This window comes from Subtercola boreus (assembly GCF_003399625.1).
In the GTDB taxonomy this organism is placed as follows: Bacteria; Actinomycetota; Actinomycetes; order Actinomycetales; family Microbacteriaceae; genus Subtercola; species Subtercola boreus_C.
Genome location: NZ_NBXA01000032.1, coordinates 1 through 56,323, shown reverse-complemented (window position 1 = coordinate 56,323; position 56,323 = coordinate 1). Strand labels below are relative to the sequence as shown.

The window sequence follows — 56,323 nt, the reverse complement described above, 5'->3', positions numbered from 1 at the left end:
CCTACACCGGCTCGGGCTACAGCCTCACCGGTCTCGGCATGGAGCTCGACGCCATCGCCGCCGTGGTGATCGGCGGCACCATCCTCACCGGTGGCAGTGGCTACGTCATCGGGTCGCTGTTCGGGGTGATGGTCTACGGGCTCATCGAGATCAGCATCACCTACATCGGGGTGGACTCGTGGTGGACGAAGATCGTCGTCGGTGGGCTGCTGCTCGTGTTCGTCGTGCTGCAACGGCTGCTGGTCGCCCGGCGCAAGCGATAATGGGTCGATGTTCGCTGATGAGCCGGTCGTGCAGATGCAGGGCGTCTCTGTCGACTTCGGCGGCGTGCGGGCGCTCGATTCGGTGTCGTTCCGCATGTTCCCGGGCGAGATCCACTCGCTGATCGGGGAGAACGGGGCCGGCAAGTCCACGCTGATCAAAGCGCTCACGGGAGTGCAGTCGATCAGTGCGGGAACGATCAGGGTGCGCGGCGAGCAGACCGCGTTCACCTCCCCGGCCGATGCGCAGCGGCTGGGCATCCAGACCGTCTACCAGGAGATGGACCTGCTGCCGAACCTCAGCGTGGCCGAGAACATCATGCTCGGGCGCGAGCGGCACGGTCGTTTCGGCATCAACTGGAAGCTGATGGAGGCGGATGCCGAGCGGGCGCTCGACGAGCTCGGGCTCGACCTCGACCCGCGTTCGGCGCTGGGGACACACTCGCTCGCCGAGCAGCAGCTCGTGGCGATCGCCCGGGCCCTCGCGGCACGGGCGAAGATCCTCATTCTCGACGAACCCACCTCGAGCCTCGACCAGAACGAGGTCTCCGAGCTCTTCCGCGTTCTGCACTCGCTGCGTGAGAGCGGGGTCGCCGTGCTGTTCATCTCCCACTTCCTCGACCAGGTCTACGAAGTGAGCGACCGGCTCACGATCCTGCGCGACGGTCGGTCGGTGGGCGAGTTCCTCACCAGCGATATCCTGCGCATCGATGTGGTGAGCCGGATGACCGGCACGCGCACGCGCGGTCTGCCCTCGCCGCTCGTGGCGGACGGGGGCGCAGAGCTGTCTGCGGGCGCCGCACGGCCCTTCTTCCGCGCGCACCACGTGGGGGTGAATGGAGCGATCGCACCTTTCGACCTGCAGGTCGGGGAGGGGGAGGTGATCGGTATCGCGGGCCTGCTCGGTTCGGGGCGGTCGGAGCTTGTGCGGCTGCTGTCGGGGGTCGAGCGCTCCGACAGCGGCGAGATCGAGATCGACGAGAAGCGGGTGCGGCTGCGCTCGCCGGCCAGCGCTCTCTCGCAGGGCGTCGCGTACTCCTCCGACAACCGGGCGGTCGAGGGCATCATCGGCGACTTCTCCATCGCCGAGAACATCCTGCTCGCCCTTCAGGCCGAGCGGGGATGGCTGCGGCGGCTGCCCAAGCAGCATCGCGACGAGCTCGTGCAGAGCTACATGACAGCCCTCGACATCCGGCCGGCCGACCCGGAGGCGCTGGTGAAGACCCTCTCCGGCGGCAACCAGCAGAAGGTGCTTCTGGCCCGGTGGCTGGCGCTCGCGCCGCGGCTGCTGGTGCTCGACGAGCCCACCCGCGGCATCGACATGGCGACGAAGGCCGAGATCCAGCGGCTGATCGCCGAGCTCGCTGCGAACGGCATGTCGGTGATCTTCATCTCGGCTGAGTTCCGCGAGCTGGTGGGGCTCAGCGACCGCATCGGGGTGATGCGCGACGGCCGGCTCGAAGTGGTTCTCGAGAACGACGACCTGTCGGAGGATCGGCTGCTGGCGATCATCGCCTACGGCAGCCAGGCGGGTGCGGGCGACGATGCCGAGAGTGATGAGCGGTGAGAGCCGGGGCCCATCGCAGGCCGTTGCCCGGTTGCCTCGGCATAATGTGATGAGGAACATCGGCGCGTCACAGGCTGCGAGAGGAAACAGGAGCGGTGGCGGAGCAGAGCGGTAGGGCGAGAGCGGCGAACATCTTCGATGTCGCGCGCCTCGCCGGAGTCTCTCACCAGACCGTCTCGCGGGTCATGAACGATCTGCCGAACGTTCGGCCCGCCACCCGGCTCAAGGTCGAAGAGGCGGTGAAGCAGCTCGGCTACGCCCCCTCGCCGGCCGCCCGGGCGATGGTCACGCGGCGCTCGCGCATCATTGGAGTGATCACGACGGGGGCCGCCGACTACGGCCCCTCCTCGACGGCTCTCTACGTGAACGAGGCGGCGCAGGAGGCGCGGTATTCGGTGCTCATGGTGAGCATCCTCGTCGCCACCGGCACCCGGGTGCGCGAGGCGATCGAGTCATTGCTGCGGCAGAACGTCGAGGCCATCGTGATGATCTCGACGCACCGCAGCATCCTCGACGCCGCCTACCAGCTCGAGATCGGGATGCCCCTCATCACGGTCGACCCGAGCGCGCCAGAAGGGCGGGACTCGGTCTCGATCGACCAGTACGACGGGGCGCGGGATGCTGTACGGCACCTCATCGGGCTCGGTCACCGCGAGATCGCGCACATCGCCGGGCCCAGCGACTCGCCCGATGCCCTGGAGCGCGTGCGGGGCTGGCGCTCGGAACTCGGCAGCCACTCGCTCGTGGCGCGCGACCCGAGCGTGGGCGACTGGACCGCCCTCAGCGGGTACCGCATCGGGTCGGAGCTTCCCACGACCAGTGCCGCGACCGCCTACTTCGTCGGCAACGACCAGATGGCCCTCGGGCTGATCCACGCCCTGTCCGAGCGGGGCATCCGGGTGCCCGAAGACGTGAGCGTCGTCGGTTTCGACGACATTCCCGAGTCGGAGCACTACCGCCCACCGCTGACCACCGTGCGGCAGGACTTCGAGGCGCTCGGCAACCTCATCATGAAGCGCGTGCTCCGGGCGCTGACCGACACGGAGTTCTCGCGCGAAGACCACCTGCCGGCCCCCCTCGTGGTGCGCGGCAGCACGGCGAGCCTGCTGCGGAACATCGACGCGCGCACCGCCTGACGCGCGCACCGCCTGACGCGCGCACCCGTCGCTCATCCCGTGCCAGCTGGACGGCCGGCGAGCAGGTTCGCTGTGAATCTCGAGACGTCCTGGTGCAGAGAGTCATGTGCGCCGGCCAGCGGAACCTCCGTCTGCACCACCGTCTGCAGCTCCTCGAGTGTCTCGCGCACCAGTCGCGCCGCCTGCCGTACTCCCCAACTGCCGATCTCTGCGCTCAGATCGTCCGCTGTGACTGCGCGGAATGAGTACATTCTGTTCACGGACAGCGCGAATCTGCCGTCTGGGTGCCCAAGATGGGCCATCGGCACGAAGTCATAGGCGGGTGCGAGCCGCACGTCGCCCGACTCCGCGTGGAGCAGCCCGAGATTCTTGGTGTGCATGTCGAGGTTGCCAATCGCCACACCGGCCACAGTCAGGCGGGCGAGCATCCGGAGATCGCCTGTTCGTCCGTTCCTGTTGAGCGACTCCGCAACGCGCGCGAGACTCGTCACTCCGCCGAGCTCCTGGTATTTCTGGTTCCCGCTCGCGCCCAGCGCCTGGTTGAAATCCTCCTGGTGCAGACGCTCCCCGCCATGTCTGTCGAAGCGTTCTGTCACCAGTGCGGGCAGTCCGGCGAACGCGTCGATCCTGGTCTGGTGCGTGAGCAGTCCGAGGTGCCGGGCCAGCCGGGAGCCGAACTCCTCGTCGTAGATGACCGTCGGATTCGACTCGAGCCGGGGTTTCAGGATGTGAGATGACGGAAACCCTCCGAGTACTCGACCCCATCCGTCTTCCAGACGGGCGAGCACGATCTTGGGTTGCACCCCTGCGAGCGAGGTACGCCCCCGGGTGGCATCGTTTCCGAGCGGCGAGCCGAGCGGATCTTCGAGGAGCTGACGGATCTGGCTGTCCGACACCGCCTCCACTTCGGGTCGGCGTGGTTCAGTGGGGTCGTCGACATCCCACAACTCGACAGCGCCCGCGATGTCGCGCCCGTAGTGGGCAAGGAAGCCGAGGGTGTCACCGCGATGCAACCCGCTCTGAGTGAGCATGAAGTCGAGCTGGTTGCCCTCGGGCAGCAACTCTCCGAACCACGAGCGTCTCCGAGCGACGTGTTGGCGGGTCGGAACGGGCACCAGCGGTATAGCCACCGAGAGCACACGGCTGTTGGTACCGAATCGAGCGATCCCCTCTGCTGAGGCTGTGAAGTCGAAGGTCCGGTTGTCGACGCCTTGGATGTGGCCGACGATCGTGCCGTAGACCGCGACAGCGAGCCTCATCGGGTTTGGTCTGCTGTAGGCCAGGAGGCGGACAGTTCGACACCGGTGGCGCTCATCAGGTCGAACAGTCGGCGGAGATAGATCGTCGTCTTGCCGGACTCGATCTCGCTGATCGAGCGCTGCGAGATGCCCAGTTCGGCCGCCAGCGCGACCTGAGAGAGACCGCGGCCCAGTCGAGCCTGCTGCAGCGCCAGTCCGAGGTCGGCAGGGGCGCGCAGTCGTGTCGATGTCATGAACGCTCCAATATTACGTTTTTGTTATAGCAGCAGACTATTACGAAAACAGGATACCGGGAAGCTATCCGGAAAAACGTCATGACGATGACACCCTCCCCGTGTCCGGGAGGGGAGGGGAGGCGTCAGTCGAAGAGGGCGGGGTGGCGGGCCAGCTCGAGGCGCGTGCGGCGGATGTGCCCGAGGAGGATCCGCTCGCCGTCGTCGGCGTCACGGAGGCGGAGCGCCTGCACGAGCATGTGGTGCTCGTCGTGCACGATCCGGTTGCCGTCGGGGTCGAGCAGCCGCGTGTAGGCGCGCCGGTAGTGCTGCGTCGTGTTCCACAGCCGCCGAACGGTGTCGCCGAGAATGGCGGTGTGGGCGCCCGCATACGACAGCAGGTGGAACTCCCGGTCGAGCCGCAGGAACTCCTCCGGGTCGCGGAGCGTCTGCATGGTCGCGGCCAGCTCGTCGAGGCGGTCGAGCTGCGAGGCCGTCAGGTTCTGGATGCTGTACCCGAGCAGGAGCGGCTCGATCCGTTCGCGCAGTTGGTAGATCTCCTCGCACTCGGCGAGGCTGAGGCGCGACACCCACGCTCCCGTGTTGGCGACGAGCGTGATCAGGCCGTCGGCCTCCAGGATGCGGAACGCCTCCCGCACCGGCAGGCGGCTCGCGCCGAAGTCTGCCGCCACGTCCTCCTGCAGGATGCGCGTGCCGGGCGGGTGCTCGCCGCGCAGGATCGAGTCGCGGAGGGCCGAGGCGATCCGTTCGCTGGCGACGCCGTTGCGGGAGGTGGTCACTGTCACAGCGTAGGGCGGGCAGGGTGCCAGAGCAGCACGTCGGCATCCTTCTCGTACGCCTTGCCGTTCGGGTAGCTCACCAGTTCGAGCTGCATGCCCCACGGTGTGAGGAAGTAGATCCAGCGCTGCCCGGTGCTGTGGCTGCTGCTCGCGGTCGGCTCACCGAGCACCCGAACGCCCTTCGTCCGGAGGTACGCGACGGCCTCGTCGAGGTCGTCGACGTAGAACGCGAGATGGTGCCCGCCGACGTCGCTGTTCAGGGGCGGTGCATCCGCGGCATCCGAACCCGGCGCGGGCTCGTACTGGAAGATCTCGAAGTTCGGGCCCGTGCGACAGCGGAAGAAGCGCAGCTCGCGCATCACCGTCCGCGGCGCCACGTTCATGTGGTCGAGCATCCACTCGCCCTCCTTGACGAACGGGCCGAGCGAGTAGACGTACTCACAGCCGATCACGTCGACGAAGAACGCCTCGGCCTGGTCGAGGTCGGGAACGGTGAACCCGATGTGCTCGGTGCCGACGAGGCCGGGGATGCCGCGGGTGCCGCCTGCCATGAGAACTCCCTTGTTTCGCTCAATGGATCCAATCTACCAAGATTATTGCTGTCCACCCTCGTTTAACGCGCTCCGTTCAGCTACATTGGAGCCAATCGCGATCAACGGAGACCACCGCATGCCGAAACAACGACGTTTGGAGCCCCTCGCCCCCTGGGTCGAGCTGAGCACCACCGCTGCCGACTACAAGAAGGCCGATCCGGCGCTGCTGGCGACCATGCTCGGCCAGCTGCACCTCATCCGGGCATTCGAGGAGACCGTGCTCGAACTCGCCGGCGAAGGCCTCGTGCACGGCCCGGCGCACTCCAGCATCGGCCAGGAGGGCGGCGCCGTCGGATCCATCGTGGGCCTCCGCTCGACCGACGCGATCAACGGATCGCACCGCGGGCACCACCAGTTCCTCGCGAAGGCCATCAACCATGTCTCGGGCGGCTCGCTCGATCTCGGCGCGCTCGTCACCGGCGACATCCAGACCGTGCTGCAGCGCACGCTCGCCGAGATCCTCGGGCTCGCGCAGGGCTACTGCCGGGGTCGCGGCGGCTCGATGCACCTGCAGTGGTTCGAGGCCGGGGCGCTCGGCACGAACGCGATCGTCGGCGGCGGTGTTCCGCTCGGGGCCGGCAACGCGTGGTCGCAGAAGCACGCGGGCACGACGGATGTCACGGTGAGCTACTTCGGCGACGGCGCGACGAACATCGGCTCGGTGCTCGAGACGATGAACCTCGCCGCGGCCTGGAAGCTGCCGCTCACCTTCTTCATCGAGAACAACCTCTACGCCGTGTCGACCCGCGTCGACGAGGTCACCGGCGAACCCCGCCTCTCCAGCCGCGGCCAAGGTTTCGGCATCCCATCCTGGCGGGTGGACGGTATGGATCCGCTCGCTGTGCACCTGGCGATGGATGCCGCCGCCCAGCGTATGCGCAGCGGCGACGGCCCGGCCGTGGTCGAGGTCGAGGTGTATCGCTTCTTCCACCAGAACGGTCCGTACCCCGGCAGCGCCTTCGGCTACCGCAGCAAGGAGGAGGAGGCCGAGTGGAAGAAGCGCGACCCGCTCGACCGGGTCGCGCGGGAGATGATCGCGCTCGGCCAGCTCGACGAGGCCGGGGTGGGGAGCATCCGGAGCCAGGCGCAGGCCGCGATGACGGATGCCGTGCAGCAGCTCATCGAGGCGGATCCCGACCGCCCGGGCAAGCGCCGCATCATGCCCGACCTCTGGCCCGACACCGACTTCGTGAACGTCGGCGTGCGCGGTGACACGAGCGAACTGAATGACGCGCGCACGCTGGAACCACTCGAGTACACGGGCGAGCTGGAGAAGCGCAAGTTCGTCGACGCGGTCGCCGCGGTGATGGATCGCCGCATGGAACAGGATGACCGCATCATCGTTCTCGGCGAAGACGTGCACCGGCTGAACGGTGGCACCAACGGTGCGACGAAGGGTCTCGCGAAGAAGTTCGAGGGCCGCGTTCTCGGCACTCCGATCAGCGAGAACGCGTTCGCCGGGCTCGGCGGCGGCATGGCGCTCGATGGGCGCTACCGGCCCGTCATCGAATTCATGTACCCCGACTTCATGTGGGTGGCCGCCGACCAGGTGTTCAACCAGATCGGCAAGGCCCGGCACATGTTCGGCGGCGCGAACCCGGTTCCGCTGGTGCTCCGCACGAAGATCGCGATGGGCTCGGGTTACGGTTCGCAGCACCTGATGGACCCGGCGGGCATCTTCGCGACCAGCCCCGGCTGGCGGATCGTCGCCCCCTCTACGGCGGCCGACTACGTGGGCCTGATGAACGCGGCACTGCTGCTGGAGGATCCGGTGCTCGTGATCGAGCACGTCGACCTCTACGCCGACCAGGGTGAACTGCCCGCCGGCGACCTCGACTACATCCTGCCGTTCGGCAAGGCCGCGCTCCGGCGTGAGGGCGAGGATGTGACGATCATCAGCTACCTCTCGATGGTCAAGCACGTGCTCGAAGCCGTGGAGCAGACCGGGTTCGACGCCGACGTGATCGATCTGCGCTGGCTCGACAGGGCATCCATCGACTGGGAGACCATCGGCGAGAGCATCATGAAGACGAACAGCGTGCTGATCGTCGAGCAGGGCGCCCGCGGAACGTCGTACGGCGCGTGGTTGGCCGACGAGATCCAGCGGCGCTACTTCGACTGGCTCGACCAGCCCGTCGAACGCGTCACCGGCGAGGAGGCGTCGCCGAGCATCTCGAAGGTGCTGGAGCGAGCCGCGATCGCCCGAACGGAAGAGGTCGTCGCCGGTCTGGAGCAGATCGCACGCGGAATGGGCGCGGACTCGCGCGGAACGGAAGCCGACTGATGCCCACGATCGTACGGATGCCCGAGGTGCTCGCGAACGCGACCGAGGCCGCACTGCAGGGCTGGCTCGCCGAGGTGGGCGACGAGATCGCGCTCGGCCAGCCGCTCGCCGAGCTCGAGACCGAGAAGGCGATGGTGGAGTACAACGCCGAGACTGCGGGAACGCTGGTGCGGATGCTCATCGAGCCGGGCGACTCGGTCGATGTGGGTGCGCCCATCGCCGTGATCGCGGCGCCGGGTGAGACCGACTCCGACATCGACGCGCTGCTGGCGTCGATCGGGATCGGGAGCGCGCCGGGTGCGGTGGCTCCGGATGCTGCCGCTCCGGTGTCGGCTCCGGATGTCGCGCCTGCGGTGTCGGCTGCGGTGCCCGCCCCGGATGCCCCGGCTCCCGCTTCGGTTCCGGATGTCGCTGCGGAGGCCGGCCAGGGCGGAGACCATCGCCCGAGCTCGGGTGCGGCGAACGCCGATCCGCACGGCGGGCGGCTCTTCGCGAGCCCCATCGTGCGGCGGATGGCCAAGGAGCAGGGCATCGACCTCGCGGGTGTCTCGGGCAGCGGCCCCGATGGGCGGATCGTGCGCCGCGACCTCGAGAAGCTCCCGGCCGGGTCTGGCAGTACAGCGACCGCCCCGTCGAACGGTGCCGCCGGTGCTGGCTCCGCTCGGGTCGCCGACTTCTCGGGGGTGGCGGATTCCGCGCCCGTCGAGGGGGCGCCCGACCGTGGTCCGGTGGCCGTCGGCTCGGAGTCGGCGACGCCGGCGGCCGACGACTCGACTCCCGCTGTACCGGCGACGTCGGTGGCGACATCCGGAGCAGCACCAGCCACTCCGGCGAAGGCCGCACCCGCGAAGCCGGCACCCGCGGCGCCCGCGAAGCCAGCGTCCGCCGCCCCCGTGGCCGCGCCGGGCGACACCGAACTCGTGCCGCACACCGGCATGCGCCGCGCCATCGCCCGCCGGCTCACCGAGAGCAAGCAGACGGTGCCGCACTTCTACCTCGTCGCCGACTGCCGGGTGGATGCGCTGATGGAGCTGCGGGCATCCGTCAACGCCAGCGCCCCGCGCAAGGTCTCGCTGAACGACTTCATCGTGAAGGCGGCGGCGGGAGCGTTCGGCGAGGTTCCGGAGGCGAACGGGACCTGGGGCGAGGACGGCACCACGCGCTACGCGCACGTCGACATCGCCGTGGCCGTCGCGACCCCGGGCGGGCTGCTGACGCCGGTGGTGCGCGGTGTCGACCAGCTCTCGGTCACCGGTGTGAGCGAACGGATCGCCGAGCTCGCCGGCCGCGCCCGGGAGGGCAAGCTCCGGCAGAACGAGCTCGAGGGCGGCAGCTTCTCGGTGTCGAACCTCGGGATGTACGGCGTGCAGGAGTTCTCGGCGATCATCAACCCGCCGCAGTCGGCGATCCTCGCCGTGGGCGTGGCGCGCCAGCAGCCGGTCGTGGTCGACGGGCAGCTCGCGGTCGGCACCGTGATGACCGTCACGCTCTCGGCCGACCACCGGGTGATCGACGGGGCGCTCGCCGGGCAGTGGCTCGGGGCGTTCGTGAAGCGCATCGAGAACCCCCTGACCATCCTCATCTAAGACTGGAGCAGAGAATGAGTGCACGACTGGAATCGAAGACGATCATCGTCACCGGGGGTGCCTCGGGAATCGGCGCGGGTATCGCCCGCGGCATGGCGGTGGAGGGCGCGAACATCGTGGTCGCCGACCTGAACATCGAGGCGGCCGAGGGGGTGGTTGCGGGCATCCGTGCCGCCGGCGGCAGTGCAATCGCCGTGCGCGTCGACGTGACCGACGAAGACCAGGTCGCCGCCGGTGTGGCAGCCGCCGTCGCCGAGTTCGGGCGTCTGGACGTCTACTTCAACAACGCCGGGCTGAACGCGCCCGAGAGCTTCCTCGACATCACGAAAGCGAAGTGGGACCTGATCTTCAGCGTCAACACCTTCGGCGTGGTGCTCGGCACCCAGGCCGCGGCGCGGCAGTTCCTCGCCCAGGGCGGCGGCGGCAAAGTGGTGAACACCGCCTCGATCGCAGGCCGCCAGGGGTTCCCGAATTTCGCCCCCTACAGCGCATCCAAAGCCGCCGTCATCTCGCTGACGCAGGCCGCGGCGCGGTCGTTCGCAGCAGACGGCATCACGGTCAATGCCTTCGCCCCCGGCGTCGTCGAGACACCCCTCTGGAAGCAGCTCGATGAGGATCTCGCCGCGATGGGCCAGCCCGAGGCGGGATTCGAGGGGATGTCGGGCGACATCCTGCTCGGTCGGCCGGCCACCCCCTCCGACATCGTGCCGACCGCGATCTTCCTCGCGTCGAGCGACTCCGACTACATCACCGGACAGGTGATCCCGATCGAGGGCGGAATGGTGCTCATCTGATGGCTGGCACGAAGAACAACCAGAAGATCGCCTTCGTGGGTACCGGGGCGAACGGTGCCGGCATCGCCGCCGACCTCACCCGCGCCGGGCTCGATGTGACGCTCATCGAGCAGTGGCCCGCGCACGTCGAAGCCATGCGCGAGAACGGCATCACCGTCGTGATGCCCGACCGCACAGAGAACACCTCCGTGAACGTGCGGCACCTCTACGAGGTCGCCGAGCTGCGGGAGCCGTTCGACATCGTCTTCGTCGTGGTGAAGGCGTATGACACGCGGTGGGCGTGCGAGCTGATCAAGCCCCTCGTGAAGCCCGACGGCCTCGTCGTGGGACTCCAGAACGGCATGAGCCTCGACGACATCGCGAGCATCATGGGCGCCGAGCGCACCGTCGGCGCGGTCATCGAGGTGGCGTCGAACATGTGGGAGCCGGGCGTCGTCAACCGCGAGACCCCGCCCGAGCACGCCTGGTTCGCGATCGGTGGCATCCATCCGTCTGTCGACGCCGAACGGCTCCAGGATGTCGCGGAAGCACTCGGCCACGCGGGAACCGTCGAGGTCTCCGACGACATCCGCTCGTCGAAGTGGGGCAAGCTCATCGTCAATGCGGCCGAGCTGGTGCCGTCGGCCATCCTGGATCTGAGGCTCGCCGACGCCATCCGGGTGCCGGGCATGTACGAGTTCATGCTGCAGTGCGGGAGCGAGGCGGCGCGAACAGCCGTCGCCTCGGGGAGCCGTCTCCGGCCGATCTTCGGGATGACGGATGCCGCACTGCACGACCCGGACGTGTTCGCCGAACAGCTGCTCGGCCAGGTGCTGAAGCGCTTCTCGTCGCCGACCACCCAGACGACGTCGCTCCAGGACTGGATCAAGGGTCGTCGAAACGAGGTCGCCGAGATCAACGGGCTCGTGGTCGACGAACAGGAGAAGCTCGGCGGGGCGGCCCCGGCCAACGCGCTCGTCGTGGAGATCGCGCGGCGCATCGAGGCCGGCGAGCTCGAGCGGGGTGAAGCGAACATCCGCCTACTCGTTCCCGGCGGCGCCGGTGCCGGAGCGGCCGGGCCGGACCGGGCGGCGGCTGCTGCGGCGACGGTCGGTCGCACCTAGGAGGGGCGCCGATCCTCCCGGGGGAGGATGCCATCAGCCGCGGCGACAGCGCGTGCTGGCTAGGGCATCCGGTCCATGGCCTGGAGCACGTCGACGGCCGAGTTCAGGTCTGACCCACGGGCGTCGGAACCGCTCGTGTCGGCGGAGCCGGCCTCGGGTGTCGACTCGGCGAACGCCTTCCGGCCGGTGACGAAGAAGAGCCCCTTCGCCGGCACCGCTCCGTTGTTCACGTACATGTGCGGCCGCACCGAGTCGAAGTTCAGCGAGTCGCCGGCCCGGATCACGTAGGTGTCGAACTCGAGGTGCACCGTCAGCTCGCCCGACAGCAGGTAGGCGTACTCGTAGCCGCTGTGCCGCATCAATCGGCCCTCGACCGAGCTCGAACCGCCCGGGGCGTAGGTGACGAGCAGCGGATCGACCGGGCCGCCCGATCCGGTGGCCAGACGCTCCCAGCGAACCCCGTTCTCCATCTCGAGCACCGGGTTGTCGCTGCCGTGCTGCACGGCCGAGCGCATGCCCTCGGCAGGCCGCTCGGATCGCGCGCGGGGCTGGGCCTGTTCGTCGGAGAGGGGCGTTGTCTGGCCGAGCAGCTCGTCGAACGAGATGCCGAGCTGGTTCACCAGGGCGTAGAGCGTGCTCACGGACGGCTGCGTCTTGCCGTTCTCGACCTGGGAGATCAGGCTCGCCGAGACGCCGACCTCGGACGCGATGCTCCGGAGGCTCAGGCCTTTCTTCAGGCGTGCTGCGCGGAGCTTCGGACCCACTTCTTCGTTGATGTTCCACTCCTCTGTCTGTGCAGTCGGGGTTCACGTGTGGTGAACGCCGTTCCCGAATTCTAGAACCTGTGACGGAGAATGTGCGCGCATGATGATCAGATGCTTCACAATCGGCTCGTCTGACAATTAAGCTAGAGTGAACACCACGTACATGCTTACTGAACTTCGACAGCGGTGTCGGGGGAGAGGGTCTTCACAATGAGTACAGCAACTCGCGGAACAAACGCCGTCGACTGGGAGGAACGGGTCGACTTCGATCGTCTGCGGAGCGAACGGCTCGCCCGCCTGAAGGCGCAGCTCTCCACCTCGGAGCTCGGCGCCGTTCTGGCCTTCGACTTCTCGAACATCCGCTACATGACGTCGACCCACATCGGCACCTGGGCGATGGACAAGCTGATCCGCTTCAGCCTGCTGACCCGCGTGACCGACCCGATCATGTGGGACTTCGGTTCCGCCGCGAAGCACCACTCCCTCTTCAACCCGTGGCTCGACCAGACCACCGCCGAGGCCGACGCCGACCCGCACGCCCCCCATCACGGTGCGGTGCGGCCGCGTGCCGAGAGCGGCTCGCGGGCCGGGATCTCGACCCTCCGCGGTGCGTTCAGCCCCGACTCCGAGATCGCGGATCGCGTCGCTGTGAAGATCAAGCGCGAACTCGAGAAGTTCGGGGTGCAGAACGAACCCCTCGGCGTCGACGTCATCGAGCTGCCGATCCTGTTCGCCCTGCAGAAGCTCGGCATCGAGGTCGTCGACGGCCAGCAGGTGTTCCTCGAGGCGCGCCGCGTGAAGACCGGCGACGAGATCTCGCTGCTCACGCAGGCGGCGTCGATGGTGGATGCGGCCTACGAAGACCTGTACGAATTCCTGAAGCCCGGCGTACGCGAGAACGAGTGCGTCGGCCTTGTCTCGAAGAAGCTCTACGACCTCGGCAGTGAGTACGTCGAAGGGGTCAACGCGATCTCGGGCGAGCGCTGCTCGCCGCATCCGCACGTCTTCTCCGACCGCCTGATCCGCCCCGGCGACCCGGCCTTCTTCGACATCCTGCACAGCTTCAACGGCTACCGCACGTGCTACTACCGCACCTTCGCGGTCGGCTCGGCGAGCTCGGCGCAGCACGACGCCTACAAGCGCGCCCGGGAATACATGGACCGCGCGATTGCCTTGGTGAAGCCCGGCGCCACGACCGCCGACATCGTGAAGGTCTGGCCCAAGGCGGAGGAGTTCGGTTTCCCCGACGAAGAGGCCGCCTTCGCGCTGCAGTACGGCCACGGGGTGGGCCTGTCGATCTGGGAGAAGCCGATCTTCTCGCGGCTCGTCTCGCTCGATCATCCGGAGACCCTCGTCGAGGGCATGGTCTTCGCCCTCGAGACCTACTGGCCGAGCGCCGACGGCTGGGGCGCTGCCCGCATCGAGGAGGAGATCGTGGTCACGGCCACCGGCTGCCAGGTGATCACGAAGTTCCCGGCCGAAGACCTGCTCGTGGCAGGCAAGCGGTACTTCACCGTCGGCGGCGCCCTGCCGAACCTCCGTGACTCGCAGTCGCACCTGAACACGGCCGCGGGTCGGGGCGACGAGGGCGCCTGATGCCCGGCGCCAGCGGAGCAGGCAGCACCGCCGCGGCAGCCGACACCATCGGCTTCATCGGCCTCGGCACCATGGGCGCCGCGATGGTCGGCCGCCTGCTCGCCACCGGCCATTCCGTCGTCGTCTGGAACCGTTCCCGGTCGGCGATGGATGCCCTGGCCGCCCTCGGTGCGACCCCAGCCGACAGCGTGCACGATGTGCTGCAGACCGGTCTCGTCTTCTCGATCCTCTCCAACGACGAAGCGGTGCAGGAGGTGTTCTCGGCCGCCGAGCTCGCGGCAGCCCCCGAGGGTGCGCTGCACGTCAACATGGCCACGGTCAGCGCCGGGGCCGCGACCGCGCTCGACCGGCTGCACCGTGAGCACGGGGTCGCCTACGCCGCAGCTCCGGTGCTCGGCCGCTCGACGGTCGCCGAGCAGGGCGCGCTCACCGTGCTCGCTGCCGGTGCGGATGCCGACCTCGCCCGCGCTATGCCCTACCTCGAGGCGATGGGGCGGCGCGTCTGGCCGTTCGGCGTCGACCCCGCCGCGGCGAACATCGCGAAGATCTCGATGAACTACCTGATCATCCACGCGTTGCAGGCGATGAGCGAGTCGCTCACCCTCCTCGACGCGAACGGCGTCAACGCCTCGACGTTCGTCGACGTCATGGCGGACAGCCTCTTCCCGGGCCCCGTGTACTCGGGCTACGGAGCACTGATCGCCGACCGCCGCTACCAGCCGGCCGGCTTCACGACGCGGCTCGGCCTGAAGGATCTCGGGCTCGCAGAGCAGGCCGCAGCCGGAGCCGGAGTCGCTCTCACGACCGCGGCCGACCTCCGGGACATGTTCGAGGCGGCCATCGCCGACGGGCACGGAGACGACGACTGGTCGTCGATCGCCGAGGTCACCCGGGCCCGGTCGGCCGGCCATCCACCCACTACCGTCAACTAGGGCGCGGAGCGTCAACCCCACCCATGCAGCCAACCCCCATGCAGCCAACCCCCATGCAAAGGAGCATCACGACATGAAGGCAGCAGTCTTCCACGGCGCGAAGGACATCCGGGTCGAGAACGTCGCCGACCCCACCGATGTCGGCGAGTTCGACGTTCTGCTGAAGCCGTACTGGTGCGGCGTCTGCGGCACAGACCTCCACGAGTACGCGATGGGGCCGATCGTCATCCCGGCGTCGCCGCATCCGCTGAACGGGTCGACCGCCCCGCAGATCCTCGGCCACGAGTTCTCGGCCGAGATCGTCGAGGTCGGCCGCGGCGTCACGCACCTGCGACCCGGCCAGCGCGTCTCGGTCATGCCGCTCCTCTTCTGCGGTGTCTGCTACTACTGCCGCCGCGGGCTCAACCACCTCTGCCAGAAGATGGCGTGCGTCGGCCTGAGCTTCGCGTGGGGAGGCATCGCCGAGCTCGCCCTCGTTCCGGCCAGCCACGTGAGCGTGCTGCCAGATGGCGTCAGCGATCTGCAGGGCGCACTCGTCGAGCCCGGCGCCGTCGCCGCGTACGGAGTGGATACCGCCCAGGTGCGCCCCGGCGACTCGGTGCTCATCACCGGGGCCGGCCCGATCGGCGCGCTCGCGTCGCTCTACGCCGCATCCCTCGGCGCCACCGTCTTCATCTCGGAGGTCAACCCCGTGCGCGCTGCCCTCGCCCGGTCGTTGGATGTCGGGGAGGTGCTCGACCCGACCCAGCTCGACGTCGCCGCCTACCTGAAAGACCGGAACGAGGGCGTCGGTGTGGATGCCGTCATCGAGTGTTCGGGCAACGAACGCGCCCTCAACACGGCCCTCGCCGCCGTGCGGAGTGCCGGGCGCATCTCGCAGACAGGCCTTCACACGAAGGCCGCCGCGATCGACCCGATGGTGCTCTCGGAGCACGACATCACCCTCTCGGGCACGTGGTGCTACCCCGTCACCGACTGGCCGCGCATCGTCGACCTGATCGCCCGCGGGCGCTACCCCGTCGAGAAGGTCGTCAGCGCCCAGATCGCGATGGAAGACGTGGTCGCCAAGGGTTTCGAGACGCTGCTGTCGCCCTCGGGCGACCAGGTGAAGGTGCTGGTGAACGCGCGATGAGAGCTCTGCAGTACACGGTTCAGGATGTCGCGGAGGTCGTCTCCCTCGACGTCCCGGCCATCGCCGACGACGAAGTGCTGGTCGCGGCCCGCCGGGTGGGAGTGTGCCACTCGGACATCGACCTGCTCGAAGGCCGGTACATCATCCCGTTCAGCTACCCGTTGATCCCCGGGCACGAATGGTCGGGCGAGGTCGCCGCCGTCGGCTCCCGCGTGACGTCGTTCGCGGTCGGAGACCGGGTCGTGGGGGAGTGCGTCATCGGTGCCGACCACTTCGGCTTCTCGATCTCGGGCGCGGCCGCCGAGTACTTCGTGGCGAAGCCGTCGTGGCTGCACAGGCTGCCCGACGAGCTCTCGTTCGCCGACGGCGCGCTCGTCGAGCCGTTCAGCGTGGCGTACTACGCGCTCCGCCGGGTCGGCAACGTCGACGCCAGCGACACCCTCGTGGTGCTCGGTGCCGGGCCGATCGGCCTCGCCGTCACGGCCGCCGCGGCGGCGCTCGGCGCGCAGGTCATCGTCGTGGAGCCCGCCGAGGGGCGCCGGATGATCGCCCTGCAGTTGGGCGCGGCGTCGGCCGTGCATCCGGATGCCGCATCCGATGCCGTTCTCGCGCTGTCGGCCGGCCGCGGGGCCGACGTCGTGGTCGAGTGCAGCGGACGCCCCGAGGTGATGGCCCAGGCCCTCGAACTCGCCGGCTTCCGTGGCCGTGTCGCGTACATCGGCATCGACGTGGGGCGGATGGCGACCGCCCGCCTCGGCCTGATCCAGTCGAAGGAGCTGACGATCACCGGCTCGATCGGCTCGCCCGGCGTCTGGCCGGAGACCCTGCGCTTCCTGGCCGGGGCGAAGATCGACCTCAGCCCGCTGATCACGCAGGTCTTCCCCGCCGACGACGCGCTCTCCGCCCTCGAAGCCGCCCACAACCCGGCCACCACCATCAAGGCGCAGATCGAGTTCGCGGCCCCCGCCCTGTCCTGACCCCTCGCGCCTGCGCCCCGCCTCCGAATCGGGTGGGCAGTTCGGGCCCTGAAACCTGCGGTTTCGGGCCCGAACTGCCCACCCGATGGGGTAAAGCGGGGCCGTGAGCCGGCAGGCACGCCCCCCCCGTCCCGGCGGCCTGTTCCGGCCATGTCCGCTTCCGGCCGCACGGCGCGGCGGTTCGCGTCGGATGGTTCGGCGCCCGGTCGCTAAGCTCGCGAAATGGCAGCTGAACGACCTCGCGCGCGGCGCCTCCACGGGCAGGTCGCGGCCGCCGTTCTCCTGGCGGCGATCGTGTACGCCGTCGTCGTGCTTCTCTACACCGGCGGGCTCCGGGAGTCGGGCAACAGCTGCGTGCAGGTCGTGCAGGGCGCCGAAAGCGACCGCGTCAGCGTGAAACTGCAGCCCGCTGCCGTGAACGCCGTCAACCAGCGGCTGGAGTTCCAGCTCACCCTGCATGCGCCGGAGAGCATGCTCTCCCGCGACGGTTTCACAGCCGGGCAGGACATCAGCCTGCTGACTTTCCCCGTCGACGGGTCAAAGGTGCTGACCTTCGCCAAGGGGGACGCGCTCGGGAGCTCGACCCAGTCCGACTACGCCGCGGGAATCGTCGAGGAGTGGCCGTTCGACACCTACCGTGCCGAGCTGACCACGTTCGCCTTCACCGGCGGGGGCGACGGGCGGATCGCGATCCCCACCGAGGTGTGCCTCGACGACTCTGTGCCGGGCTGGCAGCTGCACACCAACCGGGTCGACGACACGGGCTACAGCGTCACCACAGCGACCGGCGACAGGCCGCTGCCCACGGTGGAGATCGTCGCCACCCGCTCCGCGAGCACCGTCGCCTTCGGAATCGTGCTGCTCGGCCTGATGGCGGTCATCCCGGTGCTGGTGCTCTTCGTGGCCATCAGCGCCTACACTGGCCGGCGCCAGGTCGAGGCCACCCTCACCAGCTGGATCGGCGCCATGCTCTTCGCCGTCATCCCCCTTCGCACGTTCCTGCCCGGCTCGCCGCCGGTCGGCTCCTGGATCGACTACCTCGTCGTGCTCTGGGTGATCGTGGGGCTCGTCACCGGGCTCACCATCTACATCCTCGCCTGGAACCGCTGGGGCACCCGGGCCTCCTCCCGCCGCCTCCCACGCGCAGCAGCCGAGCCCCGCTCGCCCGGCAGCTGAGCGCTGCGGGAGTTCCGACGACGCGGGTGCAATACCCCCGTGCGGCCCCGCGGGCCCGCCGGCGTCGTCAGCTACCCGCGTCGCCGTCGTCGGAGTGCAGCCACGAGCCCGTCGACTCGCGGGGGACGACCCGCACGGCTCCGCGGCGCACACCGCGGGCGGTGGTGCCGCCGATCGCCGCCACGAGTTCGAGGGCGGCCGACCGGCCCAGCTGCTCGAGGTTCATCTCGACGCTGGTGAGCGGCGGGCGCGCCTCTTCGGTGAGCACGTCCCAGTTGTCGAAACCCATCACCGCGACGTCGTCCGGCACGCTCCGCCGGCTCTCGCGCAGCTGGTCGAGGGCGCCCCGTGCCAGCTGGTCGCTGCCGCAGAGCAGGGCGTCGAACTGCACGCCGGATTCCACCAGGGACTCGGTGCAGCGCCGCCCCCAGCGCTCGCCCCACGGGCCGAAGAGGTCGGCGCCGCCGACGAGCGAGAGCCCGTGCTCGGCGAGCCGGGCTGCCGCGCCTGCGACGCGATCCTGCGCGGCCGAGTACGACGGATCGCCGTTGATGAACGCGATCCGCCGCCGCCCGCGCGAGAGCAGGTGGTCGACGGCCTGCCGCCCCGCGTCGAAGTTGTCGGGCGTGAACGACAGGTCTGCGGGGTCGTCAGAGGGGGCGTAGACGTACACCACCGGCACCTTCAGGCCGGCGGTGAGGGATGCCCGGGGGTTGGTGGTGCGCCCCACGACCAGCAGGCCATCCACCCTCTTGGCCAGCAGCATGCCGAGCTGGTGCCGCTCGCGGATCGAGTCGCTTCGGGCATCCGCCAGCAGCACCGAGGTGGAGCCGGCGCCGAAAGCGTCTTCGGCGCCGAGCAGAACGGGCAGCACGAAGCGGTTGTCGAGATCCTGGGTGAGCATGCCGATGGTGCCGGTGGTGGCCGAGTTGAGGGCCTTTGCGAAGGGGTTCGGCGTGAACGAGAGGGTGGCCGCCGCATCGAGCACGCGTTGGCGGGTCTCGGCGCGCACCTGGCTGACGCCGTTCATCGCCTTCGAGGCGGTGGCGAGGGAGACCCCGGCGAGTTGGGCGACGTCGGTCAGGGTGGTGGCCCCCGTGCCGCGCTTTCTGCCGTCCATCACCACCTCCGTCGGATCCGTGCGTTCGGGCTTTACCGAAACCCTACCGAAACGACCGTCGTGTCCTCACCACATTCTTGCCGCAGTCGGATCGAAGATTGTTCTTGACGCGGGTATCCGAGCACCATATAGTCATTCCCGAAACTACTTTCGGTCTTTTCGGTAACGAAGGTCCGACACTGCTTGAACACGTCACATTCAGAGAGGAATATCGTGAACATCTCCGCACAGAGGGGCCGGCTCGCAGCAGCAGCCGTTCTCTCGATCACCGCCCTGGTGGCGCTCTCCGCCTGTTCGTCGGGATCGGGATCGACGTCGTCGTCGACCGACGCCGCCGCAGCCGGTGGCACGTACACCTTCTGGGATCCGTACCCCCAGTTCGACGAGACCGCCGACTGGTCGAAGCTGGTGGCGAAGTGCGGCACGGATGCCGGCGTCACCATCCAGCGCACCGGGTACGACACGTCCGACCTCACGAGCAAGGCGCTCCTGGCCGGCCAGCAGGGCAGCTCGCCCGACATCCTGGTCGTGGACAACCCCGTCGTGTCGACGCTGGCGGATGCGGGCATCCTGACCACCACCAAGGACCTGGGCCTCGACACGTCGAACTTCGAGAAGAACATCCTCGCCGCCGGCCAGAGCAACGGCGACACGTTCGGCGTTCCGATCGGCGCGAACACGCTCGCGCTGTACTACAACAAGGATGTTCTCTCAGCGGCGGGTGTCGACATCGCGAGCGTCACCGACTGGGCGTCGCTGAACGCGGCCCTCGCCAAGGTCACCGCTTCCGGCAAGCAGGGCATCACCTTCTCCGGTATCGGAACCGAGGAGGGCAGCTTCCAGTTTTTGCCCTGGTTCTGGGGGGCCGGAGCCGAACTGACCGACCTCAGCTCGAGCCAGGCCGTCGATGCGGCCACACTCTGGACCGACTGGGTGAAACAGGGCTACGCCCCGAACTCGGTGATCAACAACACCCAGACCACCAGCTGGCAGGAGTTCCTCACCGGCAACTTCGCCTTTTCTGAGAACGGCACCTGGCAGCTCGCCGGGGCCGACAAATCGGGCCTGAAGTACGGTGTCATCCCCATCCCGGCGAAGGCGGGCGGATCCGCTGCCGCACCGACGGGCGGCGAGTTCGTCTCCGCTCCCGTGCAGAGCGACACGGGCCGCTACGCCACGACGGAGAAGATCATCTCCTGCCTCACCAGCGACTCGAACCTGCTGACCACCGACACCACGCTGTCGTACGTGGCACCGGTCGCCACCGTGCAGACGCAGCAGGTCGCAGCCAACGCCGAACTCACCCCGTGGGTCGCCGCCGTCGCCGCCGCCCGCGGCCGCACGAGTGACAACCTCGGCACGAAGTACCCGGTCATCTCGCAGGCCATGTGGGGCGGATTCCAGAATGCTCTCTCGGGCAGCCAGCAGCCCGCCGACGCGATGAAGGCGGCCCAGACCGCCGCTGCGGCAGCGCAGTAGGACGCACGCCGTGACGCTCACGCACAAAGCCGCCGCCTCACCCGCATCGCCGGGTGGGGCGGCGGTGCCCGCCACGACCAATCGCGGCTCGGGCGCATCCGCCCGCGACACGGCCACCGGGCGCACCCGCCCCAGGCCTCGTCGCCCCCGTTCCACGCAGTGGGCGGCGTGGGCGTTCCTCGCCCCGGTCGTCGTCTACCTGGTGCTGTTCTACGCGCTCCCGCTCTACAAGAACATCGACCTGAGCATCCGCGACTACACGGTGCGCTCGTTCGTGCAGGGCAACGCACCCTTCGTCGGGCTGGAGAACTACCTGAAGGTCTTCGCCGACCCGACGTTCGGGCCCGCGATCTTCCACACCGGGTTCTTCGTGCTGGTGTCGATCCTGTTGCAGTTCAGTCTCGGCATGGCTCTCGCGGTGTTCTTCTTCAACCGGTTCCGGTTGTCGTCGACGCTCCGGGCGCTGTTCCTGGTGCCGTGGCTGCTGCCGCTCATCGTGTCGGCGTCGACCTGGTCGTGGATGCTCAACAGCGACTCGGGCATTGTGAACTCCTTCCTCGAATCGTTCGGCATCGGCAGCATCAACTGGCTCACCTCTCCGCAGTGGGCCCTCATCTCAGTGACGATCGCCAACATCTGGATCGGCATCCCTTTCAACCTCGTCATCCTCTACAGCGGCCTGCAGAACATCTCCGCCGACCTCTACGAGGCCGCCTCGCTCGACGGGGCGAACGCCTGGCAGAAGTTCTGGCGCATCACGTTCCCGCTGCTGCGCCCGGTGTCAGCCATCACGATCCTGCTCGGCCTCGTCTACACCCTGAAGGTGTTCGACATCATCTGGATCATGACGAAGGGCGGCCCGGCGAGCTCGTCGACCACGCTCTCGACCTGGTCGTACCAGCTCGGCTTCGGCTCGACGCTGCCCCGCTTCGGCCCCGCCGCCGCGGTCGGCAACATCCTCATCATCGTCGCCCTCGTGTTCGGGCTCGTCTACATCTACCTGCAGCGAAGGGAGGCCAGGCGATGACCGCTCTGGCCACACCGCGGAGCACCGTCGCACCGCGCACCGCCGCCGGCGCCGCCGGCCAGCCCGGGCAGGCGCGCCGCCAGCGCCCCACCTGGTACTTCACTCTCATCGGCGTCGTGCTCACCGCGCTGATGCTCTTCCCCATCTACTGGATGATCAACGTCTCGCTGACGAAGACCGCCGACATGCGGAAGAGCCCGCCCAACTGGTTCCCGTTCGATCCGACGTTCTCGGGGTACCAGGCCGTGCTCTCGCAGCAGCTGCCCTACCTCGGCACCAGCCTCGTCGTCGGCCTCGGAACGGTCGTGCTGACGCTCGTGCTCGCCGCCCCGGCCGGGTACGCGCTGGCGAAACTGCGCCCGCGCGGCGGGGGAGCGGTGAGCTTCATCTTTCTGATCGCGCAGATGATCCCCGGCATCATCATGGCCATGGGGTTCTATGCGATCTACCTGAACCTGGGCATCCTGAACTCGATTCCGGGGCTGATCCTGGCGGATTCGACCATCGCGGTGCCGTTCGGCGTGCTGCTGTTCACCGCGTTCATGTCGGCGATCCCCGACGAGCTGATGTCGGCGGCGAAGATCGACGGCGCCTCGTACTGGCGAACGTTCCGGTCTGTGGTGCTGCCGATCAGCCGCAACTCGGTCGTGACGGTGTCGCTGTTCGCGTTCCTCTGGGCGTGGTCGGACTTCATCTTCGCCTCGACTCTCGACGGGGGCGGCAAGATCCAACCCATCACGCTCGGCATCTACAAGTACATCGGCAACAACAACCAGGAGTGGAACTCGATCATGGCCACAGCAGTCGTCGCATCCATCCCGGCAGCCGTGCTGCTCATCGTCGCCCAGCGCTATGTCGCGGCCGGCGTCACAGCGGGGGCGGTCAAGGACTGATGGTCACCTTCCTGAACCTGGGCCGCGCACTCGAAGTGCGCCATCGCCACGAGGTGCTCGTCATCGAAGCGTGGGGCGCCGACAGTGCCCGGGTGCGTGCAGCGCAGTATCGGCTGCCCGCCGAGAGCGCGGGGGCGCTTGCCGACACGGCTCCGGATGTCTCGCCCGACATCGTCGTCACCACGGGCCCCACCCGCGCCACCCTCGTCACCGGCGCCCTCACCGTGACGGTCACCTTCGACACCGCCGAGCCCTACCCCGAACCTCACCTCACCTTCTCCGACACGGCCACTGGACGGGAGCTGATCGCGGAGAGCCGCGAACACTTCTGGATGCCCGGGGCCCGCGTCTTCGTCGGCAACAACTCGGGCGCCGCCGAGGTGCACCAGCAGTTCCGCGCCTACGACGACGAGAAGCTCTACGGGCTCGGCCAGCGCACCCACGGCCGCCTCGACATCAAGGGTCTCTCCCTCGACCTCGTGCAGCGGAACGCCGAGGTGAACATCCCGTTCGTGCTCTCCTCCCGCGGCTACGCCCTGCTCTGGAACGTGCCCGCCGTCGGCCGCGTCGACTTCGCCGCCAACGCCACCCGCTGGCAGGCCGGCCAGGCCCGCGAGATCGACTACTGGATCACGGCAGCCCCCACCCCCGCCGACCAGCTCGCGCGCTACGCCGACGCGACCGGCCATTCGCCGGATCTCCCGGAGTGGGCGAGCGGGTTCTGGCAGTCCAAGCTCCGCTATCGCAACCAGGACGAACTGCTGGGCGTCGCACGCGAGCACACGAGCCGCGGCCTGCCCCTCTCGGTGATCGTCGCCGACTTCTTCCACTGGTCGGCGATGGGCGACTTCCGCTTCGACGAGACCGAATGGCCCGACGTGCCCGGCATGGTCGCCGAGCTGAAGGCGCTCGGCGTCGAACTGATGGTCTCCATCTGGCCCACGATCTCTCCGCTCTCGGAGAACTTCGCCGACTATCGCGACCGCGGGCTCCTCGTCGGTGCCGACCAGGGGGTCGAATTCCTGCAGACCATCCAGGACAAAGGCATGCAGACCCCCATGCCGGTCGGCTTCTACGACCCGACCAACCCCGGGACGCGCGACTACATCTGGGACCTGGTGGCGAAGAACTACCTCGCCCACGGCATCCGGGTCTTCTGGCTCGACGCCTCGGAACCCGAGCTGAACCCCGCGCATCCGGCGAACATGCATCTCTCCGCCGGTCCCGGGGCCGAGGTCGCCAACATCTACCCCCGCGACAACGCGCGGCTCTTCGCCGAGGGTATGGCGGCGGCCGGCGAGGAGCCCACCGTGCTGCTCTGCCGGTCGGCGTGGGCCGGATCCCAGAAGTACGGTGCCGCTGTCTGGTCGGGTGACATCCCTGCCACCTGGCTCTCGCTCACGCAGCAGGTGCGGGCGGGACTTGCGATCGCGGTCTCGGGCATCCCGTGGTGGACCACCGACATCGGCGGCTTCCACGGCGGCGACGCCAGCGACCCCGCGTACCGGGAGCTGGTCATCCGCTGGTTCCAGTACGGCGTCTTCTGCCCGCTGTTCCGGCTGCACGGCGACCGCGAACCCCGAACGCCGACCGGTTTCGAGATGACCGGCGGGCCGAACGAGCTCTGGTCGTTCGGCGAGGAGGCGCTGCCGATCCTCACGGGGGTGCTCGAGCTTCGGGAACGGCTCCGCCCGTACATCCACGACCAGATGCGGCTCGCCGCTCAGACGGGGCTGCCGCCGATGAGGCCGCTGTTCGTCGACTATCCGGCCGATGAGGCGGCGTGGATGATCGAGGACCAGTTCCTCTTCGGCCCCGACATCCTCGTCGCCCCGGTCACTGCTCCCGGGCAGCGCTCCCGGTCGGTCTACCTGCCGGGCACCGGTCGCTGGGTCGACGCGCGCTCGGGTGCGGTCTTCGCGGGCGGCCAGACGGTCGTCGCCGAGGCGCCCCTCGAACACATTCCCGTTTTCCTCCGAGAAGAAGCCCAGGTGTCCCTTGTCCCATGATGTCGCGGTGACCCTGCCCTCTCGGCCCCCGGGCGGCGGTTCGAGCGCCGGCCCGGGGCTGGCCCTGCGCGGCGGCCCGGTCGCGCCCTCGCGCTCGCGCCTTCGTCCCCTCGGTCCCGACGAGATCAGCGTCGACGGCGGATTCTGGGGCGAGCGCCAGACCCTGAACGCCGACGTCATCCTCGCCCACTGCGAATCGTGGATGGAACGCATCGGCTGGAGCGCCAACTTCGACCGCGTCGTCGACGGCACCGTCGGCCGCGCCCACTCCGGCATCGAGTTCGTCGACTCGGAGATCTACAAACTGCTCGAAGCGATGGCCTGGGAGCTGGCCCGGCGCCCGTCGCCTGCTCTGGATGCCCGCTACCAGGCCCTCGTCACCCGGGTCGCCGCGGCCCAGGAGCCCGACGGCTACCTGCACACCAGCTTCGGGCATCCGGGGCAGCCGGGCCGCTATTCGAACCTCGAGTGGGGGCACGAGCTCTACTGCTTCGGCCACCTGTTCCAGGCCGCTGTCGCGCGGCTCCGCGGCGGACACGACGACGAACTCGTCGACGTCGCCCGGCGGCTCGCCGACCACGTCTACCGCGAATTCGGCCCCGACGGACGATCGGCGATCTGCGGGCATCCACAGATCGAGGTGGCGCTCGCCGAACTCTCCCGAGCACTCGACGAACCGCGTTACCTCGAACTCGCCCGCCTCTTCATCGAGCGCCGCGGCAAGGGACTTCTCGCCACCACCATCCTGTTCGGGCACGAGTACTTCCAGGACGACCTGCCCGTGCGCGACGCCACCGTGCTCCGCGGCCATGCGGTGCGCGCCCTCTACCTCGCGAGCGGAGCCCTCGACGTGGCCACCGAGACCGGCGACCGCGACCTCGCCGACGCCGTCGCCCTGCAGTGGAGGAACACCGTCTCCCGGCGCACCTACATCACCGGCGGAATGGGATCCCACCACCAGGACGAGGCGTTCGGCGACGACTACGAACTCCCCGCCGATCGCGCCTACTCGGAGACCTGTGCCGGCATCGGTTCGGTCATGCTCAGCTGGCGGCTGCTCCTCGAGACCGGCGACCCGGCCTACGCCGACCTCATCGAGCGCACCCTGCTCAACACGGTGCTCGCCTCCCCGCGGGAAGACGGGCGCGCCTTCTTCTACACCAACCCCCTGCAGCAGCGCACCGCCGGCGCCTCACCTGCCGACGGCGTGCTCAGCGAGCGGGCGGAATCGAGCCTCCGGGCGCCGTGGTTCGAGGTCTCGTGCTGCCCCACCAATGTGGCGCGCACGCTCGCGAGCGTCGCGCTGTACTTCGCCACCGCCGACGCCACGGGCGTGCAGCTGCACCAGTACGCAGACGCCGCCATCCGCACGACCCTGCCCGACGGGCGGATCGTCGCCCTCGAGACCCGAACCGGCTACCCCTTCGACGGCGACATCTCGGTCACCGTACTCGAGCCCGTGACGGCGGCGATCACCCTGCGGGTTCCGTCGTGGGCCCAGGATGCCGCGACCCTCACGGTCGCGGGCGCGACCACCCGCATCAGCGGCGCTTCGGTCACGGTCGCGCGCACCTTCGCGGCCGGCGAGGTGTTCACGCTCCACCTCCCGATGGAGCCCCGGATCGTGCATCCGCACCCCCGCATCGACGCCGTGCGCGGAACCGTCGCCATCGAGCGAGGGCCCCTCGTGCTGGCCCTGGAGTCGCCCGACCTGCCGGGTGTGACTGACCTCCCGGGCGTGGCCGGTGCCTCCGGTGAGGCCGGGGCCCCGGGTGTGGCATCGAGCACCGAGCAGGCTGAGCTCGACCTGAGCAGGCCGCTCCGCTCGACACCGACGGGCGCCCTGGCCGCCATCGCGCTCCGCGCCGACGACGTGGCCGACGACGCCTCCTGGCCGTACGCGCCGGGTGCTCCCGTTCCCCCGGAGACCGGTCGGCCGCGCGAGGTGCTGCTGACCCCGTACTTCGCCTGGGCCAACCGCGGGCCCTCCACGATGCGCGTCTGGCTCCCCGTCGCCCCGACCACCTGAAGTGCGGCGGTCAGGCCGCGCGGTACTTGCTGAAGTCCGCGGTGTGGATGGCCGCAGCATCCATCACCGTGCGGAGGTTGTAGGCGGCGCAGTCCCTGAAGGTGCCGATGCTCGGGCGGCGGGTCGATCGTTCGAGCACGCCCTTCGAGGCACCGTTCGATCCGATGCCGGCCCGGTGCACCATCCATTCGATGTCGGGCGCCTCGTTCGTCAGGTACTCCATCACGGCTTCGTTGTCCCTGTGTTGGCCGTCGTAGCCGCGGGCGAGCGTCTTCCTGATGGCCCAGAGTGCCGGTGACAGTGGCCGTCCCGGAGCCTTGCTCAGCCCGCCGGCCTGGTAGAGGAACCGCTTCACGCCGTTCCTCCGCATCGCGGGCACGAGGCGCCGCACGAATTCGGTGTTGATCTTCTGCTCCCTCTGCTGCTCGACGTCTCCGAGCATCGAGACCACGATGTCGGTGCCGTGCACGAGGTCGTCGAGGTCGACGCCCCCGGCCGTGTCGCTCACCGATCCGCGGATCACCTCGAGATCGGGATGCTCGAGGGTGAGCTTGGAGGGGGTACGGGCGAGGGCCCGCACCCGGTGTCCGGCCTGGAGTGCGAGCGAGGTGAAGTGCTGCCCGGTCTGCCCGGTGGCGCCGAACACGAGGAAGGTCTGGGGTTCTGTCGGTGAAGTCATGTCGCCAGACTAGACAGTGTCTAGTAAATAGTCAATGTCTAGTCCGGGGGTAGACTCAGGGTATGACATCGCGGCCCTTCCATCACGGGAACCTCCGCGCGGTGCTGCTCGAACAGGCCGAACAGGTGCTTCGGGAGGGCGGTGTCGACGGGCTGTCACTGCGCGAGCTCGCCCGTCGGGCCGGGGTGAGCCACGGCGCCCCTCGCAGCCACTTCATCGACAAGCAGGCCCTGCTCGACGCCCTCGCCGAGCAGGGCTTCGCCCGCCTCACCGAGAAGGTCGGTGCGGCGATCGCAACCCCGGGTTCGTTCGAGGAACGCTTCCGCCGTGTCGGCCGCGCCTACGTCGACTTCGGCGTCGACGATGCGACCCTCATGGAACTCATGTTCGCTGCGAAGTCGAACCACCCCACCCCGGCGCTCGAGGCTGCGGCTGCTCGCCTCTTCGACACCCTCGACGGCGCGATGCCCGCCGTGTCCGGCGGCCCTGCCGAGCTGGGCGCGCCTGTGGGCCCTGCTGACTCGCCCGCAGAGCTGCGCTTTCGCTTCAAGCTCCTCTTCGCCGCGACGATGCAGGGCACCGCCACCCTCATCACCTCCAGTCGCATCACCCGCGCCCAGGGCGACACCATCGTCGCCGACGCGGCCGCCGCCCTCCTCGCCTCAGGCCTCGGCATCCGCCTCCTGCATTCGCCGGCATAGCTGAGACAGCTGGCGGTCCTTCGCCAAGAATCTCGCTGACCGGTGAGGCGCACCGCAATGTGTTCACTTTGCTTTCCGTAATCTGTTCAGTTCGAGGGTCGCACAGTGTATGGTTTCACAATGGTTGAATATCGCTCACGTATTGCAGATGCCGAATTGTTTGATCTCCGGCAAGCTGTGGGCGCCGTCCTTGTCGAGGGTCCAAAGGCTTGCGGGAAGACTGCCACGGCATCTCGGGTAGCGTCGACGGTCTTCTCCATGGATCAGGACCCGACAGCGCGGGCGTCGCTCGAATTGAATCCGGAATTCCTGTTCAAGCGAACGACCCCGATCCTGTTCGACGAATGGCAGGTGGCTCCCGATCTGTGGAACAGCGTGAGGCACGCAGTCGATACCGCAGGACGCGAGCGCGGAATGTTTCTCCTCACCGGATCGGCGACGCCCCGTGACGATGTCGACAGGCATTCGGGCGCAGGCCGGTTTGGAATCCTCCAGATGCGACCGATGAGCCTGTTCGAAACGGGACATTCGAACGGCGAAGTTTCTCTTGAACGGCTTCTCGGTGGAGCCGTCCAACCTGGCGGGGACAGCGGCCTCACCGTGCCAGAACTCATGGAGCGAATAGTGATCGGCGGCTGGCCCGACCTTCTCGATTCTGATGAAACCGCAGCACGTCGATGGCTGTCCGGGTATCTCAGACAAGTCATAGACGTCGACATTCCCTCCTTCGTGGGAAGACGCGATCCTCGAACGCTGAATCGTGTGATCGCCTCCCTCGGCAGGTTCGTCGCCCACAGTCCTGCGACTCGTGCCATTGCCGCTGATGCCGGAGGTGACCGAGGGCCCATTGCCCCGGCCACGATCTATAGCCATCTCGACGCGCTGGAGCGGTTGCGTCTGCTCGACAACTCCGAGGCGTGGCAACCACACATGAGATCGCGCGCTCGGCTGCGCGCAACAATGACTCGGTACTTCGTTGATCCGTCAATCGGAACGGCCGCGCTGGGCGTGTCCAGTGTGGACCTACTGAACGACCTTGAAGCCGCTGGGTATCACTTCGAAGCACTGGTGGTTCGCGACCTTCGCATCTACGCGCAGTCGCTCGGGGGGCGTATCGACACCTGGCGAGACGAGGATGGAAATGAGGTCGATGCCATCATTACTTTTTCCGGCGGTCGGTGGGCGGCGGTTGAGATCAAGATGGGCCAACGCGACGTCGACAAGGCGGCTGCGAGCCTGCTCAACTTCGCTCAACGCATCGATACCGGGCGGCAAGGAGAGCCAGTGGCTCTCATCGTGATCACCGCGACTGGCAGCGCCGGCCGTCGACCTGATGGCGTGCATGTCGTGCCGATCACTGCGCTCAGGCCCTGATGCGTTGGAAAACGGCATGACACCCGAGAGCGGCCGCTAGGGGATGATGCGGGCCTCGCGGTAGCGGGCGACCTTGTCGGCGAAGCTGTCGAAGCTGGTGCGGTAGTTCATGAAACCCGCATCACGGCTCTTGTTCATGCTGGTGAAGGCTTCGATGTTCCGGCCCAGGTCGCTGTCGGTGTGCCACCACGACGCGAGGCGGGTGATGTCGGTCTCCGCAAGCCCTTCGCGCGCGGCGATGCCGGCCCAGGCCTCGGCCATGCCCGACATCCGACCGTCGAGCGGGCGGGGCTCTCCCTCGAAGCCGACAGGCTCCACGCCGAAGAGCTCGGCGATGCGCGGCCACATCCAGCGCCAGCGGAAGACGTCTCCGTTGGCGATGTTGAAGGCCTCGTTCTCGCCGGCCGGCGTGGTGCCGGCCCAGATCAGCTGCTCGGCGAGCAGGTCGGCATCCGTGACATCCGTGACGCCGTTCCACTGCGTGGCGGAGCCCGGGAAGATGAACGGCAGGCCGAGTTCGCGGCAGAGGGTGGCATAGACCGAGAGGGTGAGCACCATGTTCATCGCGTTGCCGACCGCGTAGCCGAACACGGTGTGGGCGCGGTGCACGCTCCAGGTGAAGCCCATGCGCCGAGCGGCGGCGAACACCTCGTCCTCCTGGTTGTAGTAGAAGTTCGGCGACGACAGGCGCGGTTCGTCCTCGTTGAAGGGGGTGTCGGCCATGACGCCGGTCGCGTAGTTGTCGAACGGGCCGAGGTAGTGCTTCAGGCCGGTGACGAGAGCGACGTGCCTCACCGAGCCTGCGGGCTCGAGGGCGGCGAGGATGTTGCGGACCGTCGCCGAATTCACTTCGATGTTCTCGGCCTCGCTGTCCTTCTTCATCCAGGCCGTGATGATGACGAGTTCGGGGGAGAGGTCGTCGACGGCCGCCTGGAGGGAAACGGGGTCGAGCAGGTCGGCGGCAACCGGCGTCACTCCCGGGGTGAGCGAGACGCCCCCGCGCGAGAGGCCGAACGTGTTCCAACCGAGTTCGACGAGCTGGCGTGCGACGCTCTGGCCGGCAATGCCGGTCGCGCCGACGACGAGCGCTCGTCGTCGGGTGGTGGTGGTGTCAGTCACGGTGGGGTCGACCTCTCTGTGGATCCGCGCGGTGCGTACTAGAGAAATGTACACCTGTACTACACACTGTGAAAGCGCGTCATGCTCTCTTCGGTTGTCTGGGGACTGAGTCGCTCCCAGCAAACCGTTATCGACAAGCCCTTGTGAACACTGAGGGCAGTCTGTAAAGCTACACTCAACGTTGTAGCTCATTGTCGAGAGTGTCGACCCACAGCAGCAGGAGAAGGTATGTACGCAATGGAGCGGCAGGTCAGCGGTCTGAAGCGCCCGAGTCGTCGCGCGTCGAAGGGCCTCATCACGGTCGGGGTCGCGCTCGTCATCCTCCTCGTCGCCAGCGGTCTGCTCGCGCCGTCGAGTCTCTCACAGGGCGCCGTTCTCGGCATGCTCCCGTTCGCCTCCGTGCTCGCGGTCGTCGGCCTCGGCCAGATGCTCGTGGTGCAGCAGGGCGGCATCGACCTGTCGGTTCCGGGCGCCGTGTCGCTGGCGATCGTCATCGTCAGCCGCATCCCGAACGGTGACAACGCGCTACTGGTTCCCGCCATCCTGCTGGCCTTCGGTTTCGCGGCCGCGGCAGGGCTCCTGAACGGGTTCCTCGTCGGTCGACTCGGCCTCAACGCGATCATCGCGACGCTCGGCACCAACGCGCTCCTGTTCGCGGCGGTGCTCGGCATCTCCGGCGGTTCGCCCACCACGACCACCAGGCTCCTGCAGTCGGTCGCCGGAGGGCTCTCGTTCGGCGTCCCGAACTCCGTGTTCTTCGCGGCCGCCGTGGCGGTCGTCGTCATCCTGCTGGTGAAGAAGACCGTCGCCGGGCGCCGCTTCGAGGCGATCGGCGCCAACCCCGTGGCGGCCCGGGCGACCGGCCTGCGCGTGCGGGTGCACCAGATGGCCGCCTATGTCTGGGGCCAGATGCTCTACTGCATCGCGGGCATCCTGCTGGCCGGCATCACGGCCCAGCCCACCGCGTTCCAGGGCAACACCTACCTGATCCCCGCCGTCGCCGTCGTGGTGCTCGGCGGAACCTCCCTGCTCGGCGGCCGCGGTTTCCCGCTCGCCACCGTGGTCGCAGCCGTCTTCCTCAGCCAGCTCGACCAGTTCAACCTCGCCGTGGGTGTGCCGTATGCCGTGCGCACCCTCGTGCAGGCGGCAGCGCTCGCCGTCGGCGTCGCGCTCTACACAATCGACTGGTCGCGCGTGCGCGCCCGGTTCGGCAGCAGCACCAGATCCACCAAACCCAAGCCCACTCCCTCACCAGCCTGACAGAGCAGTCACATCACCTGCGGCAGAGAAGCCGCACCAAGCAGAAGGAACGACCCATGATGATTCGCAAACGGATCCTGTCCCTCACTGTCGCCCTCGGCCTGAGCGCCGTTGCGCTCAGCGCCTGCAGCAGCGGCGCACCGGGCGCCGACGCACCGGTCCCCACCGGCACGGTCGCCGGCGCACCCTCCTGGTGCGGCCCGAAGCAGATCACCCTCGGCCTGCTCGATGGCTTCGGCGGCAACAGCTGGCGCCTGATCACCACCGCTGCCGGCGCGGATGAAGTGAAGAAGTGCCCGAGCGTCACGAAGTACGAATACGCCGACGGCCAGGGCGACACGCAGAAGTCGATCTCCGACATCCAGGGCATGGTGGCCAAGGGTGTCAATGCTCTGGTCGTGTTCCCGGATGCCGGCGAGGCCATGCTGCCCGCACTCCGGAGCGCCTACCAGGCCGGCGTCGTCACGGTGCCCTACCGCGTGAACCCGGGCGGGAAGGACGGCGTCGACTACGACGCCTGGATCGGCGCCGACTTCAGCCAGGACGGCACCAACTGGGCCAACTGGATCGAGAAGAACCTGCCCGACGGCGGCAACATCCTGTTCATGAGCGGGCCGAAGGGCAACAGCCAGGGCGAGGACGAATACAACGCCATGACCGGCATCCTCGACCCGGCCAAGTACAAGTTCGTCGGCGAGACCCCGTTCGAGCCCACCAACTGGGACCCGGCTCTCTCGCAGCAGGTTCTGACGGCGGCCATCGCCAAGAACCCGAAGATCGACGTGATCGTGTCGGACTTCGGCCCGTCGCTGCTGGGCGCCCTGCCCGAGTTCCAGAAGAGCGGACGCAGCATCCCGGCCCTCGTCACCAGTGACGGCAACTCGCTCGGCTGCTTCTACGAGCAGAACAAGGCGGCCAACCCCGACTTCAAGATGATGACGGTCGCGACCGGCAATGACAACGTGCGCCTCGCGGTGCAGTACGCCGTTGCGAAGGCGACCGGCGGCCAGCTGCCGAGCACCACGAAGTTCGAGGCTCCGATCTTCGAGGACTCCGTGTCGAGCACCCCCAACCCGGTCGAATGCAAGTCCGACCTGCCGGGCGACATCTTCCTCTCGGCCGAGATGCCCGCTGCCGACCAGGCCGCCCTGCTGAAGAAGTAGAACGACCGAAGAAGCAGAACGACCGAAGAAGTACGACCCCCGCTGCACAGGAACCAAAGGTGATCTCTTGAACAATCAGACGTACGCGAAGGCGGAAGACCCCGTGGTGCTGTCGGTTCCGACACTCTCGCTCGGCGACATCACGAAGACCTACGCCGGCGTCGTGGCTCTGGAGAACGTCTCGTTCGACGTTCTCCCCGGGGAAGTACACGCCCTCCTCGGGGAGAACGGTGCCGGCAAGTCGACGCTCATGAACGTCGCCTCCGGTACCGTGCAGCCTGACAGTGGAACAATCCGGGTGGGCGGCGAGAGCATCGAGGTGCTGTCGCCGGCCCTCGCCGCCGCATCCGGAATCGCCATCGTGCACCAGCACCCCGCTGTGCTGCCCGACATGACCGTGCTCGAGAACCTGCAGGTGGCGCTCCCGGCGTCGGCTTTCGCCGGCGGGTCGGATGCCACGGCCTCCGTCGAGCAGATCGCCCAGCGGATGCTCGCCGAGGTGGGTCTCACCGCGCACCTCCGCGACCGCGTCGAATCCCTCACCGTGGCCCAGAAACACCTGCTCGAGATCGCGAAGGCGCTCGCGCTGAAGCCGAAGATCCTGGTGCTGGATGAACCCACCGCACCTCTTGGCCAGGACTCCGTCGACCTGCTGTTCGCCCGGGTGCGCACCGCCGTCGCCGAGGGTACCTCCGTCATCTACATCACCCACCGCATGGCCGAGGTGCGCCAGCTCGCCACGCGGGTCACCGTTCTGCGAGACGGTCGCTTCCGCGGAACAGCGGATGTCGCGAAGATCACCGACGACGAACTGCTGGCCCTCATCGTGGGCCGGAAGCTCGAGTCGACGTTCCCGCCCAAGCACCAGCCCACGGGCGACGAACCCATCAACTTCGTGCTCGACGGTTTCACCGCCGCCGGGTTCGCCGACGTGAACGCCTCCACGACCCGCGGCCAGATCCTCGGGGTGGCCGGTGTCGTCGGCAACGGCCAGAGCGAACTGCTGCGGGCCCTCGCCGGCCTCGAGGCGTTCACCGGCCGAGCGACGGTCGGCGACCGCGCGGTCACCCCCGGCGAGCTGTTGCACCGCGCCGGGTACATGCCGGCCGACCGGCACCGCGAGGGCCTGATGATGACCCTCACCGTGCAGGAGAACGCCGCGGTCTCTGCGCTGTCGAAGTTCAAGAAGTTCCTCTTCCTCAGCTCACCCCGCGAGGTCTCCGAGGTCGGCAGCACGCTCGACTCGCTGAACGTCAAGGCGCCCGCGATGGATGCGGTCGTCTCCTCCCTCTCGGGCGGCAACCAGCAGAAGGTCGTCATGGCGCGGGCGCTGCTCAGCGAGCCGCTCATCGTTGTGGCCGACGAGCCCACCCAGGGTGTGGATGTCGGCGCCCGGCTCGAGATCTACAAGATCCTCCGCCAGGTGTCGGCCTCGGGCATCCCGGTCATCATCGCCTCCTCCGACGCCAAGGAGCTCGAAGGACTCTGCGACCAGGTCATCGTGATGTCGCGCGGCCACGCCGTCGACCTCATCGTGGGCGACGACATCACCGAGGAGCGCATCGTGCGCGCGGCCGTCAGCTCGACGACGCACACGGTCGAGGTTCCGACCGTCCGCACGCAGCGGCCCCTGGCCGGTACGAAGGTGCGGTCGGAGGGCTTCGGCCGTTTCGTGCAGGGCGACTACGCGCCCACCGTGCTGCTGGTCGGCATCATCGTGCTGCTCGGCGCCTTCATCTTCAGCCAGAACGCCCGGTACCTCTCGGCGTTCAACATCTACTCGGTGCTGACGCTCGTCGCCGCTCTCGGGTTCATCGCCCTTGGCCAGACGATCGCCCTCATCATCGGTGGAATCGACCTCTCGGTCGGGCCGCTGGCCGGGTTCCTGGTGGTGGTCGGGTCGTTCTTCTTCAATGACGACAAACCGCTCTCGATCGTCGCCCTCGGCCTGGTGCTGATGTTCGTCATCGCGATAGCCACGGGGTTCGTGAACGGTGCGCTCATCCGGTTCGGCAAGTTCACCGCCATCGCGGCGACACTGACGCTCTACATCGGCCTGCAGGGCCTCAGCTTCCTGCTCCGCGACTCGCCCGACGGCTACATCGGCGCCGGTATGACCGCCGTCATGACCACGAAAGTCGGCCCCGTACCGATCGCCTTCATCGTGCTGGTCGTCGTGGCCGTCGCTCTCGAGTTCGCCCTCCGCCGTTCGCGCTGGGGCCGGCGCCTGCGGGCAACCGGATCCAGTGAGGAATCGGCCCGCCGCATCGGTGTGAACATCAACAGAACGGTCGTGCTGGCCTACATGCTGACGTCGATCTTCGCCTTCCTCGGTGCGATCATGCTGATGGTGCAGATCGGTGTGGGCGACCCCGCCCAGGGCGTCAGCTACACGCTCACCAGCATCACCGCGGTCGTGCTCGGCGGCACCTCGCTGCTCGGCGGGCGCGGAACCTTCATCGGCACGCTGTTCGGCTCGATCCTGCTGATCCAGGTGCTGAACGCGACCACCTTCCTCGGCCTCTCCCAGATGTGGCAGTACATCTTCCAGGGCGTGCTGATCCTCGCGGCGGCGGTGCTGTACTCCGTCGCCCGCTCGCGCAAGAAGAAGCTGGAGGCCCTCGGATGAGCGGCTCCGCTTCATCGCCTCGCGCCGCCGTGTCCACGGCAGCCGCTGCATCCGCTGCCCCCGACACCATGCGTGCGGCGTTCTACCACGGGCCGCACGACATCCGCATCGCCTCGGTTCCCGTGCCCGTCGCCCGCCCCGGCGAGGTGCTCGTGAAGGTACTGCGCTCCGGCATCTGCGGCACGGATGCCACGGAGTGGTCGGTCGGCCCGAAGGTGTTCCCCGTGCAGGGCACGCACCCCGTCACCCACCACCACGGCCCGATGGTGCTCGGCCATGAGTTCGTCGGCGAGATCGTGTCGCTGCCCGGCGAGTCGCTTCCCGGCGCCGGTGGGGCTCTGGATGTCGCGGCTGCAGCAGCGCTCGCTGTCGGCGACCTCGTGGCGAGCGGCGCCGGCGTCTGGTGCGGGGAGTGCGCTCGCTGCCTCGAGGGCCGCACGAACATGTGCGAGAACTACTACACGCTCGGGCTGAGCCTCGACGGCGGCATGGGCGGGTACGTCTCCGTGCCCGCGCGCACCCTCGCCGCGGTGCCCGACGGAGTCTCGCCCGATGTGGCCGGTCTCGCGCAACCGCTGGCCGTGGGCATCCACGCCGCCCGGCGCTCCGGAGCCGTCGACGGCGACAGGGTGCTCGTGATCGGCGGCGGCGCGATCGCGTCGTTCGTGCTCGCGGGCCTGAAGCACCTCGTCGCAGTCGACGTCACCGTCGTCGAATTCGCCGGACCGAAACAGGATCGGGCACTCCGCCTCGGTGCCGACCACGTGGTGAGCCCGTCCGACGCTCTGGCGATCGACGTCGAGGCGTCGTTCAGTGGTGCCCGGCCCGATGTGGTGATCGAGGCGAGCGGTGCTCCCGGCCAGCTCGCCGCCGCCGTCTCGCTGGTGCGGAACGGCGGCCGCGTGCTTGCTGTCGGACTACCGAAGGTGCAGCCGACGCTCGACGTGCACTCGCTCGTGTTCCGTGAGATCACGCTCGACTCGTCCCTGGCGCACGTCTGCGCCACAGACCTCGGTGCAGCCCTCGCGATCCTGGCCACGACCACCCTCGGCACGGAGCTCATCGAGCGGGTGGTGCCCCTCGACGAGCTGGCAACCCAGCTCGATCGTTTGGCCGCGGGCCAGGTCGATGGCAAGATTCTGATCGACCCCTGGTTGTAGAAGCCCGGCACCGGCCGCCGGCCCGGGCTCTGCAGAGGCCCCGGCCGCATCCATTCACGAACCTCGACGAAGCGGAACACACATGACCAACGCCCCCACCACTGCCTCCTCGTCTTCTTCTTCGGCTGAGGCCGACCTGCTCGCACGGGTGCCCTCTCAGCTCTTCATCGGTGGCGAGTGGGTGGATGCCCGCGCGGGCGCCACCCTCGATGTGCACGACCCGGCCACCGGCCTCGTCATCAAGCAGATCGCGGATGCGCGGGCCGAAGACGGCCTCGCGGCCCTCGACGCCGCTGTAGCCGCGGCCGACGAGTGGGCCGAGACGGCGCCCCGTGCGCGGGGCGAGATCCTCCGCGGTGCCTTCGACCTGCTGCAGCAGCGACGCGAGGACTTCGCCCTGCTCATGACGCTCGAGATGGGCAAGCCGCTGGCCGAGGCCCGGGGCGAGGTCACCTACGGGGGCGAGTTCCTGCGCTGGTTCAGCGAGGAGGCTGTGCGGATCGGCGGCCGCTACGGCCGGAACCCCGAGGGCACCGGCTCGATGATCGTCTCCGAGCGCCCGGTCGGGCCCGCGTTCCTCATCACCCCGTGGAACTTCCCGCTCGCCATGGCGACCCGCAAGATCGCTCCGGCCCTGGCGGCCGGATGCACGGCTGTCGTCAAGCCGGCCTCCCTGACGCCGCTCACCACTCTGCTGCTCGCGACCCTCCTCGAAGAGGCGGGCCTGCCCAAGGGCGTGCTGAACATCTTCACCACCAGCACCACGAGCGCGGTCTCCGACCCGATCATCGCCGACCCGCGCCTCCGCAAGCTCAGTTTCACGGGCTCGACTGCGGTCGGCCAGCAGCTCATCAAGCAATCAGCCGAGAACGTGCTGCGCATCTCGATGGAGCTCGGCGGCAACGCCCCCTTCGTCGTCTTCGAGGACGCCGACCTCGACAAGGCCGTGGAGGGCGCCCTGGCGGCCAAGTTCCGGAACATCGGGCAGGCCTGCACGGCGGCCAACCGCTTCATCGTGCACAGCTCGGTCGCGTCGGAGTTCGCGTCGCGCCTCTCGGCCCGCGTCTCCGCGTTCCGCATGGGTCGGGGCACGGAGGAGGGCGTCACCGTCGGCCCGCTCATCAACGATGCGGCCGTCGCGAAGGTGGATGCGCTCGTGAGCGATGCTGTGTCGCGGGGTGCCACGGTACAGACCGGTGGGCATCCGGTCGACGGCGACGGCAGCTTCTACGAGGCCACCGTCATCACCGGAGTGACCGCGGGCAGCGACATCCTGCGCGAGGAGATCTTCGGCCCGGTGCTCTCGATCGTCGAGTTCACCGACGAGGCCGACGCCGTTCGCCTGGCGAACGACACGGAATACGGTCTCGTCAGTTACGTCTTCACCGAATCGCTCGCCCGCGGGCAGCGGATGATCGACAAGCTCGACACCGGAATGATGGGCCTGAACGTGGGCGTGCTCTCGAACGCGGCGGCGCCCTTCGGCGGCGTGAAGCAGTCCGGACTCGGCCGCGAGGGCGGCACCGAGGGTATCCGCGAGTACCTCTCGACGAAGTACACCCTCATCCCGAACTCCTGACCCCCGCCCGCCGCCCTCCCGCCTGCCGCCCTCCTTCCCGCCCCGCTGCGTGCGTAATGGAGGACACGGGCGGAGTAGTCCACCACCCGGACGCACCGTCGCCCTTCTCCTCCGTTACGCGCGCCCCCCACACGCTGGAGGCGTCGCCCGCGGCTGCCGTCACGCCGTCAGTGCCGACGGTGTCCACCGGGGCCACGCGGCAGCGCCGACGAGTCGGCCGCGCTCGTAGCGAGCGACCACCTCGAAGGGGGTCGCGGCACGGCTGTTGTCGTAGACGGTCGTGCTGTGCGCGACGCACCTGGCTTCGGCGACCAGCCCCCACAGTCGCCGGTACCGTTCGCGGATCTTCGCCTCCGGCACGGTGTGCCCGCCACGCGCCACGCGGTGGGCGACACGCTGCACGGTGACGTCTTCGGGAACGAGGATGACGTGCAGGCTCACGAGGTACCCGGTAGCGACGCCCCGCCTGATCAGTTCGAGCTTGCTCGGGTGGCTGAAAACCGTCTCGGTGATGAACGAGCGCCGCGTACCGAACGCTCTGTCCCGCTCGGCTGCGGCGGCGGCTGACGCATCGTAGGCGTGCTGCGATTCGCTCCCGGGCCACCGCTCGGCGGCGATCTCATCGGCGTTGATGAAGGGGAGGTGGATGACCGGCTGCAGCACTGCGCGGACGAAGGTCGACTTGCCCGCGCCGTTCGGCCCTGCGAGCACGTGCAGAACGGGTGAGCTCACGCGGCGGATGAGGCGGAGGCCGGCGCGCCGGTCGCCGAGCCGTTCGCGCTCGCCGCATCTCTGTGGTCTGCCCCGTCGTTCACCACGATGACGGTGCCGTCGGCATCCGCCTCGGCCCAGGGAAGACCGGCCTCGAGGAGGTCGTCAGTGAAGTCGAGTTCGGCGATCCGCGCGGTTACGTTGTCATTCCACGCAACCCGCACGACGGCTTGTTCGCTGTCTCGCAGGTCGTCGTACGACGAAACGCCGGCCAGAACATCGGTGATCGCGGAATGCGTGACGCTCGGCGAGGACTCGAACTCCCGACCGATGCGCGCCCAGTGGTCGAGCTGCTGCGCGGCACTCCGACTCTGCACCTCGCCGGTCGCTTTCGCCGACTCGAACAGTTCTCCGTCGATCCGGGTTGGCATCGTCTTCATGGCGTGAGTGTAGCACTCCGCTACGCTGTCCCGTCTCCCTCTCGGGCCTCAGTCAGGCGAGCCAGACGAATTCGTGCGGGGCGAGGGTGAGGCCGGCGCCGAGCGGCACGGGCCGACCGGTGACGAGGTCGGTGCGGTCGGTGCGGCCGGCGGGCAGCCCGCCGAACCGCTCCGCGTCGAGCGTCTCGGCGTGGTCGGAGAAGTTCGCCAGTACCAGCACGTCGCCCCGCTGGTAGCCGAGCACGTGCGGGTTCCCGGTGTGGACGATGGTGAGCTGCCCGCCCGCGAACGCGGGAGTATGGCGGCGCACCTCGATGAGCCGCCGGATGCTCGCAAACAGCTCGCCCGCCCGGGTCTCCGGGTCGTCGCGGGTCGCGTAGCGCTCGGCGGGGTACGGCGGCCGTCCCACCCAGCGGCTGTCCTCCGCGTGCGCCGGCACGTCGAGGTAGCCGTAGTCGTTCAGCTGCCCCACTTCGTCGCCGAGGTAGATCAGCGGCACGCCGCCCGTGCTCAGGATGATGGAGTGGGCCAGCACGATCCGGTCCACGGCCCCGGCGTCACCGGCCTCGAGGCCCGCGAGCGACGCGGTCGTGCCCGAGATGCGGCAGTCGCCGGTGCGCGGGTTGTCCTGGAACGGCACGCCGCGGGCGAAGCTGCCGGGGAACCGGTCGACGTAGAACGCGTTGAGGAAGCGGCGGTGCTCGTATCCGTCGATGCCGAACTGCCGGGCATCCTCGTCGGCGAACGTCCAACCGATGTCGTCGTGGCTCCGCACGTAGTTCACCCACGCCGTGTGCGGGGGCAGTGCGTGTCGCTGCTCGAGCGCCTGCGCGAGCAGGTTCACCTCGCGGGTGGCGAGGGAGTTCCAGATGAGAGCCATCTGCAGAGGGTTGTAGCTCAGTTGGCATTCATCGGGCCGGATGTACACCACCACGTCATCCGGATGCACGATCGCCTCCGACTTGAAGAGCAGCGACGGGGCGGCGATGCGGCACACCGCATTGAACGCCTGCAGCAGCAGGTGCGCCTCGGGCAGGTTCTCGCTGGTCGTGCCGAGTTGCTTCCAGATGAAAGCCACGGCGTCCATCCGCAGGATGTTCACCCCCTGGTTCGCGAGAAAGAGCAGCTCACCGGCCATCGCCCGGAACACCGCGGGGTTTCGGTAGTTCAGGTCCCACTGGAACGAGTGGAACGTCGCCCACACCCACCGCCCGTCGGCCAGCGGCACGAAGGAGCCGGGGTGGTCATCCGGGAAGATCTCACGCGTCGTCAGCTCGTACCGGTCGGGCATCTCGCGGTCGTCGAAGATCAGGTAGAAGTCGTCGTAGAGCGGATCGCGCGCCAGCGCGCCCCTCGCCCACCGGTGTTCGTCTGAGGTGTGGTTGAACACGAAGTCGACGACGAGCGAGATGCCGTTCTGCCGGAGCTCCGCCGCCAGGGCGGTGAAGTCGACCATCGTGCCGAGATCCGGGCGGATGTCGCGGTAGCTCGACACCGCGTAGCCTCCGTCGGAGTTCTCGGCCGGGGCGAGGAACAGCGGCATCAGATGCAGGTAGGTGAGCCCCAGCTCCCGGAAGTAGGGGATGCGCGCCCGCACCCCCTCGAGCGTACCGGCGTAGAGGTCGACGTAGCAGACGCCGCCGAGCATCTGGTTCGACGCGAACCAGTCGGGGTCGGCCTCGCGCTCCTCGTCGAGCTCTCTCAGTTCGGCCGGCCGCGCACCCCAGGAGCGCCGCAGATCGGCCAGCAGCGCCTCGAGCTCGGCGCCGGCTGACGGCCGGTCGCCGTAGAGGCGGTCGAACAGGGATTTCAGGCGGGGGAGCTCAGCGCCGAGCCGTTCGTCGAACGTGGTCATAGTCACGAATCATGGCAGGAGTCGCCGCCGGCTTCCACCCTTGCGCGGAAGCCGGCGTGGGCCCGAGTCGGCGGTGGCCTGTGCCGGCCGGCGACGGCCGGCACAGCCCCGCGCCGCCTACAGCGCGCGGAGCCTCGGGATGACCTCTTCGCCGTACAGTTTGATGAACCGCTCCTGGTCGTGGCCGGGTGCGTGGAAGACCAAGTGGCGGAACCCCAGGTCGATGTACTGCTGGATGCGCTCGACGTGCTCGTCGGCATCCGTCGACACGATCCAGCGCGACGCGACCCGTTCGATCGGCAGTTCGTCGGCGAGGCGCTCCATCTCGCTCGGGTCTTCGACGCTCATCTTCTCGTCGGGGCTCAGCGCGAGGGCGCCCCAGAACCGGGTGTCCTCGAGCGCGCGCGCACCGTCGTGATCGAACGAGACCTTCATCTCCATCAGGCGGTCGACGGCGCCCTCGGCCCGCTCGCCCTTCGCGATGCCGTCTTCGAGCGCGGGCACGAGGGTGTCGGCGTAGAGCGACGGCGCCTTGCCCGAGGTCGTGATGAACCCGTCGGCGACGCGGCCGGCGAGGCGCGTCGCCGCGGGTCCGGATGCGCCGATGTAGATCGGTACGGGCTTCTCCGGGCGGTCGTAGATGGTGACGTTGTCGACCGTGTAGTAGTCGCCGTTGTGGGTGACGCGGTCTTCCGTCCAGAGGCGCTGGATGAGCAGCACGGCCTCCTTCAGGCGGGCGAAGCGCTCCTTGATGTCGGGCCACGGGATGCCGAGGGCGGCTTCGTTCAGCGACTCACCGGTGCCGACGCCCAGGATCACACGCTCGGGGAACATCTCGCCGAGCGTGCCGAACGCCTGCGCGATGACTGCCGGGTGGTAGCGGAACGTCGGGGTCAGCACCGAGGTGCCCATGACGATCTTCGACGTGCGTGCGCCGAGTGCCCCCATCCACGGGATCGCTGCAGGAGCGTGCCCACCGGTGTGCCGCCACGGCTGCAGGTGGTCGGAGATGAAGATCGACTCGAAACCGGCCTGCTCGGCCTGCACACCGAAGTCGAGCAGTTGCGTCGGGGTGAACTGCTCGGCGGAGGCCTTGTAACCGATGGTGAGCTTCTGGTCTGTCATCACATGTCCTTCTCTGGAAGGTCGGTCCGGGTGGATAGGCTTTCGCTATGTACCCTCACGTTGCCGACACCTCACGTTACGACACAATGCAGTACAACAGGGTCGGGCGGAGCGGGCTCAAGCTCCCCGCGATCTCGCTCGGCCTCTGGAACAACTTCGGCAACGACAAGCCGCTCGACACGCAGGCGGCGATCATCCGGCGCGCCTTCGACCTCGGCGTCACCCACATCGACATCGCCAACAACTACGGGCCGCCCCCCGGCTCCGCCGAGTCGAACTTCGGGCGCATCTTCGCCGAAGACCTCCGGCCCTACCGCGACGAGCTCATCATCTCGTCGAAGGCGGGCTACGACATGTGGTCGGGCCCGTACCAGGTGTTCGGTTCCCGCAAGTACATGCTGTCGAGTCTGGATGCTTCGCTGAAACGTACCGGCCTCGACTACTTCGACATCTTCTACTCGCACCGCCCCGATCCGGAGACCCCGATCGAGGAGACGATGGGAGCGCTCGCCCACGCGGTGCAGAGCGGAAAGGCACTCTACGCCGGGATCTCGAACTACAACCCCGAGCAGACCCGTGCCGCGGCGGCGGCGCTCGCCGAGTTCAAGGTGCCGCTGCTCATCCACCAGCCGCGGTACAGCATGTTCGACCGCACGCCCGAAGACGGGCTGCTCGACACCCTCGCCGACCTGGGCGTCGGCAGCATCGCGTTCTCGCCGCTCGCGCAGGGCCTCCTCACCGACCGCTACCTCGGCGGCACCGTGCCCGAGGGGTCGCGGGCATCCGAGGGTCGCTGGCTGCAGCCGGGCGAGATCGGGGAGACGTACCTCTCGCGGGCGCGGGCGCTGAACGACATCGCGGCGTCGCGCGGGCAGAGCCTCGCCCAGCTCGCGCTCACGTGGGTGCTGCGGCAGCCGTCGGTCACCACGGCGCTCATCGGTGCGTCGAGCGTCGCGCAGCTCGAGAACAACATCGCGGCGGTGCACGCGGCGCCGCTCACGGCGGAGGAGATCGCGCTCATCGACCCGCTCGCCGTGCACGGTACGACGCTCCGCTGACGCGCCCCGCCCCGCCCCGAGCGCCCCGCCCGGCCCCGCCCCGCCCCGCCGGCCGACGCGCCCCGGCTCACGCTCCATCGAGTGGGCACTTCGGGCCCTCTGACCGGGCCCCGGAGGGCCCGAACCGCCCACTCGATGGAGCCACGGGCGCCCGCACCCCCCGTTCGAGTGAACAAAGCGCTCATGAGGCCCCACCTGTGTCAGGCTCAGCCGACAACACAGGGGGATCCATGCAGGTTTTCACGCGCTCGGCCCGGGCGTTCCGCATCACGTCGACCACAACGCTCGTCGGCGTGTCGATCGCGGTTCTCGCCGGCTGCTCCCCCGCCACACCGGCCGCGACGCCGGCGCCGACGGTCACCGTGACGGTCACCCCGACCTCGAGCCCGGCCCCTCTGCCCACCTCGAGCCCGACCACCTCACCGGCCGCGACGACAGGCAGCGCCGTCACCATCGGATGCTCGGCCCTCGTCGCCGACGCGACCATCGCCGCCATCAGCCCCGACTTCAAGACCGACCCGGGCGCCGAGGTCTCGGGCGACAACAGCTTCGCGACCATCGTCGGCCTCAACGGAAAGCTCTGCTCGTGGCTGAACTCCGCCAGCGGGTCGAGCATCTCCGTCGGAGTCGCCAACCCCGGCTCGGCGGCCCTCGCGACGAACGAGGCGAAGATCAAGGCGTCCGGTACGGCCAACGCGGCCCTCTCCGGCACCTCGGGCAACCGCGGTTACGTCGAGAGCAACACCGAAGCCCCCGTGTTCGACATCTTCACCGAGTCCGGTTACTGGATCTCCCTCTCGTCTGTCATCTTCGACTCACCGAGCTCCGCCGACAGCATCCTCGCCAACATCCTGCAGACCCTCCCGAGCGGCTAACCTCCGTACCGGCCAGCCGCCTCCCTCGAAGGCGCGCGTCAGCGCCCGCGGAGCAACCACGGGCGAAGCGCCCGCGTCACGAACGGCAGCGCGAGGTACGTCATCACCGGCGTGAGCACCAGCACGGTGACGAGAACCCGCGCCCAGACCGGCCAGTCGCCGAGCAGGGGCGCCACGAGGTAGTTCGCCAGCACGCTGAGCGGATAGAACACGATGAAGATCGACACCATCTGCTTCCACCGCGGGGGAGTGCGCGGCGCCGCGCTGATCACCTCGACCGCTGACGGCTCGTCGAACCAGCCTTCGATGCCGGTGCGGCGTTCCTCATCGCCGTGTTCCACGAGTCCCTGCCCGGTGGAGACCCACCAGGCGCGCTCGGCCGATTGCTCCCATACGTCGAGGCTGGCGGTGTCGGCGAAGCGGAACAGCATGTGCCAGTCGCCCGACGACGGGTCGGGCCTGATCCACCCCGACCCGAGGTATCCGGGGTACGTGCTGATGAGATCCTGCCCCGACCGGGCCCAGGCAGCGGCTTCGCGCGCGCGGTCGGGAGAGACGGTGCGGGTCACCGCCACGGTGATGGGGCCGGCCGTTCGTGCTTCCTGGGGCTCTGTCATGCGTCCAGTCTGCATCCGCGCGGGCGTCAGGTCTGCACCGGGGGGCGTGCGCGTCAGCGTTTCGACTTCCGCCGTCTGGCCTTGACGGTCGACTGGATGCGCACCCACAGCTCACTGTACGAATGCGCGGCTTCGGAGTGGGGTGCATACAAGCCGACAGGAGCTCGCTCGCTCCCCATCCGTTCGATGACGACCGTGCTCGGAACGACGATGTTCGACACCGATTCGTGGGCCCGCGGGAGCTGAACGACGGCGTTGCGGTGCACGGCCTTCCGTCGGTCGACCATCGACAGGAACCCGAGAACGGGGGAGCGGGTCGGCGAGGAGTCGACGAAGTCTGCGACCTGCTCCAGGGATCGGAGCGACAGCGGCGACGGCACGAGGGGAACGACCACGAGATCGGCCGCGAGCACCGCGTTCTCGGCGACGAGCCCCGCACCGGGCGGGCAGTCGAGGATGACGACGTCGTAGTCGTCCGCGACACGTTCGAGCACGCGCCGGATCCGACCCGTCGAATCCTTCGCGTGATCGAGCACCACATCGAGCTCCCGGTAGCTGGCGTCGGCCGGCAGCAGGTCGAGGTGGCCGTAGGTCGTCGAGCGGATCGCGGCACGCACCCGAGTCGAGCCGTCGACGAGGGCCTCGGCGCCGCCCTTCAGCTTCGGTTTCACCTGCAACAGATAGGTCGCGGCTCCCTGGGGGTCGAGATCCCAGAGCAGCACGCGAAAGTCCTGGGAGGCCTCCCACGCCAGATTCACCGCGGCGGTTGTCTTGCCCACGCCGCCCTTGGTGCTGTACACCGCCACGATCTTCATCGCGGGCCCGCCTTCGTCGGCACGCTGAGTTCGCCGTGCTCGCCGCCGTTCGCAGTGCGCGGGGAGTCTGGTTCGACGACGAAGCTGGCCATGTCCCATTCTCTCCACTTGCGCGCCGCTACCCGGGAAGGCTGGCCCGGCAGCTGTCCCTCAGCGCGGATCGGGTCGGCGCATCCACTCCGGGGTGCCTGGCCTGCCTCCTGGTTCCCCGTCGGGAGGAGCTGGGGCAAGGTGGGGCGAATAGCGCGGGACATAGCCCCAGCTCCTCCCGAACGAACGAACGAACGAACGGGACTGGCGAGGGCGAACGGGACTGGCGGGGGCGGGCGGGAGTGGCGGGGCCGGGCGGGACTGACGGGGCCGGCTGGGGCCGGGGCCGCTTCAGACCGCGCGGCCGCGCCGCAGCGCCGCGATGAACCCGCCCACGAACGAGTCGCCGAGGCCGATCGTGGTGGGGGAGGGGTCGTCGAGCTGGAACCCCGGTATGCACACAGCGCCGGGCAGCAGCTCGCGCAGAGCCGAAGCGACCGCGACGCCGGCGGGGTTCTGGCGCTCGCCGGCCATCCCCTCGTAGTCGGCCAGCGTGAAGCCGTCGCCGAAGCGGTAGCGGGTGCTGGCCATCAGGATGCCGCCGCGGAGCGCCTCCCGGTAGCGGGTGGCATCCGAGGCGGGAGCTGCATCGCCCTCGCCGCCGGCATCGCCCGCAGCGCCGGCATCGCCCGCAGCGCCGCCGCCCAGCACCACCGACCAGTACTTCGTGTGCACCACCATGTGCCGGGCCGGAATCAGCTCGCCGATGTCCACCAGGGCCGCATGCACCGCCGAAGGGTCGAGCAGGTCGACCGCGCGGCCGAGGTGGTTCTCGAGTTCGTCCTCGTTCATCGAGTAGACGTCGATCGTGTCGAGCAGCGCGGTGAGCACCCGTGCGGTGAACTCCGGCCGGTGGAAACCCGAGTCCTCATAGAAGACGGTGGCATCGGGCGGCAGGCAGACCATCGCCATCCGGAGCTCATCGAGGCGCTCGTCGAGGGCCGCGGCATCCTGCATCGAATTGAAGCCGGAGACGAGGAAGAGCGACGCCTGCCGCAACGCCGCCGGCAGCTCAGGGCTCAGGTAGAGCGTCTGGTTGGGCGGGTCGTTCGAGTAGATCAGCCGGTTGGCGTGGCTGGCCGCCAGCACAGCGTCTCCGAGTCGAACGCGCGCGCCGACGGGGAACTGGATGATCAGGTGCGGGTCTGTCGTATCACCCGCCGCGCTGCTGATGTACGCGCTGCCGGGCGGGAGGAGCCGGCGCACGTGGTCGTCGATGCTCACGAGGTGCAGCGTGCTGGTCACCCCGAGCACCTCCATCGCGAGGGCCGCGCGCACGCCCGTTCCGCCGAGCGTCACGCGACTGGTGAAGCGCGCAGCGAACGCTTCGACGATGCCGGAGGAGGCGACGAAGCGCTCCCCCCCGGAACCGGTCTTCAGGAACGCCAGCACCGAGACCACGAGGTCCCGTTCGCTGGCGATCGGATGCTGCGTGGTGAGCTCCGCCACCGTGACGCCGTACTCGGCGGCGAGGTCTTCGAGCACGGCGGAATTCCAGTCGATCTCGTAGTCGACGGTGCCGCCGAGGCCCAGCACGGTTTCGGAGCTCACCATGCGACTAGTACAGCTCGGCCTTGCCGGCAGCTTCGAAGAGGTCGATCTTGTGAGCGGCGACCTTCTTCATGGCAGCGATGGCGGGCGGCTGGATGGTGTTCGGCTCGCGGAGTCCCTTGTTCTCGAGCTCCTTGCGCATTGCGTCATGGTACGCGGCTTTGATGTCGCTGGAGATGTTGATCTTGTTGATGCCGTACTTCACGGCCTCGGCGATCTCCGCGTCGGGGTTGTTCGAGCCGCCGTGCAGCACGAGCGGGATGGGCAGCAGGGCCTTGATCTCCTGCAGCAGGTCGATGCGGAGTTTCGGCTCGAGATCCTGCGGGTACAGGCCGTGGCTGGTGCCGATGGCGATCGCGAGGCTGTCGACGCCGGTCTGCGAGACAAAATCCACGGCCTCAGCGGGCACCGTGTAGATGATCTCGCCGCCTTCCTCGGCTTCCTCGTCGAGCTTGCCGATCGTGCCGAGCTCGCCCTCGACCGAGAGGCCGACGTCGTGCGCCGTGTCGACGACGCGCTTGGTGACGGCCACGTTCTCGTCGAAGGGGCGCATCGACATGTCGATCATCACCGAGGTGAAGCCGGCCTGGATGGCCGTGAGCATCTGCTCGTAGGATCCGCCGTGGTCCCAGTGGATGGCGACCGGGATGCTCGACTTGTGGGCGCGCTCGCGGATGGCCAGGATGGCCTCCACCCCCAGGTGGCTCACCTCATCCGGGTGGATGGCGATGATCATCGGCGCGTTCTTCTCTTCGCTGATCTCGAAGAGACCGTTCATCATGGCGTAGTCGCTGACATTGAACGCTGGAATCGCGAAGTTGTGTTCGTTTGCGACGGCGAGCAGTTCTTTACCGGTCATCAGCATGAGTGGGTGTTCTCCTTGTTTCGTGGTGGTGCAGGGTGGGCGTTGGGTAGGGGGTGCGGGGTCAGCTCTTGACCGAGCCGGAGGTGAGGCCGCCGATGAAGTAGCGCTGGAAGATCAAAAAGAGCAGAAGAACGGGGATGCTGCCCATGATCGAGATCGCCATCATCTGGTTCCACTCGTACGAGTTCTGCCCGATCAGCAGCTGGATCCCGACGGGCACGGTGCGAAGGTCGTTGGTGCGCGTGAGTGTCAGGGCGAACAGGTACTCGTTCCACGAGATCATGAACGTGTACACCGCGACAGAGACGATGCCGGGTACCGAGATGGGTACGAGGATCCGCCAGAGCGCCGTCCACGCCCCCGCGCCGTCGACCTTGACGGCTTCGTCGAGCTCTTTCGGCAGGGTGTTGAAGTACGCGGTCATCATGATGATCGCGTAGGGCAGCGTGAACACGATGTACGTCAGGATCAGGCCCGCGTAGGTGTTGTAGAGGCCGAGCGTCACCATGAGCCCGAAGAACGGGATGATCAGGGCGATCGGTGGTACGGCCTGGGTGCCGATGATGATGACGTTCATTACCTTCTTGCCCCGAAACTCGTACCGGCTGAACGCATACGCCGCCATGATGGCGAACACCACGGTCAGGGCCGTCACCGACAGGGCGACGACGTAGCTGTTGATGAAGAACCGGATCTCCTCCGGGTCGTTCAGCACGGCGAGGTAGGCGTCGAAGCTGAAACCCTGGGTGATGATCTGCGGCGGGTAGGCGAAGATCTCAGTGTTCGTCTTGAAACTGCTGATGAGCATCCAGAACACCGGGAAGCCGGCGAACACGGCGCCCACCAGCAGGCCGACGAGGAGCGCGACCCTCCGGCCGATCTTCCGGGGTGCCCGGTGCACAGCTGCGGCAGCGGTGACACCGCCGTGTACCGGGCCGTCTGTACGGGCATCCGTGGCCCGGGTCTTTGCGGGGGTGGTGAGGGTGGCCATGATCAGCTCTCCGATCGCTGGGAACGCACATAGAAGACGGCCACGATGAGCGAGAAGACCAGCACGATCACTGCGCTCGCCGAGGCTGCCGAGAAGTCGAAGCCCGTGAACGCGAGCTTGTAGGTGAACGTGCTCAGCATCTCGGTGACGCTGATCGGCCCGCCTCCCGTGGTGAGCCAGATGAGGGCGAACTGCTGGGTGGTCCAGAGCACGTCGAGCATGGCCATCGAGATGATGATCGGGCGCAGCTGCGGCAGCGTCACGTTGAAGAACTGCTGCACGGGGGATGCACCGTCGACGCGCGCCGCCTCATAGAGGTCGGCGGGTACGCCCTGCAGCCCCGCGAGGAGGCTGATCATGAAGAACGGGTAGCCGGCCCAGATGTTCATCACCGTCACCGCGAGGAGGGCGGTGGAGGGATCTCCGAACCAGGCGATGGGGCTGCCGGTGAGGTGCACCGACTGGAGCAGGTAATTGATGACGCCCTGCGGGTCGAGCAGCAGGCGCCAGAGCACCGCGATGATGGCGGCGGTGAAGAGCCACGGGAGGATGTAGATCACGCGGAACACGGCCCGCGGCACCGCCCCGATCAGCTTCGAGTTCAGCATCAGCGAGAAGCCGAGGCCGATGAGCAGGTGGGCGGCGACGCTCGAAACCGTGAAGACGAGGGTGTTGAGGGCGGCGTTCCAGAACTCCGGATCGGTGAGCAGGGTGATGTAGTTCGTGAGGCCCGCGAACGACGCGTTCTTGGTGGTGATCGCGCCGTCGGAGACCGAGTATCCGATGACCAGGATGATCGGAACGACCATCAGCGCGACCAGCAGGATCGCGGTCGGAGCCACAAAACCGTAGGGGGCGGATTTGCCCGCGAGGCGTGCCGATCCGAACCGGGAGGGGGTACGTCCCGTTCGCAGAGCTGTCATGTCTGTGCTTCTTTCAGGAGGAGAGGATCGCGCCGCACCCGCTGTGGGGGGTGGCAGATGCGGCGCGACCGTACTGCGTCGAGGTCTGGCAGGGGGCCTAGAAGGCCTTGGACCAGCTCGCCTGAGTGGTGGAGAGCATGTCGCTCACACTCCCGTCGCCGTTGAGCGTCTTCTGGAACTCGGTGTCGAAGTCGCGCATCAGCTGGTCTGAGGTGGGCAGCCCGACGAACTCGTTCGCGGGGTAGCCGGCCTGGTAGATCTTGAAGGCCTCCTCGTAGAGGGGGTCGGATCCGGTGAAGTCGGGCGTCGCCGTGCTGTTGGCCGGGAACCCGTGCGCCAGGCTCGAGATGTTCGCGTTGACGTCCTTGCTCATCATGTATTGCACGAACTTCCACGCTTCGGCCTTGTGGGCCGAGTTGTTCGAGACGCCGATACCCCACGAGGCGAACGGGATGCCGCGCTTGCCGGTGTAACCGTCTGTTGCGGGGATCGCCGAGATGCTGAACTTCAGATCCGGGTTGGCCTTGCGGATGGTCGTGATGTGGGCGAGGGAGTCGACCATCATCCCGACCTGCCCGTTGGTGAACTGGGTCACCTTGTCGGGCTCCTGCAGGGTGAACGTGCCGTCGGCCACGACCTTCGCGTCGTAGAGCGACTTCACGTAGTCGACCGCACTCTTCACGCCGTCGTTGGTGAGGTCGGGCTTGCCGTCTTTCAGCATGCTGCCACCGGATGCCCAGAGCCACGACATCACGTCGTTCTGAACGCCGTTCGGGTTCGTCGTTCCGAGCGGCAGGATCCAGCCCTTCGCAGCGGTCTTCGAGGTGATCACCTCAGCGTCGGTCAGGAACTCGCTCCGGGTCGCCGGGGGAGCGGTGACGCCCGCCTGGGCCAGAAGCGTGTCGTTCGTGAAGAGCGGGTAGACGAAGTTCACGACGGGGATCGCGTAGGTCGACCCCTCGATCTGCACCTGGCTCGAGAGCTGGCTGGCATCGTAGTTCGACGACTTCATCTCGTCGCTGAGGTTGTCGAGCGCGCCCTGCTTGACCAGGTTGTTGACCCAGGCCCCGTCGAGGCCGACCACATCGGAGAGGGTGCCGGAGACGCCGGCGGTGGTGGTCTGGTCCTGCAGGGAGGAGTACGGCTGGGTGAGGAGCTTGACCGTGATGTTCGGGTTCTCGGCCTGGAAGCCGTCGACGATCTTCTGGAGGTCGCCGTCGGGGAGCTCGGAGCCCCACCACTGCGAGAACTCGATGGTCACCTTGCCGTCGGCGCTGGTGGATCCGCCGCTGCTGCTGCAGCCGGCGGTGAGGAGGACAGCTGTCGTCGCGAGGGCCAGCCCTGCGAGCGTGACCCGACGGCCTCGAGCAACGTTGCTCATGTTCATCCAATCTTCGGTGATTGCTTAGTGTTACGGGATTATGCTGTTTTATGCGCTTATGAGCGTGATCTGATGCTAATGCCCGGAATCGTGCGCGTCAATACGAATTTTGCGGCATATCTTGGCAAACATTTCGAATATCAAACGCACAAATACGCGGAGGCATGCACATATCTGCTAGAAATGCTGTGTGGGTGATGCAAGAGACTCGGGCAATGGGGCGCAACCGGTGCGCCTTCCAGCTGGCCGCAAGGCCGAGATCGCCGCTTACGTGACCGACGTTGAGCAGGTCACCGTCGCCATGCTCTCCGCTCGATTCGGGGTCTCTTCAGACACCGTGCGCCGCGACCTCGACCAACTCGACGCCGACGGCATCCTCGTGCGCACCCACGGCGGCGCCGTCAGCCGCTCCGCCATGATCGTCACCGAGAAGAAGCTCGACGTGCGCCTGCAGCTGCACACCTCGGCCAAAGAGAAGATCGGCGAACTCGCCGCAACCCTCGTCGACGACGCCTCCGTCATCATGATCAACGCCGGCACGACCTGCCTCGCTCTCGCCCGGCACCTCCGCAACCACCGTGAGCTGACGATCGCCACCAACAACCTGCGGATCCCCGCTGAAGTCTCGCCCAAGGCCGTCAATGACCTCTACCTCTTCGGCGGTGCCGTGCGCTTCGCGGGCCAGTCGACCGTCGGCCCGGTGAGCTTCCGTGTCACCGGCCGCACCAGCGACCTCGAGCTGCGCTGCGACCTCGCCCTCATCTCGGTGGGCGCGGTCTCCGCCGATGGGGGCTACTCCACCAGCAACGTGAGCGAGGCCGTGATGATGGGGGAGATGATCTCCCGCGCCTCCCGCGTGGCCATCCTCGCCGACTCCTCGAAGTTCGGCGCCCCCCTCTTCGCGCAGGTCGCCGCTCTCGGCGCCGCCGACTACCTCGTCACCGACCAGGAGCCCCCGCCCGAGCTGGCCGATGCCCTGCAGCGCCACGGCGTGAAGGTGCTGCTGCCGCCTTCGGCGCCCGCCGCCTGACGCTGACTCTCGATTGCACCGGTTTTTCAGCTCATTCCCCTGGAATCAGAGAGCGGAGAGGCTCAGCTCTGCGAGGACTTCGATGAATTCGTCGGATACGGGTTGTCGGGCAATGAACCGTCGGAAGAGAACGGGGCCAGCGAGCATGGCAAATTGCTCGGCGGTGATGCTGAGCCCGGTGGGTCGTAGCAGTGCCTGCAGTGCAGCATGTCGATCGGAGACAATGCTTCTGAGCGCATCCGCGCTGTCTGCGTGCCGGTCGGCTTGCGCCATGAGGCTGGACAGTGCTGCAGCGGTGACCTCGTTCTGCATACCCGCTCGGAGGCTGCTGAGAAACTCAACCATGGTCAGGTGTGCGTCGGTTCCGCCTTCGGGGTAGCCGACGACGGGGCCGGTCAAGACGAGTTCAGCGAGCAGTTTCTCGCGGCTGGGCCAGTGGCGGTAGAGAGTCTGCCTGGTGACGCCGGCTCGGTCGGCCAACAGCGTGTAGGTCAGCGCGGCGGGGCCAACCTGGGGGAGGAGCTCGCGGGCGACGGTTATGACTCGGGCTTTGGTTCGGATGACTCGCGGGTTGGTGGATTCGATCTGTTCGGAGCGTGTTTCACCCATTTGCGAATCATACACTTCGTATGATTGACTGCGTCTCGCCCCACGGTGTTCCGCATGGCTCAGCCTTTTGATGAAAGAAATTGTCCCGATATGACAACAGTTATCAGTTCGCCTGGCGAGATCGGTACAAACCGTGTCGAGGCGTTCAGCGACGGCGTGTTCGCCATCGCCACAACGCTCCTGATTCTGGAAGTGGCCGTGCCGCACGCGGAAGACGGCCAACTCGGCTCAATGCTGCTCGGGTTGTGGCCGTCGTATTTGGCGTACGCGTTGGGGTTTTTCACGATCGCGGTGATGTGGATCAATCACCACTTCCTGATCGGTTTGCTGACGCGGATCGACAGGCCTCTGATTTTCCTGAACGTTGCCGTATTGGGCATCGTGGCATTCATTCCGTTCCCCACGGCAGTGATAGCTGAGTACATGATCGAACCCTCCGAGAGCAACCTCTCAGCTGCAAGCGTGCTCTACGGGATAACGATATTTCTCCTCACTGCGACGTTCACTGCTTTGTGGGCACACGTTCGCCGAAGCCCGAGGCTCTCCAAAGACTTCGTCGTGTCGAAGCCCATCTCCTCTCGGGCACTGGTGTTCTGCAGCATCGCCGCCGTTCTCAACCTCGCAGCAATCGGTATCAGTTTCGTGTTTCCGATAGTCGCGCTCGTGTTCTACACCATCGTCGTCATCCTTTTCGCCGTCGGTCGCCTCGCCCGGTAGCTTCCAGGAGTAGTCGACATCGAGGGGCTCGACTTCACCGCTCACGCTTGCACCTCAGGCGTTGTACCCCCGTGCTCAAGTAGTGATGCTGGCTAGGGCATATTTTTCGTACATGTCCCGCCGACAACCGGCCTGAATGACCACCACGGTCAGTACATCGTCCTGGATGCGGTACAGCACTCGGTAATCTCCGGTCCGTACCCGCCACTCGGGGCGTCCGGTCAGCTTCTTCGCCTCAGGCGGGCGCGGATTCTCAGCAAGCAGTTCGACCGCGGCCTGTACCCGGCGTTTGGCCTCCGGCGGCAGCTTCTTGCTCGCGCGGGCTGCAACCGGGAGTAGCTGGTTCTGAGAAGTCACGGAAGGAGTCCGAGGTCACGCTTGACGTCATCCCACGGGACAGGCGTCTCGCCCAACTTCTCGGTCTCTTCCCACGCGGCGTCCACTGCTTTGATGTCGGCAAGCTCCTCCGCATCCTCCAGCAGTTGCTTGAGCTGCGCAGCGTCGATCACGGCGGCGACAGCCCTACTTCGGCGGGTGAGATACACAGGCGCAGCACGCGCCTCGTCGATGATCGACGCCAGCTGTCCGCGGGCGTCGGTGATAGACGCGGCCGAGAAGTTCATCGGCCTGATCCGCCGCCGCGGCAAAGAAGTGCGGGTCATCGTGCCCGACTTCGCCAAGAGCGCCGCGACTCTCATCGCGCTCGGCGCCGACGACATCCTTATGAGCGACACCTCCGAGCTCGGTGCCATAGACCCTCAAATCGAGCTCTTGGAGGCCAACGGCAACGGTTCGATTCACTCCGCGCAAAGCTACCTCGACGCGTACGAGAAACACGCCAAGGCCCTGCGAGAAGACCCGACTGATCCTGTTGCCCGGCTCATGCTGAGCAAGATGGAGCCCGCGACCGTTCGAAAGCTCCAGCGGATCATGCGCAGATCGCGCTCCACTGCCAAGGACCTTCTTCGCAACGGAATTATTCGCGATGAGGAAGCTGCAGAAAAGACTGCCAACGACCTCTCTGATACGGAACGGTGACACTCTCACGGCCAAGTCATCAGCCACGAGGTTGCCCGTGGGCTGGGGCTCGAAATCACATACCTGCCCAGCGAATCCGACGAATGGGTCCGATACTTGAGGCTTTACTACCTTCAGATCTACGCCGTCGACGGCGCAGGAAGACTCTTCGAGAACTCCTACGCATCCATTCCCATGTAAGGAGCGTTCTCACGTACTTCCTGAGTCGCCGCCGGGTTAGGCTGGCCGGGGAGCCCCAGCTCCGACGGCGCTGCAACGACAGCGACAACCGGAACCGGAACCTTATCTGTTTCGTCGGCGCGAAGGGGCTCGTTCAGCGAACGTCGGCGGTTCGCTGGTCCCGGCGATACGCCGGTTGCGTGCCTTCACGAATCGGATCACGTTTCGGCGGTAAGCAATATAGGACTCAAGGGTTGCAGGCAGCGGTGACCCCTCAAACGGTGTAACGGGTCGAAAAAACTCGATGTCACCATGGTCGTCGACCAAGTCTTGAAGAAGAAAGAAATCGACGTATCCGTTGAAATCCGCGAACAGTGCGAAGAAGCTCGCGTACCGGTTGAGGGTTTCCCCGAGCGGGCTGCTTTCGCCCAGGTAATGGCGTCTGATGCATTCCAGGGTCAGATCGAAGCGGTCTTGGATTGCCTGATGAATACCTCGATGTTGGTTGATCGTCTGATCTGTACCAATCCGGTGGCCAGGGAAGACGATGGCCGCACCAATTGTGTACGGCAGGTCCAGGCTGTAGTCGCCCTCGACCTGACGCGAAAACGATGCCAGCCGGCGTGCGTGAGTGGATGCGATCATGTCGCTCGACAGCCGAAACTGGCCTAACACCGAGTCGTGAAACAGGTACGAGCCTTTGACATCCGTGCGTAAGGTGAATTCGGCCCCGCCGGGCAGTGGCTTGCTCCACAGAATCTGGTTGTACTTCCGCAAAGTGGCGCTATGCGCATCTGGGTCTTTGCCTGAGGGCGTGTCCAAATAGAAGTCGTACGTGGTGTCAATCAGTCGCATCTCACCAACGTATGGGACTGCCGTCAGTTTGCTTGGCTTCTTCAAGCTAAGACGTCGTGTGGGTCCACGGGTCTGCCCAGGGTTTGGTTGTCATCTGATCTGTGAGATTTCATTCTCGCTGGAAGGATGTCAGTCATGGCAAAGGCATATCCGAAAGAGTTCCGCGATGATGTCGTGGCGGTGGTCCGGAAGGGCCACGGCAACGCGTCTCAGATCGCGAAGGACT

General features: G+C 67.6%; 52 protein-coding genes (1 of these 52 cut by a window edge). 29 read left to right on the top strand and 23 right to left on the bottom strand.

The window, feature by feature from the left end; genetic code table 11:
* From B7R21_RS17200 to B7R21_RS17190, 3 genes are all read left to right on the top strand, one after another.
* Positions 1 to 263, top strand: the final stretch of a protein-coding gene (locus B7R21_RS17200) for an ABC transporter permease subunit (protein ID WP_116284479.1). 757 nt of this gene lie to the left of the window's left edge; only the last 263 of its 1,020 coding nucleotides appear in the window; its start codon lies beyond the left edge, outside the window; the stop codon is at positions 261 to 263.
* A gap of 7 nt (positions 264 to 270) precedes the next feature.
* Positions 271 to 1,827, top strand: coding sequence for a sugar ABC transporter ATP-binding protein (locus B7R21_RS17195; protein ID WP_216364286.1), 1,557 nt, complete (start codon positions 271 to 273; stop codon positions 1,825 to 1,827).
* Between the two features lie 95 nt (positions 1,828 to 1,922).
* On the top strand, positions 1,923 to 2,963 hold the full coding sequence (locus tag B7R21_RS17190) for a LacI family DNA-binding transcriptional regulator (protein ID WP_116284478.1): 1,041 nt from the start codon (positions 1,923 to 1,925) through the stop codon (positions 2,961 to 2,963).
* Positions 2,964 to 2,995: 32 nt separating this feature from the next.
* Here B7R21_RS17190 and B7R21_RS17185 read toward each other — a convergent pair whose 3' ends face one another.
* From B7R21_RS17185 to B7R21_RS17170, 4 genes are all read right to left on the bottom strand, one after another.
* A complete protein-coding gene (locus tag B7R21_RS17185; protein WP_116284477.1) occupies positions 2,996 to 4,222 on the bottom strand; it encodes a type II toxin-antitoxin system HipA family toxin in 1,227 nt (408 codons plus the stop codon).
* Positions 4,219 to 4,455: a helix-turn-helix domain-containing protein gene (locus tag B7R21_RS17180; RefSeq protein ID WP_116284476.1), complete on the bottom strand. Its 237-nt coding sequence runs from the start codon at positions 4,453 to 4,455 to the stop codon at positions 4,219 to 4,221. Before B7R21_RS17180 ends, B7R21_RS17185 begins: the two co-directional genes overlap by 4 nt.
* Before the next feature lie 125 nt (positions 4,456 to 4,580).
* Positions 4,581 to 5,234 carry a GntR family transcriptional regulator gene (locus B7R21_RS17175; protein ID WP_253259883.1) on the bottom strand — a complete coding sequence of 218 codons (654 nt, stop codon included), beginning with the start codon at positions 5,232 to 5,234 and terminating at the stop codon, positions 4,581 to 4,583.
* Positions 5,235 to 5,236: 2 nt separating this feature from the next.
* Entirely contained in the window at positions 5,237 to 5,785 is a 549-nt protein-coding gene (locus B7R21_RS17170; RefSeq protein WP_116284474.1) for a VOC family protein, read from the bottom strand.
* Positions 5,786 to 5,903: 118 nt separating this feature from the next.
* Here B7R21_RS17170 and B7R21_RS17165 point away from each other — a divergent pair, with 118 nt between their 5' ends.
* The 4 genes from B7R21_RS17165 to B7R21_RS17150 are packed head-to-tail and all read left to right on the top strand — an operon-like array spanning position 5,904 to position 11,594.
* Positions 5,904 to 8,111, top strand: coding sequence for an alpha-ketoacid dehydrogenase subunit alpha/beta (locus B7R21_RS17165; protein ID WP_116284473.1), 2,208 nt, complete (start codon positions 5,904 to 5,906; stop codon positions 8,109 to 8,111).
* Positions 8,111 to 9,697: a dihydrolipoamide acetyltransferase family protein gene (locus B7R21_RS17160; RefSeq protein ID WP_116284472.1), complete on the top strand. Its 1,587-nt coding sequence runs from the start codon at positions 8,111 to 8,113 to the stop codon at positions 9,695 to 9,697. Before B7R21_RS17165 ends, B7R21_RS17160 begins: the two co-directional genes overlap by 1 nt.
* A 14-nt stretch (positions 9,698 to 9,711) precedes the next feature.
* Positions 9,712 to 10,491: a glucose 1-dehydrogenase gene (locus tag B7R21_RS17155; protein WP_116284471.1), complete on the top strand. Its 780-nt coding sequence runs from the start codon at positions 9,712 to 9,714 to the stop codon at positions 10,489 to 10,491.
* Positions 10,491 to 11,594 (top strand): ketopantoate reductase family protein, encoded by a 1,104-nt coding sequence (locus tag B7R21_RS17150; protein ID WP_116284470.1) that lies wholly within the window; start codon positions 10,491 to 10,493, stop codon positions 11,592 to 11,594. Before B7R21_RS17155 ends, B7R21_RS17150 begins: the two co-directional genes overlap by 1 nt.
* 59 nt (positions 11,595 to 11,653) lie before the next feature.
* Here the strand turns inward: B7R21_RS17150 and B7R21_RS17145 are convergent, their stop codons facing one another.
* Positions 11,654 to 12,358, bottom strand: coding sequence for a helix-turn-helix domain-containing protein (locus B7R21_RS17145; RefSeq protein ID WP_253259882.1), 705 nt, complete (start codon positions 12,356 to 12,358; stop codon positions 11,654 to 11,656).
* A gap of 210 nt (positions 12,359 to 12,568) precedes the next feature.
* On the opposite strand from B7R21_RS17145, the gene B7R21_RS17140 reads away from it, so the two are divergent.
* The 5 genes from B7R21_RS17140 to B7R21_RS17120 all read left to right on the top strand — a co-directional run bounded on the left by B7R21_RS17140 (position 12,569) and on the right by B7R21_RS17120 (position 18,171).
* The gene (locus B7R21_RS17140; RefSeq protein ID WP_116284468.1) at positions 12,569 to 13,954 is read left to right on the top strand and encodes a M24 family metallopeptidase; all 1,386 of its coding nucleotides are present in this window, start codon (positions 12,569 to 12,571) and stop codon (positions 13,952 to 13,954) included.
* Positions 13,954 to 14,886, top strand: a complete 933-nt coding sequence (locus B7R21_RS17135) for an NAD(P)-dependent oxidoreductase (RefSeq protein ID WP_116284467.1) — start codon at positions 13,954 to 13,956, stop codon at positions 14,884 to 14,886. Before B7R21_RS17140 ends, B7R21_RS17135 begins: the two co-directional genes overlap by 1 nt.
* A 73-nt stretch (positions 14,887 to 14,959) precedes the next feature.
* Positions 14,960 to 16,018, top strand: coding sequence for a 2,3-butanediol dehydrogenase (locus B7R21_RS17130; protein WP_116284466.1), 1,059 nt, complete (start codon positions 14,960 to 14,962; stop codon positions 16,016 to 16,018).
* On the top strand, positions 16,015 to 16,995 hold the full coding sequence (locus tag B7R21_RS17125; RefSeq protein ID WP_116284465.1) for a zinc-dependent alcohol dehydrogenase: 981 nt from the start codon (positions 16,015 to 16,017) through the stop codon (positions 16,993 to 16,995). Before B7R21_RS17130 ends, B7R21_RS17125 begins: the two co-directional genes overlap by 4 nt.
* 222 nt (positions 16,996 to 17,217) lie before the next feature.
* Complete coding sequence (locus tag B7R21_RS17120; protein WP_116284464.1) at positions 17,218 to 18,171, top strand: DUF4436 family protein; 954 nt, start codon at positions 17,218 to 17,220, stop codon at positions 18,169 to 18,171.
* A gap of 67 nt (positions 18,172 to 18,238) precedes the next feature.
* Here B7R21_RS17120 and B7R21_RS17115 read toward each other — a convergent pair whose 3' ends face one another.
* Positions 18,239 to 19,291: a LacI family DNA-binding transcriptional regulator gene (locus tag B7R21_RS17115; protein ID WP_116284463.1), complete on the bottom strand. Its 1,053-nt coding sequence runs from the start codon at positions 19,289 to 19,291 to the stop codon at positions 18,239 to 18,241.
* A gap of 213 nt (positions 19,292 to 19,504) precedes the next feature.
* Between B7R21_RS17115 and B7R21_RS17110 the strand changes: the two genes are divergently transcribed.
* The 5 genes from B7R21_RS17110 (at position 19,505) to B7R21_RS17090 (ending at position 26,728) form a co-directional block, all read left to right on the top strand.
* Positions 19,505 to 20,770 carry a sugar ABC transporter substrate-binding protein gene (locus B7R21_RS17110; RefSeq protein ID WP_116284462.1) on the top strand — a complete coding sequence of 422 codons (1,266 nt, stop codon included), beginning with the start codon at positions 19,505 to 19,507 and terminating at the stop codon, positions 20,768 to 20,770.
* A gap of 10 nt (positions 20,771 to 20,780) precedes the next feature.
* Positions 20,781 to 21,797 carry a carbohydrate ABC transporter permease gene (locus B7R21_RS17105; RefSeq protein WP_253259881.1) on the top strand — a complete coding sequence of 339 codons (1,017 nt, stop codon included), beginning with the start codon at positions 20,781 to 20,783 and terminating at the stop codon, positions 21,795 to 21,797.
* Positions 21,798 to 21,928: 131 nt separating this feature from the next.
* A complete protein-coding gene (locus tag B7R21_RS17100) occupies positions 21,929 to 22,690 on the top strand; it encodes a carbohydrate ABC transporter permease (protein ID WP_253259890.1) in 762 nt (253 codons plus the stop codon).
* Entirely contained in the window at positions 22,690 to 24,699 is a 2,010-nt protein-coding gene (locus tag B7R21_RS17095; RefSeq protein WP_116284460.1) for a glycoside hydrolase family 31 protein, read from the top strand. The genes B7R21_RS17100 and B7R21_RS17095 overlap by 1 nt, the downstream gene beginning before the upstream one ends.
* Positions 24,700 to 24,706: 7 nt before the next feature.
* Positions 24,707 to 26,728: a glycoside hydrolase family 127 protein gene (locus tag B7R21_RS17090; RefSeq protein WP_116284459.1), complete on the top strand. Its 2,022-nt coding sequence runs from the start codon at positions 24,707 to 24,709 to the stop codon at positions 26,726 to 26,728.
* Between the two features lie 10 nt (positions 26,729 to 26,738).
* Here B7R21_RS17090 and B7R21_RS17085 read toward each other — a convergent pair whose 3' ends face one another.
* A complete protein-coding gene (locus B7R21_RS17085) occupies positions 26,739 to 27,407 on the bottom strand; it encodes an NAD(P)-dependent oxidoreductase (RefSeq protein ID WP_116284458.1) in 669 nt (222 codons plus the stop codon).
* Between the two features lie 62 nt (positions 27,408 to 27,469).
* On the opposite strand from B7R21_RS17085, the gene B7R21_RS17080 reads away from it, so the two are divergent.
* The gene (locus B7R21_RS17080; protein ID WP_116284457.1) at positions 27,470 to 28,108 is read left to right on the top strand and encodes a TetR/AcrR family transcriptional regulator; all 639 of its coding nucleotides are present in this window, start codon (positions 27,470 to 27,472) and stop codon (positions 28,106 to 28,108) included.
* A gap of 120 nt (positions 28,109 to 28,228) precedes the next feature.
* Entirely contained in the window at positions 28,229 to 29,482 is a 1,254-nt protein-coding gene (locus B7R21_RS17075) for an ATP-binding protein (RefSeq protein WP_116284456.1), read from the top strand.
* 36 nt (positions 29,483 to 29,518) lie between these two features.
* Here the strand turns inward: B7R21_RS17075 and B7R21_RS17070 are convergent, their stop codons facing one another.
* A complete protein-coding gene (locus tag B7R21_RS17070) occupies positions 29,519 to 30,601 on the bottom strand; it encodes an SDR family oxidoreductase (RefSeq protein ID WP_253259880.1) in 1,083 nt (360 codons plus the stop codon).
* 228 nt (positions 30,602 to 30,829) lie between these two features.
* Between B7R21_RS17070 and B7R21_RS17065 the strand changes: the two genes are divergently transcribed.
* From B7R21_RS17065 to B7R21_RS17045, 5 genes are all read left to right on the top strand, one after another.
* Positions 30,830 to 31,861 (top strand): ABC transporter permease, encoded by a 1,032-nt coding sequence (locus B7R21_RS17065; protein ID WP_116284454.1) that lies wholly within the window; start codon positions 30,830 to 30,832, stop codon positions 31,859 to 31,861.
* A gap of 56 nt (positions 31,862 to 31,917) precedes the next feature.
* Complete coding sequence (locus tag B7R21_RS17060; RefSeq protein WP_216364285.1) at positions 31,918 to 33,024, top strand: substrate-binding domain-containing protein; 1,107 nt, start codon at positions 31,918 to 31,920, stop codon at positions 33,022 to 33,024.
* Positions 33,025 to 33,091: 67 nt separating this feature from the next.
* A complete protein-coding gene (locus B7R21_RS17055; RefSeq protein WP_116284453.1) occupies positions 33,092 to 35,653 on the top strand; it encodes an ATP-binding cassette domain-containing protein in 2,562 nt (853 codons plus the stop codon).
* On the top strand, positions 35,650 to 36,813 hold the full coding sequence (locus tag B7R21_RS17050; protein ID WP_216364284.1) for a zinc-dependent alcohol dehydrogenase: 1,164 nt from the start codon (positions 35,650 to 35,652) through the stop codon (positions 36,811 to 36,813). Before B7R21_RS17055 ends, B7R21_RS17050 begins: the two co-directional genes overlap by 4 nt.
* A gap of 82 nt (positions 36,814 to 36,895) precedes the next feature.
* Positions 36,896 to 38,392: an NAD-dependent succinate-semialdehyde dehydrogenase gene (locus tag B7R21_RS17045; RefSeq protein WP_116284452.1), complete on the top strand. Its 1,497-nt coding sequence runs from the start codon at positions 36,896 to 36,898 to the stop codon at positions 38,390 to 38,392.
* A 159-nt stretch (positions 38,393 to 38,551) separates the two neighbouring features.
* On the opposite strand, the gene B7R21_RS17040 is transcribed toward B7R21_RS17045, so the two are convergent.
* The 4 genes from B7R21_RS17040 to fgd all read right to left on the bottom strand — a co-directional run bounded on the left by B7R21_RS17040 (position 38,552) and on the right by fgd (position 42,523).
* Positions 38,552 to 39,124 (bottom strand): zeta toxin family protein, encoded by a 573-nt coding sequence (locus B7R21_RS17040; protein WP_216364283.1) that lies wholly within the window; start codon positions 39,122 to 39,124, stop codon positions 38,552 to 38,554.
* Positions 39,121 to 39,543 carry a TA system antitoxin ParD family protein gene (locus B7R21_RS17035; protein WP_116284450.1) on the bottom strand — a complete coding sequence of 141 codons (423 nt, stop codon included), beginning with the start codon at positions 39,541 to 39,543 and terminating at the stop codon, positions 39,121 to 39,123. Before B7R21_RS17035 ends, B7R21_RS17040 begins: the two co-directional genes overlap by 4 nt.
* A 52-nt stretch (positions 39,544 to 39,595) precedes the next feature.
* Complete coding sequence (locus B7R21_RS17030) at positions 39,596 to 41,398, bottom strand: alpha-amylase family glycosyl hydrolase (RefSeq protein ID WP_116284449.1); 1,803 nt, start codon at positions 41,396 to 41,398, stop codon at positions 39,596 to 39,598.
* A gap of 117 nt (positions 41,399 to 41,515) precedes the next feature.
* The gene (gene fgd / locus B7R21_RS17025; RefSeq protein WP_116284448.1) at positions 41,516 to 42,523 is read right to left on the bottom strand and encodes a glucose-6-phosphate dehydrogenase (coenzyme-F420); all 1,008 of its coding nucleotides are present in this window, start codon (positions 42,521 to 42,523) and stop codon (positions 41,516 to 41,518) included.
* A gap of 47 nt (positions 42,524 to 42,570) precedes the next feature.
* Between fgd and B7R21_RS17020 the strand changes: the two genes are divergently transcribed.
* Both B7R21_RS17020 and B7R21_RS17015 read left to right on the top strand, forming a co-directional pair.
* Entirely contained in the window at positions 42,571 to 43,581 is a 1,011-nt protein-coding gene (locus B7R21_RS17020; protein WP_116284447.1) for an aldo/keto reductase, read from the top strand.
* Between the two features lie 230 nt (positions 43,582 to 43,811).
* On the top strand, positions 43,812 to 44,456 hold the full coding sequence (locus B7R21_RS17015; protein ID WP_116284446.1) for a hypothetical protein: 645 nt from the start codon (positions 43,812 to 43,814) through the stop codon (positions 44,454 to 44,456).
* 38 nt (positions 44,457 to 44,494) lie between these two features.
* Here B7R21_RS17015 and B7R21_RS17010 read toward each other — a convergent pair whose 3' ends face one another.
* From B7R21_RS17010 to B7R21_RS16980, 7 genes are all read right to left on the bottom strand, one after another.
* Positions 44,495 to 45,073 carry an antibiotic biosynthesis monooxygenase gene (locus B7R21_RS17010; RefSeq protein WP_116284445.1) on the bottom strand — a complete coding sequence of 193 codons (579 nt, stop codon included), beginning with the start codon at positions 45,071 to 45,073 and terminating at the stop codon, positions 44,495 to 44,497.
* A gap of 53 nt (positions 45,074 to 45,126) precedes the next feature.
* Entirely contained in the window at positions 45,127 to 45,888 is a 762-nt protein-coding gene (locus B7R21_RS17005) for a ParA family protein (protein ID WP_116284444.1), read from the bottom strand.
* Between the two features lie 381 nt (positions 45,889 to 46,269).
* Positions 46,270 to 47,532, bottom strand: coding sequence for an ADP-dependent glucokinase/phosphofructokinase (locus B7R21_RS17000; protein WP_253259879.1), 1,263 nt, complete (start codon positions 47,530 to 47,532; stop codon positions 46,270 to 46,272).
* Between the two features lie 4 nt (positions 47,533 to 47,536).
* Positions 47,537 to 48,388, bottom strand: coding sequence for a ketose-bisphosphate aldolase (locus B7R21_RS16995; protein WP_253259878.1), 852 nt, complete (start codon positions 48,386 to 48,388; stop codon positions 47,537 to 47,539).
* A gap of 67 nt (positions 48,389 to 48,455) precedes the next feature.
* Positions 48,456 to 49,385 carry a carbohydrate ABC transporter permease gene (locus tag B7R21_RS16990; protein WP_116284442.1) on the bottom strand — a complete coding sequence of 310 codons (930 nt, stop codon included), beginning with the start codon at positions 49,383 to 49,385 and terminating at the stop codon, positions 48,456 to 48,458.
* A gap of 2 nt (positions 49,386 to 49,387) precedes the next feature.
* The gene (locus B7R21_RS16985; protein ID WP_116284441.1) at positions 49,388 to 50,308 is read right to left on the bottom strand and encodes a carbohydrate ABC transporter permease; all 921 of its coding nucleotides are present in this window, start codon (positions 50,306 to 50,308) and stop codon (positions 49,388 to 49,390) included.
* Between the two features lie 97 nt (positions 50,309 to 50,405).
* Entirely contained in the window at positions 50,406 to 51,689 is a 1,284-nt protein-coding gene (locus B7R21_RS16980; protein ID WP_116284508.1) for an ABC transporter substrate-binding protein, read from the bottom strand.
* Positions 51,690 to 51,879: 190 nt separating this feature from the next.
* Here B7R21_RS16980 and B7R21_RS16975 point away from each other — a divergent pair, with 190 nt between their 5' ends.
* Positions 51,880 to 52,719, top strand: coding sequence for a DeoR/GlpR family DNA-binding transcription regulator (locus B7R21_RS16975; protein ID WP_253259877.1), 840 nt, complete (start codon positions 51,880 to 51,882; stop codon positions 52,717 to 52,719).
* 45 nt (positions 52,720 to 52,764) lie between these two features.
* Here the strand turns inward: B7R21_RS16975 and B7R21_RS16970 are convergent, their stop codons facing one another.
* On the bottom strand, positions 52,765 to 53,328 hold the full coding sequence (locus B7R21_RS16970; RefSeq protein WP_116284440.1) for a TetR/AcrR family transcriptional regulator: 564 nt from the start codon (positions 53,326 to 53,328) through the stop codon (positions 52,765 to 52,767).
* A 90-nt stretch (positions 53,329 to 53,418) separates the two neighbouring features.
* On the opposite strand from B7R21_RS16970, the gene B7R21_RS16965 reads away from it, so the two are divergent.
* Positions 53,419 to 54,045 (top strand): TMEM175 family protein, encoded by a 627-nt coding sequence (locus B7R21_RS16965; RefSeq protein WP_172592254.1) that lies wholly within the window; start codon positions 53,419 to 53,421, stop codon positions 54,043 to 54,045.
* Between the two features lie 75 nt (positions 54,046 to 54,120).
* On the opposite strand, the gene B7R21_RS16960 is transcribed toward B7R21_RS16965, so the two are convergent.
* A complete protein-coding gene (locus tag B7R21_RS16960) occupies positions 54,121 to 54,402 on the bottom strand; it encodes a type II toxin-antitoxin system RelE family toxin (RefSeq protein WP_116284438.1) in 282 nt (93 codons plus the stop codon).
* Positions 54,399 to 54,590 (bottom strand): type II toxin-antitoxin system Phd/YefM family antitoxin, encoded by a 192-nt coding sequence (locus B7R21_RS16955; protein WP_367379415.1) that lies wholly within the window; start codon positions 54,588 to 54,590, stop codon positions 54,399 to 54,401. Before B7R21_RS16955 ends, B7R21_RS16960 begins: the two co-directional genes overlap by 4 nt.
* 22 nt (positions 54,591 to 54,612) lie before the next feature.
* Between B7R21_RS16955 and B7R21_RS16950 the strand changes: the two genes are divergently transcribed.
* Complete coding sequence (locus tag B7R21_RS16950) at positions 54,613 to 55,083, top strand: SDH family Clp fold serine proteinase (protein ID WP_253259876.1); 471 nt, start codon at positions 54,613 to 54,615, stop codon at positions 55,081 to 55,083.
* Positions 55,084 to 55,365: 282 nt separating this feature from the next.
* On the opposite strand, the gene B7R21_RS16945 is transcribed toward B7R21_RS16950, so the two are convergent.
* The gene (locus B7R21_RS16945; protein ID WP_116284437.1) at positions 55,366 to 56,097 is read right to left on the bottom strand and encodes a DUF6994 family protein; all 732 of its coding nucleotides are present in this window, start codon (positions 56,095 to 56,097) and stop codon (positions 55,366 to 55,368) included.
* Positions 56,098 to 56,323 lie beyond the last annotated feature (226 nt).

What these genes read in the sequence shown, in the direction of transcription:
- B7R21_RS17195 (WP_216364286.1), top strand. Translation starts at nt 271, where the DNA reads ATGTTCGCTGATGAGCCGGTCGTGCAGATGCAGGGCGTCTCTGTCGAC.
- B7R21_RS17185 (WP_116284477.1), bottom strand. Translation starts at nt 4,222, where the DNA reads ATGAGGCTCGCTGTCGCGGTCTACGGCACGATCGTCGGCCACATCCAA.
- B7R21_RS17180 (WP_116284476.1), bottom strand. Translation starts at nt 4,455, where the DNA reads ATGACATCGACACGACTGCGCGCCCCTGCCGACCTCGGACTGGCGCTG.
- B7R21_RS17170 (WP_116284474.1), bottom strand. Translation starts at nt 5,785, where the DNA reads ATGGCAGGCGGCACCCGCGGCATCCCCGGCCTCGTCGGCACCGAGCAC.
- B7R21_RS17165 (WP_116284473.1), top strand. Translation starts at nt 5,904, where the DNA reads ATGCCGAAACAACGACGTTTGGAGCCCCTCGCCCCCTGGGTCGAGCTG.
- B7R21_RS17160 (WP_116284472.1), top strand. Translation starts at nt 8,111, where the DNA reads ATGCCCACGATCGTACGGATGCCCGAGGTGCTCGCGAACGCGACCGAG.
- B7R21_RS17155 (WP_116284471.1), top strand. Translation starts at nt 9,712, where the DNA reads ATGAGTGCACGACTGGAATCGAAGACGATCATCGTCACCGGGGGTGCC.
- B7R21_RS17150 (WP_116284470.1), top strand. Translation starts at nt 10,491, where the DNA reads ATGGCTGGCACGAAGAACAACCAGAAGATCGCCTTCGTGGGTACCGGG.
- B7R21_RS17140 (WP_116284468.1), top strand. Translation starts at nt 12,569, where the DNA reads ATGAGTACAGCAACTCGCGGAACAAACGCCGTCGACTGGGAGGAACGG.
- B7R21_RS17135 (WP_116284467.1), top strand. Translation starts at nt 13,954, where the DNA reads ATGCCCGGCGCCAGCGGAGCAGGCAGCACCGCCGCGGCAGCCGACACC.
- B7R21_RS17130 (WP_116284466.1), top strand. Translation starts at nt 14,960, where the DNA reads ATGAAGGCAGCAGTCTTCCACGGCGCGAAGGACATCCGGGTCGAGAAC.
- B7R21_RS17125 (WP_116284465.1), top strand. Translation starts at nt 16,015, where the DNA reads ATGAGAGCTCTGCAGTACACGGTTCAGGATGTCGCGGAGGTCGTCTCC.
- B7R21_RS17120 (WP_116284464.1), top strand. Translation starts at nt 17,218, where the DNA reads ATGGCAGCTGAACGACCTCGCGCGCGGCGCCTCCACGGGCAGGTCGCG.
- B7R21_RS17115 (WP_116284463.1), bottom strand. Translation starts at nt 19,291, where the DNA reads ATGGACGGCAGAAAGCGCGGCACGGGGGCCACCACCCTGACCGACGTC.
- B7R21_RS17100 (WP_253259890.1), top strand. Translation starts at nt 21,929, where the DNA reads ATGCTCTTCCCCATCTACTGGATGATCAACGTCTCGCTGACGAAGACC.
- B7R21_RS17095 (WP_116284460.1), top strand. Translation starts at nt 22,690, where the DNA reads ATGGTCACCTTCCTGAACCTGGGCCGCGCACTCGAAGTGCGCCATCGC.
- B7R21_RS17085 (WP_116284458.1), bottom strand. Translation starts at nt 27,407, where the DNA reads ATGACTTCACCGACAGAACCCCAGACCTTCCTCGTGTTCGGCGCCACC.
- B7R21_RS17080 (WP_116284457.1), top strand. Translation starts at nt 27,470, where the DNA reads ATGACATCGCGGCCCTTCCATCACGGGAACCTCCGCGCGGTGCTGCTC.
- B7R21_RS17075 (WP_116284456.1), top strand. Translation starts at nt 28,229, where the DNA reads ATGGTTGAATATCGCTCACGTATTGCAGATGCCGAATTGTTTGATCTC.
- B7R21_RS17065 (WP_116284454.1), top strand. Translation starts at nt 30,830, where the DNA reads ATGTACGCAATGGAGCGGCAGGTCAGCGGTCTGAAGCGCCCGAGTCGT.
- B7R21_RS17060 (WP_216364285.1), top strand. Translation starts at nt 31,918, where the DNA reads ATGATGATTCGCAAACGGATCCTGTCCCTCACTGTCGCCCTCGGCCTG.
- B7R21_RS17050 (WP_216364284.1), top strand. Translation starts at nt 35,650, where the DNA reads ATGAGCGGCTCCGCTTCATCGCCTCGCGCCGCCGTGTCCACGGCAGCC.
- B7R21_RS17045 (WP_116284452.1), top strand. Translation starts at nt 36,896, where the DNA reads ATGACCAACGCCCCCACCACTGCCTCCTCGTCTTCTTCTTCGGCTGAG.
- B7R21_RS17035 (WP_116284450.1), bottom strand. Translation starts at nt 39,543, where the DNA reads ATGAAGACGATGCCAACCCGGATCGACGGAGAACTGTTCGAGTCGGCG.
- B7R21_RS17030 (WP_116284449.1), bottom strand. Translation starts at nt 41,398, where the DNA reads ATGACCACGTTCGACGAACGGCTCGGCGCTGAGCTCCCCCGCCTGAAA.
- fgd (WP_116284448.1), bottom strand. Translation starts at nt 42,523, where the DNA reads ATGACAGACCAGAAGCTCACCATCGGTTACAAGGCCTCCGCCGAGCAG.
- B7R21_RS17020 (WP_116284447.1), top strand. Translation starts at nt 42,571, where the DNA reads ATGTACCCTCACGTTGCCGACACCTCACGTTACGACACAATGCAGTAC.
- B7R21_RS17015 (WP_116284446.1), top strand. Translation starts at nt 43,812, where the DNA reads ATGCAGGTTTTCACGCGCTCGGCCCGGGCGTTCCGCATCACGTCGACC.
- B7R21_RS17010 (WP_116284445.1), bottom strand. Translation starts at nt 45,073, where the DNA reads ATGACAGAGCCCCAGGAAGCACGAACGGCCGGCCCCATCACCGTGGCG.
- B7R21_RS17005 (WP_116284444.1), bottom strand. Translation starts at nt 45,888, where the DNA reads ATGAAGATCGTGGCGGTGTACAGCACCAAGGGCGGCGTGGGCAAGACA.
- B7R21_RS17000 (WP_253259879.1), bottom strand. Translation starts at nt 47,532, where the DNA reads ATGGTGAGCTCCGAAACCGTGCTGGGCCTCGGCGGCACCGTCGACTAC.
- B7R21_RS16995 (WP_253259878.1), bottom strand. Translation starts at nt 48,388, where the DNA reads ATGACCGGTAAAGAACTGCTCGCCGTCGCAAACGAACACAACTTCGCG.
- B7R21_RS16990 (WP_116284442.1), bottom strand. Translation starts at nt 49,385, where the DNA reads ATGGCCACCCTCACCACCCCCGCAAAGACCCGGGCCACGGATGCCCGT.
- B7R21_RS16985 (WP_116284441.1), bottom strand. Translation starts at nt 50,308, where the DNA reads ATGACAGCTCTGCGAACGGGACGTACCCCCTCCCGGTTCGGATCGGCA.
- B7R21_RS16980 (WP_116284508.1), bottom strand. Translation starts at nt 51,689, where the DNA reads ATGAGCAACGTTGCTCGAGGCCGTCGGGTCACGCTCGCAGGGCTGGCC.
- B7R21_RS16970 (WP_116284440.1), bottom strand. Translation starts at nt 53,328, where the DNA reads ATGGGTGAAACACGCTCCGAACAGATCGAATCCACCAACCCGCGAGTC.
- B7R21_RS16965 (WP_172592254.1), top strand. Translation starts at nt 53,419, where the DNA reads ATGACAACAGTTATCAGTTCGCCTGGCGAGATCGGTACAAACCGTGTC.
- B7R21_RS16950 (WP_253259876.1), top strand. Translation starts at nt 54,613, where the DNA reads ATGATCGACGCCAGCTGTCCGCGGGCGTCGGTGATAGACGCGGCCGAG.
- B7R21_RS16945 (WP_116284437.1), bottom strand. Translation starts at nt 56,097, where the DNA reads ATGCGACTGATTGACACCACGTACGACTTCTATTTGGACACGCCCTCA.